Annotated in this window: 50 protein-coding genes and 3 pseudogenes; 32 read left to right on the top strand and 21 right to left on the bottom strand. The window is 72.7% G+C overall.

Annotated elements, in window-relative coordinates:
• The coding region (locus KBX08_RS21570) for a YihY/virulence factor BrkB family protein (protein WP_210785236.1) at nucleotides 1-548 on the bottom strand (548 nt) is incomplete at its 3' end.
• Between the two features lie 176 nt (nucleotides 549-724).
• Between KBX08_RS21570 and KBX08_RS21565 the strand changes: the two genes are divergently transcribed.
• Nucleotides 725-1,126 carry a ChaB family protein gene (locus KBX08_RS21565; RefSeq protein ID WP_210785235.1) on the top strand — a complete coding sequence of 134 codons (402 nt, stop codon included), beginning with the start codon at nucleotides 725-727 and terminating at the stop codon, nucleotides 1,124-1,126.
• A gap of 70 nt (nucleotides 1,127-1,196) precedes the next feature.
• Here KBX08_RS21565 and KBX08_RS21560 read toward each other — a convergent pair.
• Nucleotides 1,197-1,903: pseudogene (locus tag KBX08_RS21560) on the bottom strand (aldehyde dehydrogenase family protein).
• 72 nt (nucleotides 1,904-1,975) lie between these two features.
• Here KBX08_RS21560 and KBX08_RS21555 point away from each other — a divergent pair.
• Nucleotides 1,976-3,583 carry an NAD(P)/FAD-dependent oxidoreductase gene (locus tag KBX08_RS21555; RefSeq protein ID WP_210785234.1) on the top strand — a complete coding sequence of 536 codons (1,608 nt, stop codon included), beginning with the start codon at nucleotides 1,976-1,978 and terminating at the stop codon, nucleotides 3,581-3,583.
• 23 nt (nucleotides 3,584-3,606) lie between these two features.
• Here KBX08_RS21555 and KBX08_RS21550 read toward each other — a convergent pair whose 3' ends face one another.
• The 3 genes from KBX08_RS21550 to KBX08_RS21540 form a co-directional block, all read right to left on the bottom strand.
• Nucleotides 3,607-4,374: a polyprenol monophosphomannose synthase gene (locus KBX08_RS21550; RefSeq protein ID WP_210785233.1), complete on the bottom strand. Its 768-nt coding sequence runs from the start codon at nucleotides 4,372-4,374 to the stop codon at nucleotides 3,607-3,609.
• 148 nt (nucleotides 4,375-4,522) lie between these two features.
• Nucleotides 4,523-5,524: an SDR family oxidoreductase gene (locus KBX08_RS21545; protein WP_210785232.1), complete on the bottom strand. Its 1,002-nt coding sequence runs from the start codon at nucleotides 5,522-5,524 to the stop codon at nucleotides 4,523-4,525.
• Nucleotides 5,521-5,949, bottom strand: a complete 429-nt coding sequence (locus KBX08_RS21540; RefSeq protein ID WP_307850602.1) for an SRPBCC family protein — start codon at nucleotides 5,947-5,949, stop codon at nucleotides 5,521-5,523. Before KBX08_RS21540 ends, KBX08_RS21545 begins: the two co-directional genes overlap by 4 nt.
• Before the next feature lie 174 nt (nucleotides 5,950-6,123).
• Here KBX08_RS21540 and KBX08_RS21535 point away from each other — a divergent pair, with 174 nt between their 5' ends.
• The 8 genes from KBX08_RS21535 to KBX08_RS21500 are packed head-to-tail and all read left to right on the top strand — an operon-like array spanning nucleotide 6,124 to nucleotide 14,802.
• Nucleotides 6,124-7,800, top strand: coding sequence for an HAD-IIIA family hydrolase (locus tag KBX08_RS21535; protein WP_210785230.1), 1,677 nt, complete (start codon nucleotides 6,124-6,126; stop codon nucleotides 7,798-7,800).
• Nucleotides 7,797-8,771 carry a glycosyltransferase gene (locus KBX08_RS21530; protein ID WP_210785229.1) on the top strand — a complete coding sequence of 325 codons (975 nt, stop codon included), beginning with the start codon at nucleotides 7,797-7,799 and terminating at the stop codon, nucleotides 8,769-8,771. The genes KBX08_RS21535 and KBX08_RS21530 overlap by 4 nt, the downstream gene beginning before the upstream one ends.
• Nucleotides 8,756-9,973, top strand: coding sequence for a glycosyltransferase (locus KBX08_RS21525; RefSeq protein ID WP_210785228.1), 1,218 nt, complete (start codon nucleotides 8,756-8,758; stop codon nucleotides 9,971-9,973). Before KBX08_RS21530 ends, KBX08_RS21525 begins: the two co-directional genes overlap by 16 nt.
• Nucleotides 9,970-10,686 (top strand): SIS domain-containing protein, encoded by a 717-nt coding sequence (locus KBX08_RS21520; protein WP_210785239.1) that lies wholly within the window; start codon nucleotides 9,970-9,972, stop codon nucleotides 10,684-10,686. Before KBX08_RS21525 ends, KBX08_RS21520 begins: the two co-directional genes overlap by 4 nt.
• Before the next feature lie 40 nt (nucleotides 10,687-10,726).
• Entirely contained in the window at nucleotides 10,727-12,187 is a 1,461-nt protein-coding gene (locus KBX08_RS21515) for a PfkB family carbohydrate kinase (protein ID WP_210785227.1), read from the top strand.
• A complete protein-coding gene (locus KBX08_RS21510; protein ID WP_210785226.1) occupies nucleotides 12,184-12,885 on the top strand; it encodes an SDR family oxidoreductase in 702 nt (233 codons plus the stop codon). The genes KBX08_RS21515 and KBX08_RS21510 overlap by 4 nt, the downstream gene beginning before the upstream one ends.
• Nucleotides 12,882-13,835, top strand: a complete 954-nt coding sequence (locus tag KBX08_RS21505) for a glycosyltransferase family 9 protein (protein WP_210785225.1) — start codon at nucleotides 12,882-12,884, stop codon at nucleotides 13,833-13,835. Before KBX08_RS21510 ends, KBX08_RS21505 begins: the two co-directional genes overlap by 4 nt.
• Nucleotides 13,819-14,802: a DNA topoisomerase IB gene (locus tag KBX08_RS21500; protein ID WP_210785224.1), complete on the top strand. Its 984-nt coding sequence runs from the start codon at nucleotides 13,819-13,821 to the stop codon at nucleotides 14,800-14,802. Before KBX08_RS21505 ends, KBX08_RS21500 begins: the two co-directional genes overlap by 17 nt.
• A 154-nt stretch (nucleotides 14,803-14,956) precedes the next feature.
• On the opposite strand, the gene KBX08_RS21495 is transcribed toward KBX08_RS21500, so the two are convergent.
• Both KBX08_RS21495 and KBX08_RS21490 read right to left on the bottom strand, forming a co-directional pair.
• On the bottom strand, nucleotides 14,957-15,991 hold the full coding sequence (locus tag KBX08_RS21495) for a helix-turn-helix domain-containing protein (protein ID WP_210785223.1): 1,035 nt from the start codon (nucleotides 15,989-15,991) through the stop codon (nucleotides 14,957-14,959).
• 9 nt (nucleotides 15,992-16,000) lie between these two features.
• Entirely contained in the window at nucleotides 16,001-16,762 is a 762-nt protein-coding gene (locus KBX08_RS21490) for a TetR/AcrR family transcriptional regulator (RefSeq protein WP_210785222.1), read from the bottom strand.
• 82 nt (nucleotides 16,763-16,844) lie between these two features.
• Between KBX08_RS21490 and KBX08_RS21485 the strand changes: the two genes are divergently transcribed.
• Nucleotides 16,845-18,395, top strand: a complete 1,551-nt coding sequence (locus KBX08_RS21485) for an MFS transporter (protein ID WP_210785221.1) — start codon at nucleotides 16,845-16,847, stop codon at nucleotides 18,393-18,395.
• Here KBX08_RS21485 and KBX08_RS21480 read toward each other — a convergent pair.
• The 4 genes from KBX08_RS21480 to KBX08_RS34465 form a co-directional block, all read right to left on the bottom strand.
• Nucleotides 18,385-18,888 carry a hypothetical protein gene (locus KBX08_RS21480; RefSeq protein WP_210785220.1) on the bottom strand — a complete coding sequence of 168 codons (504 nt, stop codon included), beginning with the start codon at nucleotides 18,886-18,888 and terminating at the stop codon, nucleotides 18,385-18,387. The two genes, KBX08_RS21485 and KBX08_RS21480, sit on opposite strands and share 11 nt — an antisense overlap.
• Before the next feature lie 88 nt (nucleotides 18,889-18,976).
• Entirely contained in the window at nucleotides 18,977-20,608 is a 1,632-nt protein-coding gene (locus KBX08_RS21475; protein ID WP_210785219.1) for an ATP-dependent DNA helicase RecQ, read from the bottom strand.
• 73 nt (nucleotides 20,609-20,681) lie between these two features.
• Nucleotides 20,682-21,632, bottom strand: coding sequence for a TIGR03557 family F420-dependent LLM class oxidoreductase (locus KBX08_RS21470; protein ID WP_210785218.1), 951 nt, complete (start codon nucleotides 21,630-21,632; stop codon nucleotides 20,682-20,684).
• Nucleotides 21,633-21,732: 100 nt separating this feature from the next.
• Nucleotides 21,733-21,858 carry a hypothetical protein gene (locus tag KBX08_RS34465; protein ID WP_255750123.1) on the bottom strand — a complete coding sequence of 42 codons (126 nt, stop codon included), beginning with the start codon at nucleotides 21,856-21,858 and terminating at the stop codon, nucleotides 21,733-21,735.
• Nucleotides 21,859-22,075: 217 nt separating this feature from the next.
• Between KBX08_RS34465 and KBX08_RS21465 the strand changes: the two genes are divergently transcribed.
• The gene (locus KBX08_RS21465; RefSeq protein ID WP_210785217.1) at nucleotides 22,076-23,566 is read left to right on the top strand and encodes a glycoside hydrolase family 3 protein; all 1,491 of its coding nucleotides are present in this window, start codon (nucleotides 22,076-22,078) and stop codon (nucleotides 23,564-23,566) included.
• A gap of 9 nt (nucleotides 23,567-23,575) precedes the next feature.
• Here the strand turns inward: KBX08_RS21465 and KBX08_RS21460 are convergent, their stop codons facing one another.
• Both KBX08_RS21460 and KBX08_RS21455 read right to left on the bottom strand, forming a co-directional pair.
• Nucleotides 23,576-23,863, bottom strand: a complete 288-nt coding sequence (locus KBX08_RS21460) for a GNAT family N-acetyltransferase (RefSeq protein ID WP_210785216.1) — start codon at nucleotides 23,861-23,863, stop codon at nucleotides 23,576-23,578.
• Entirely contained in the window at nucleotides 23,860-25,086 is a 1,227-nt protein-coding gene (locus KBX08_RS21455; RefSeq protein WP_210785215.1) for a cysteine desulfurase-like protein, read from the bottom strand. The genes KBX08_RS21460 and KBX08_RS21455 overlap by 4 nt, the downstream gene beginning before the upstream one ends.
• Nucleotides 25,087-25,182: 96 nt before the next feature.
• Here KBX08_RS21455 and KBX08_RS21450 point away from each other — a divergent pair, with 96 nt between their 5' ends.
• The 7 genes from KBX08_RS21450 (at nucleotide 25,183) to KBX08_RS21420 (ending at nucleotide 29,497) form a co-directional block, all read left to right on the top strand.
• Nucleotides 25,183-25,548 (top strand): hypothetical protein, encoded by a 366-nt coding sequence (locus KBX08_RS21450; RefSeq protein WP_210785214.1) that lies wholly within the window; start codon nucleotides 25,183-25,185, stop codon nucleotides 25,546-25,548.
• Nucleotides 25,549-25,607: 59 nt separating this feature from the next.
• Nucleotides 25,608-26,429 carry a DUF1206 domain-containing protein gene (locus KBX08_RS21445; RefSeq protein ID WP_210785213.1) on the top strand — a complete coding sequence of 274 codons (822 nt, stop codon included), beginning with the start codon at nucleotides 25,608-25,610 and terminating at the stop codon, nucleotides 26,427-26,429.
• Nucleotides 26,430-26,512: 83 nt separating this feature from the next.
• Nucleotides 26,513-27,703, top strand: coding sequence for a mechanosensitive ion channel family protein (locus KBX08_RS21440; RefSeq protein ID WP_210785238.1), 1,191 nt, complete (start codon nucleotides 26,513-26,515; stop codon nucleotides 27,701-27,703).
• A gap of 228 nt (nucleotides 27,704-27,931) precedes the next feature.
• Nucleotides 27,932-28,366 carry a phage holin family protein gene (locus KBX08_RS21435; RefSeq protein ID WP_030338239.1) on the top strand — a complete coding sequence of 145 codons (435 nt, stop codon included), beginning with the start codon at nucleotides 27,932-27,934 and terminating at the stop codon, nucleotides 28,364-28,366.
• Nucleotides 28,363-28,737, top strand: a complete 375-nt coding sequence (locus tag KBX08_RS21430; protein ID WP_210785212.1) for a DUF3618 domain-containing protein — start codon at nucleotides 28,363-28,365, stop codon at nucleotides 28,735-28,737. Before KBX08_RS21435 ends, KBX08_RS21430 begins: the two co-directional genes overlap by 4 nt.
• A complete protein-coding gene (locus KBX08_RS21425; protein WP_124817926.1) occupies nucleotides 28,734-29,006 on the top strand; it encodes a DUF4235 domain-containing protein in 273 nt (90 codons plus the stop codon). Before KBX08_RS21430 ends, KBX08_RS21425 begins: the two co-directional genes overlap by 4 nt.
• A 287-nt stretch (nucleotides 29,007-29,293) precedes the next feature.
• The gene (locus KBX08_RS21420; RefSeq protein ID WP_030338233.1) at nucleotides 29,294-29,497 is read left to right on the top strand and encodes a cold-shock protein; all 204 of its coding nucleotides are present in this window, start codon (nucleotides 29,294-29,296) and stop codon (nucleotides 29,495-29,497) included.
• A gap of 121 nt (nucleotides 29,498-29,618) precedes the next feature.
• Here KBX08_RS21420 and KBX08_RS21415 read toward each other — a convergent pair whose 3' ends face one another.
• Together KBX08_RS21415 and KBX08_RS21410 are read right to left on the bottom strand one after the other, a co-directional pair.
• Nucleotides 29,619-29,810, bottom strand: coding sequence for a hypothetical protein (locus KBX08_RS21415; protein WP_210785211.1), 192 nt, complete (start codon nucleotides 29,808-29,810; stop codon nucleotides 29,619-29,621).
• 88 nt (nucleotides 29,811-29,898) lie between these two features.
• A complete protein-coding gene (locus KBX08_RS21410; RefSeq protein ID WP_210785210.1) occupies nucleotides 29,899-30,882 on the bottom strand; it encodes an aldo/keto reductase in 984 nt (327 codons plus the stop codon).
• A gap of 83 nt (nucleotides 30,883-30,965) precedes the next feature.
• Between KBX08_RS21410 and KBX08_RS21405 the strand changes: the two genes are divergently transcribed.
• Complete coding sequence (locus tag KBX08_RS21405; RefSeq protein WP_210785209.1) at nucleotides 30,966-31,760, top strand: trans-aconitate 2-methyltransferase; 795 nt, start codon at nucleotides 30,966-30,968, stop codon at nucleotides 31,758-31,760.
• A complete protein-coding gene (locus KBX08_RS21400; protein ID WP_210785208.1) occupies nucleotides 31,757-32,779 on the top strand; it encodes an adenosine deaminase in 1,023 nt (340 codons plus the stop codon). Before KBX08_RS21405 ends, KBX08_RS21400 begins: the two co-directional genes overlap by 4 nt.
• A 290-nt stretch (nucleotides 32,780-33,069) precedes the next feature.
• On the opposite strand, the gene KBX08_RS21395 is transcribed toward KBX08_RS21400, so the two are convergent.
• Both KBX08_RS21395 and KBX08_RS21390 read right to left on the bottom strand, forming a co-directional pair.
• Entirely contained in the window at nucleotides 33,070-34,473 is a 1,404-nt protein-coding gene (locus KBX08_RS21395) for a HAMP domain-containing sensor histidine kinase (protein WP_210785207.1), read from the bottom strand.
• Between the two features lie 29 nt (nucleotides 34,474-34,502).
• The gene (locus tag KBX08_RS21390; RefSeq protein WP_091401712.1) at nucleotides 34,503-35,192 is read right to left on the bottom strand and encodes a response regulator transcription factor; all 690 of its coding nucleotides are present in this window, start codon (nucleotides 35,190-35,192) and stop codon (nucleotides 34,503-34,505) included.
• 73 nt (nucleotides 35,193-35,265) lie between these two features.
• On the opposite strand from KBX08_RS21390, the gene KBX08_RS21385 reads away from it, so the two are divergent.
• Entirely contained in the window at nucleotides 35,266-36,186 is a 921-nt protein-coding gene (locus tag KBX08_RS21385; RefSeq protein ID WP_210785206.1) for an ADP-ribosylglycohydrolase family protein, read from the top strand.
• A gap of 142 nt (nucleotides 36,187-36,328) precedes the next feature.
• Here the strand turns inward: KBX08_RS21385 and KBX08_RS21380 are convergent, their stop codons facing one another.
• The gene (locus KBX08_RS21380; protein ID WP_210785205.1) at nucleotides 36,329-37,258 is read right to left on the bottom strand and encodes a DUF1775 domain-containing protein; all 930 of its coding nucleotides are present in this window, start codon (nucleotides 37,256-37,258) and stop codon (nucleotides 36,329-36,331) included.
• A 188-nt stretch (nucleotides 37,259-37,446) separates the two neighbouring features.
• Here KBX08_RS21380 and thrS point away from each other — a divergent pair, with 188 nt between their 5' ends.
• A complete protein-coding gene (gene thrS, locus KBX08_RS21375; protein ID WP_210785204.1) occupies nucleotides 37,447-39,456 on the top strand; it encodes a threonine--tRNA ligase in 2,010 nt (669 codons plus the stop codon).
• Nucleotides 39,457-39,591: 135 nt separating this feature from the next.
• Here the strand turns inward: thrS and KBX08_RS21370 are convergent, their stop codons facing one another.
• Nucleotides 39,592-40,320 carry a D-Ala-D-Ala carboxypeptidase family metallohydrolase gene (locus KBX08_RS21370; protein WP_210785203.1) on the bottom strand — a complete coding sequence of 243 codons (729 nt, stop codon included), beginning with the start codon at nucleotides 40,318-40,320 and terminating at the stop codon, nucleotides 39,592-39,594.
• Between the two features lie 176 nt (nucleotides 40,321-40,496).
• Here KBX08_RS21370 and KBX08_RS21365 point away from each other — a divergent pair, with 176 nt between their 5' ends.
• Complete coding sequence (locus KBX08_RS21365; RefSeq protein ID WP_210785237.1) at nucleotides 40,497-41,009, top strand: HIT domain-containing protein; 513 nt, start codon at nucleotides 40,497-40,499, stop codon at nucleotides 41,007-41,009.
• 49 nt (nucleotides 41,010-41,058) lie between these two features.
• On the opposite strand, the gene KBX08_RS21360 is transcribed toward KBX08_RS21365, so the two are convergent.
• Nucleotides 41,059-41,553: a hypothetical protein gene (locus KBX08_RS21360; RefSeq protein WP_210785202.1), complete on the bottom strand. Its 495-nt coding sequence runs from the start codon at nucleotides 41,551-41,553 to the stop codon at nucleotides 41,059-41,061.
• A gap of 86 nt (nucleotides 41,554-41,639) precedes the next feature.
• Here KBX08_RS21360 and KBX08_RS21355 point away from each other — a divergent pair, with 86 nt between their 5' ends.
• Both KBX08_RS21355 and KBX08_RS21350 read left to right on the top strand, forming a co-directional pair.
• Nucleotides 41,640-42,698, top strand: coding sequence for an aldo/keto reductase (locus KBX08_RS21355; protein WP_210785201.1), 1,059 nt, complete (start codon nucleotides 41,640-41,642; stop codon nucleotides 42,696-42,698).
• Between the two features lie 231 nt (nucleotides 42,699-42,929).
• Complete coding sequence (locus tag KBX08_RS21350) at nucleotides 42,930-43,910, top strand: alpha/beta fold hydrolase (protein WP_210785200.1); 981 nt, start codon at nucleotides 42,930-42,932, stop codon at nucleotides 43,908-43,910.
• 15 nt (nucleotides 43,911-43,925) lie between these two features.
• On the opposite strand, the pseudogene KBX08_RS21345 reads toward KBX08_RS21350, so the two are convergent.
• Nucleotides 43,926-45,245, bottom strand: a pseudogene (locus KBX08_RS21345) (GTP-binding protein); the annotation flags it as partial.
• Nucleotides 45,246-45,495: 250 nt separating this feature from the next.
• Here KBX08_RS21345 and pgsA point away from each other — a divergent pair.
• From pgsA to KBX08_RS21315, 6 genes and pseudogenes are all read left to right on the top strand, one after another.
• Nucleotides 45,496-46,125 carry a phosphatidylinositol phosphate synthase gene (gene pgsA / locus KBX08_RS21340; RefSeq protein WP_210785199.1) on the top strand — a complete coding sequence of 210 codons (630 nt, stop codon included), beginning with the start codon at nucleotides 45,496-45,498 and terminating at the stop codon, nucleotides 46,123-46,125.
• A gap of 40 nt (nucleotides 46,126-46,165) precedes the next feature.
• Entirely contained in the window at nucleotides 46,166-47,098 is a 933-nt protein-coding gene (locus KBX08_RS21335) for a phosphatidylinositol mannoside acyltransferase (RefSeq protein WP_210785198.1), read from the top strand.
• Between the two features lie 16 nt (nucleotides 47,099-47,114).
• On the top strand, nucleotides 47,115-48,275 hold the full coding sequence (locus tag KBX08_RS21330) for a glycosyltransferase family 4 protein (protein WP_210785197.1): 1,161 nt from the start codon (nucleotides 47,115-47,117) through the stop codon (nucleotides 48,273-48,275).
• An 81-nt stretch (nucleotides 48,276-48,356) separates the two neighbouring features.
• The gene (locus tag KBX08_RS21325) at nucleotides 48,357-48,860 is read left to right on the top strand and encodes a hypothetical protein (protein WP_112583378.1); all 504 of its coding nucleotides are present in this window, start codon (nucleotides 48,357-48,359) and stop codon (nucleotides 48,858-48,860) included.
• Nucleotides 48,861-49,008: 148 nt separating this feature from the next.
• Nucleotides 49,009-49,926 (top strand): pyridoxal 5'-phosphate synthase lyase subunit PdxS, encoded by a 918-nt coding sequence (gene pdxS / locus KBX08_RS21320; RefSeq protein WP_210785196.1) that lies wholly within the window; start codon nucleotides 49,009-49,011, stop codon nucleotides 49,924-49,926.
• A gap of 103 nt (nucleotides 49,927-50,029) precedes the next feature.
• Nucleotides 50,030-50,216: pseudogene (locus KBX08_RS21315) on the top strand (pyridoxal 5'-phosphate synthase glutaminase subunit PdxT); the annotation flags it as partial.

The raw sequence follows: 50,216 nt of genomic DNA, 5'->3' as shown, positions 1-50,216 counted from the left end.
ATCAGGCCGAGGGCGACCACCGCGAGCAGCACCAGGGTGACCGCCGCCAGGCCGATCTGTAGCGGCCGAAGCTTCCATACCGGGCGGCCCTCGGTCACCCCGTAGACGGCATTGGAGGCGCGGGTGAACGCGCCGATGAAACCCGACGCGGACCACAGCGCGCCGAGCAGGCCGAAGCTCAGCAGCAGCTTGGGGTTGCTCTGGTCGAGCACCACGGTCCGGATCACCCCGACCACGCCGCCCTCGTCGTTGGTCAGCACCGAACCGGCGCCCACCTGGTTGGCCAGGTCGACCACCGTGTCGAGGGTCCGCTCCCCGTCGGAGACCAGACCGACCAGCGCCACCACCACGATGGCGGACGGAAAGAGCGCCAGCACCCCGTAGTAGGTCAGCGCGGCAGCCCAGTCGGCGCAGTTGTCGTTGACGAAGTTCTGCACGCTGCGGACCAGCACCCCGCGCCAGGTCCGCCAGCTCAACTGCCGCATCCGTCGGGGCACCCGGGTGCCCGGTGTGCCGTCGAGCGTCGTACCGGGCTCCGTGGTCGTCATGCCCGCTCCCTGCGCCCCGGCCACCGGATGACCGGTCGTCCGGTCTGGCCTGGCCCGGCGGTACCCGGATGGTGAAATCGACAAACCCACCCGTTGCCCGGCCGGCATCGCTATGGTTTGCCGCCCGGTCACCGGGGAACCGACACAGTGACAGTGTCGACACGGAGGAGGACGAGATGCCCGGGCGCGAAGACCTGCCCAGCACGCTGCGACGCTCCCCGGAGAAGGCGCAGCGCACCTGGGAGAAGACGCACGACTCGGCAGTCGAGACCTACGGCGAGGGGGAGCGGTCGCACCGTACCGCCTTCGCCGCCGTGAAACATCAGTTCGAGAAGGTGGGCGACCACTGGGAGCCGAAGGGCCGCAAGGGCCCCAGCGACCAGCAGGCCGCCGGTGGCGGGCCGGAGCGACGGGCTCCCACCGCTGGTGGCGTGGACGCCAACGCCACAAAGGACCACCTGATGTCGGTGGCCCGCAAACTCGACGTGCCCGGGCGGTCCAGCATGACCAAACCGGAGCTGGTCACGGCCATCGAGAAGGCCAACGACCGCGCCACCCGCAAGGCCCGCGGCGACTGACCGCTGCCGCACCGGAGCACAACCGACGCGGTACGGGCGGGCGCGCCACCCCTGCGTCCGCCCGCGCCGTTCACCAGTGCCCGCCCCCCGGCGCCTCGATGTGCACCGCCTTCGTGGCGGTGAACTCGTCCAGCAACTCCGGGCCGTACCCGAAGCCCTGCCCGCTGCCCCGGCGCGGATGCGCGGCACCCCCCGGCGCCCCCCCGAACACCGCGTTGACCTTGACCGTGCCTACCGGCAGCTCCCGCCACGCCCGCTGCGCGTGACTCATCGACGAGGTCAACACCGTGGCGGCCAGCCCGTACGGGGAGTCCGCAGCGCAGCGCAGCGCCTCGTCGAACGAGTCGACGACCACCACCGGGGCGACCGGCCCGAAGGTCTCCTCCCGCACCAGCGGCATGTCGTGGCGGCAGTCGGTGACAACGGTGGCCGGGTAGAACGCCCCCGGCCCGTCCGGCACCTCGCCGCCCACCCGAATCCGCGCGCGTCCGCCAACGGCTTGCCCATCTCCGCGGTGACCGCCGCCGCCAACTCCTCGACGACCGCCTCCACCGCGTCCGCGGCCCGGTGCAGCGCCGCCGCCCGTTCCGCCGGCGCGGTCGCCGCCCACTGGGACGCCGCGTTGCGGGCCGCCTGGGTCGCCTTGCCCACCTCGTCGGCAGTGGCCACCGGCACCGTGCTCACCGGCGCGTCGTCCGCCGGATCACGCACGACCAGTTCGCCGCCGTCGCCGCCCGCACCCCACACCCCGCCCACCAGCTGCGCAACCGTGTACATGCGGCGTTGGATGCCCCGGCCTCGGCGAGGCAAACGCGTTTCGCCCGGTTGCGCGCCGGGTAGGCGGATCCGATGACAACCACCACCGCGCAGAGCGCGGACGCCGTCGTCGTCGGCGCCGGGCACAACGGCCTGGTGGCGGCCAACCTGCTGGCCGACGCCGGCTGGGACGTGGTGGTGCTGGAGGCGACAGCGGTGCCCGGCGGCGCCGTCCGCTCCGCCGAGGTCACCGCGCGCGGCTACCTGAGCGACCTCTACAGCTCGTTCTACCCCCTCGGGTACGCCTCGCCGGTGCTGGGCGGCCTGGACCTGGGCCGACACGGGCTGTCCTGGCGGCACTCGCCGGACGTGCTGGCGCACCTGCTGCCGGACGGTCGAGCCGCGGTGATCAATCGGGATCCGGACGTCACGGCCGCCTCGCTGGAGCAGTTCGCCCCCGGGGACGGTAAGCGCTGGCTCAACGCGTACACCGACTGGCTCGACGTGGCCGAGCCGATGCTGGAGGCGATCACCTCGCCGTTCCCGCCGGTGCGCGGTGGGGTGGGCCTGCTGCGTCGGTTGCGCGTCGCCGGTGCGCTGCGACTCGCGCGCCGGCTCGTGGTACCGGTCCGCAAACTTGGCGACGAACTCTTCGACGGTCCCGGCGGGCCGGCCCTGCTGGCCGGCTGCGCCCTGCACACCGACCTCTCCCCGGAGGAGGCCGGCTCCGGGGTGTACGGCTGGCTGCTGGCCATGCTCGGCCAGCAGGTCGGCTGGCCGGTGCCCGACGGCGGCGCGCAGCAGATCACCAACGCGCTGGTGGATCGGCTACAGGGGCGCGGCGGGACGATCATCTACGGTGCCCGGGCCGACCGGGTGCTCACCGCCCGGGGCCGGGCGATGGGGGTCCGGACCGTCGGCGGCGCGCTGTGGCGGGCCCGGCGGGCCGTGCTCGCCGACGTGCCGGCGCCGGCGCTCTACCTCGACCTGGTCGGCGCGGCGGCGCTGCCGTCCCGGCTCGTGGAGGACCTGGCGCACTTCCGGTGGGACGGCTCCACGCTGAAGGTGGACTGGGCGCTCTCCGCGCCGGTGCCCTGGACGAACCGGCAGTTGGCCGGGGCCGGCACCGTGCACCTCGGCGCGGACCTGAACGGGCTCACCCACTACGCCAGCGAGCTGGCCCGTGGCGAGCTGCCCCGCGACCCGTTCCTGCTGGTCGGGCAGATGTCGGTGGCGGACCCGAGTCACTCCCCGCCGGGCACCGAGTCGCTCTGGTCGTACACCCATCTGCCGTTCCGGCGGAACTGGCGGGCCGAGGAGGTCGCCGGGCACGTGCAGCGGATGGAGGACGTGCTGGAGGCGGCGGCCCCGGGTTTCCGAAGCCTGATCGTGGGCCGACACGTGGCCGGACCGGCCGACCTGGAGAAGGGCAACCCGAGCCTGGTCGGTGGCACGCTCGGCGGCGGGACCGCCGCGGCGTACCAGCAGCTCTTCCTGCGTCCGATCCCTGGCCTGGGCCGGGCGGACACCCCGGTGGACCGGCTCTTCCTGGCCAGCGCGTCGGCGCACCCCGGTGGCGGCGTGCACGGCGCACCGGGCGCGAACGCGGCCCGCGCCGCGCTGGCCCGTGACCGCGCGCTCACCGGCCGCGCCTACGCCGCAGCCATCTCCACCGCCCACCGCGCCATCTACCCCGACTAACCGCCCGGCCCTCCACCTCGCTGTTAGCGGGTGATGTTGCGGTGTTTGCTGCGGAGACGGAAGGGCATGAGCGCGCTCTCCACCTTGGTCGCGGTGGTCATCTTGGAGACGCCGTCGCGCCGCTCCTCGAAGCGGATCGGCACCTCCAGGATGGTGTGCCCCAGCTTGGTCGCGAGGTAGTGCATCTCCACCTGGAAGCTGTAGCCGTTGGACTGCACCCGCTCCAGGTCGATGTCGCGCAGGGCTTCGGCCTGCCAGATCTTGAAGCCGGCGGTGAGGTCCCGGATGCGTACCCGCAGCAGGGTGTGCACGTAGAGGTTGGCCCAGCCGCTGAGCGCCCGGCGGTAGAGCGGCCAGTTCTCGTCCAGCTCGCCGCCGGGCACGTACCGGGAACCGATCACCACGCTGGCCTGGGTGGAGAGCAGCGCGCCGAGCATCCCCGGCAGCGCCTCGGGCGGGTGCGAGAGGTCGGCGTCCATCTGCGCCACGTACTCGGCGCCGCCCTCGATCGCCCGGGTCATCCCGTCCACGTACGCCCGGCCGAGGCCCTCCTTGCCGGCGCGGTGCACGACCTCGACCCGGTCGGGGTGCTCGATGGCCAGCTTGTCGGCCACCTCCCCGGTGCCGTCGGGGGAGTTGTCGTCGGCGACGAGGATGCGCAGCCCCGGCAGTGGCAGCGCGAGCAGTCGCTCGACCAGCGTCGGGAGGTTGCCCGCCTCGTTGTACGTGGGCACGACGACGGTCAGGCGTGCGTCCCGCCACGGCGACGGCAACTGCACCGGCTTGATCATGTCGGTCATCCTCGGTTTGCGGACAAGGGTCATGGAAAGGGTATCTAGTTCCCGGATTCGGTCCGAGGGAGGCACCCCTTCCGGGCGTTGCGAACCCTCGTCGCTACCGCGCGCGGGCGTCGAAGCCCTGGTCAGAGGCTTGTTTTGGTCAGCGCCGACGGCGAGCGACAGCGCTGAGGGCGAGCGCCGCGACGGCGAGCGCGACACCGGAGAGCGCCGGTTTGTGCGTGCCGACCCAGAGCGCCGCGGAACGGTCATGCGCCTGTTCGCGGAACACACCGGTGGTGCCCCGGTCCGTGTCCGCATCGCCGGGGTGATCCAGATTGTCCCGCCAGGTCGCTGGATCGATCTTCTCGCCGGTCTGCTGGCTGTCGTAGCCGTCGCGCGCGAGTTTCCGGTCCAGCAGGCCGGGGAACAGGGCGTCGCCCACCCGGGCCCGCCAGGTCGGGCCACCCACGTTCAGCTCCCTGGTGCCGCGGTCGGCGGCCCAGACGATGGCTCGGGCGGCCAGCTCCGGAGTGAAGATCGGCGGCACCGGCTGCGGATGCCGGGGGAGCCGGGTGCGGACCCAGGAGAACTGCGGCGTGTTGACCGCCGGCAGCTGCACCATTGACAACTTCACCCCCGGGCAGTCGTGCAGCAGCTCGGCGCGCAGCGAGTCGTTGAACCCCTGGACGGCGTGCTTGCTCGCGCAGTACGCCGACTGGAGTGGGATCCCCCGGTAGGCCAACGCCGAGCCCACCTGCACGATCGTGCCCCGCCCGTGCGCCCGCATGTGCCGCAGCGCGGCGAGGGTGCCGTGCACAGTGCCCAGGTAGGTGACCTCGGTGACCCGACGGAACTCACGCGCCGGAATCTCCCACGCCGGCGCGAACACCGACGCCATCGCGTTGTTGATCCACACGTCGATGCCGCCCCAGCGGTGCACCACGTCGTCGGCGGCCTGCTGCACCGCGCCCGCGTCGGCCACGTCGACCCGGTACACCCGCACCTCGGTCGCGCCGCGCAGTCGGCACTCCCGCTCGGCGGCGGCCAGACCCGCCTCGCCCCGAGCCAGCAGCGCCAGCCGGGCGCCGCGCGCCGCGTACGCGTGGGCGACGGCCCGGCCCACGCCGGCGCTCGCGCCGGTCACCACGACGGCCCGGGTCACGGTGACCCCTTCTGTCGGGTGGCGATGTCGGAGAGGCGGGCCAGCGTCTCCCGGTTACGCCGGTGCAGCACCAGATCGTTGATCTTGTTGTGGACCCACCGCAGCGGGCCCGCCGCGAAGTCCTCGCCGAGGCGTACCCGGGTGGCGCCGTCGCCCACCGGCTCCAGGGTGAAGGCCACTATCGCCTCGCCCGCCGGCCAGAGCCCGGCCTTGAGCACGAGCCGGTGCGGCGGCTCGCAGACCAGCACCGTCGAGGCGTCCTGCAAGGAGAGCGGCCACGGCCCGGCACGGTGGTGCAGTTGGCTGCCCACCCGGGGCCAGGTGTCGTCCACGTCCCGCACGTGCGCAGTGCCGACCACCCAGTCGCTGTACGTCCATCCGTCCGCGAGCACGTCGAACACCTGCTGCGGGGAAGCGTCTATCACTTTCTCCACAATCGCCACCGGGATCCCATACCCGGAGCACGGCACTGGCTAACAGTTGACCGGGTTAGCTTCTCTCGAACGGCGGGTAAGGCCGACCCGGGGCACCGCTGGCGGCGCTGGCCCACCGCCTCGACGACGACGTTTACTCCTCGGGGCGCAGGGAACCCGCCGGCTGTGCGACAGGACCAGGAGGATCCGTATCAGCGCAGGTCAGCCCAGGTGTACGCCGCTGCTGACCGCGCCGGTTCGGGGTCTGTCGCAAGCCCCCGACACGTGCTCTACGACGCGGTGCTGCTGGACCGCGACGGCACCCTGATCGAGGACGTGCCGTACAACGGCGACCCGGAGAAGGTGCGGCCGGTGCCGGGCGCGCGGGCGGCGCTGGACCGGCTGCGCGCGGCCGGGCTGCGGCTGGCGGTCGTCACGAATCAGTCGGGCCTGGCCCGGGGTTACTTCACCGGTGAGCAGATGCGGGCGGTGCACGCCCGCGTCGAGGAACTGCTGGGCCGTTTCGACGCGTGGCTGGTCTGCCCGCACGACGACGCCGACGGCTGTGACTGCCGCAAGCCGGCGCCGGGTCTGGTGTACGCCGCCGCCCGCGAGCTGGGCACGACGCCGTCCCGCTGCGTACTCGTGGGCGACATCGGCCGGGACGTCGGCGCCGCCATGGCCGCCGGGGCCGCGGGGGTGCTGGTGCCCACCCCGGTGACCCGGCCGGAGGAGGTCGCCGCCGCCGGGTGGGTGGCCACCGATCTGCCGGCGGCGGTGGCGGAGATCCTGCGCCGCCAACAGGCCGTGCAGCCCTCGAACCCGCCCACCGAACCGGTACGGACGGCGCTCGTGGTCCGCTCGGATTCGGCGGGTGACGTGCTGGTCACCGGCCCGGCGATCCGCGCCGTCGCGGCCGGAGCGGAGCGGGTGGTGCTGCTGTGCGGGCCACGCGGTCGGGCCGCCGCCAAGCTGTTGCCCGGCGTCGACGAGATCATCGAGCATCCGCTGCCGTGGATCGACCCCGCGCCGCGGCCGGTCGACCCGGACGCCATGCGGAGCCTGTCCGCGCGACTGGGCGCGGTCGGCGCGGACCAGGCGGTGGTGTTCACCTCGTTCCACCAGTCCGCCCTGCCGCTGGCCCTGCTGTTGCGGATGGCCGGGATCGACCGGATCGCGGCGATCAGCGACGACTATCCGGGCGCGCTGCTGGACATCCGGCACCGGGTGCCGGTGGGCGTCCCCGAACCCGAACGCGCCCTCTCGTTGGCCGCTGCCGCCGGCCACCGGCTGCCCGACGGCGACGAACCGGTCCTGCGGCTCCGCCGGGACGCCGTGCCGTCGCGCCCGGCCGACCTCGGCGATCCCGGGTACGTGGTGCTGCACCCCGGGTCGGCCGCGTCGAGCCGGGCCTGCCCGCCCGAGGTGGCCACCCGGATCGTCGGGGCGCTGGCCGACGCCGGGCACCGGGTGCTGGTCACCGGCGGCCCGGACGAGCGCGCGGTCACCGCCCGGGTCGCCGCGGCCGGCGGCACCGACCTGGGCGGCCGCACCGACCTGGCCGGGCTGGCCGCGATCGTCGCGGACGCCAGCGCGGTAGTGGTCGGCAACACCGGGCCCGCGCATCTCGCGGCCGCCGCGGGTGTGCCGGTGGTGAGTCTGTTCGCGCCGACCGTCCCGTTCGGCCAGTGGGGGCCCTACCGGGTGCCCACCGTCCGCCTCGGCGACGCCGCCGCTCCCTGCCGGGACACCCGGGCGGCCAGTTGCCCGGTCCCCGGGCACCCCTGCCTCAGTGGCGTCGACCCGGGCGATGTGGTCGACGCGCTCCGGACCCTCGCCGTCAGCGGTGGTGGCGGCCGATGAACATCCTGCTCTGGCACGTGCACGGCTCCTGGACCACGTCGTTCGTGCACGGTAGCCATCGCTACCTGATTCCCACCACACCCGACCGCGGCCCGTACGGCCTCGGCCGGGCCCGCACCTACCCGTGGCCGGACAGCGCGGTCGAGGTCAGCCCGGAGGAGTTGCCGAGCGCTGACGTCGACCTGGTCATCCTGCAACGCCCCGAGGAGATCGACCGGGCCGAGCAGTGGCTTGGTCGCCGCCCCGGCCGCGACCTTCCCGCGATCTACGTCGAGCACAACACCCCCAAGGGCGACGTGCCGAACACCCGCCACCCGATGGCTGACCGCGACGACCTGCTCATCGCCCACGTCACCGGGTTCAACCAGATCTTCTGGGACACCGGCGCCACCCGCACCACAGTGGTCGACCACGGCATCGTCGCCCCCTCCGCGTCCTACACGGGCGAGTTGGACCGGCTCGCCGTGGTGATCAACGAGCCGGTACGGCGAGGTCGGGTCACCGGCACCGACCTGCTGCCACAGTTCGCCGAGATCGCGCCGCTGGATGTGTTCGGCATGGGCGTCGCCGGCCTGGCCGACCACCTCGGGCTGCCCGCCGATCGGCTCACCAGCCACGACGACGTGCCCCAGGAGCGGATGCACACCGAGCTGGCCCGGCGGCGGGCGTACCTGCACCTGTGCCGGTGGACCTCCCTCGGGCTCAGCCTCATCGAGGCGATGTCGATCGGCATGCCGGTCGTCGCGCTCGCCACCACCGAGGCGGTGATGGCGGTGCCCCCGGAGGCGGGGGCGCTCGCCACCCGGACCGACACCCTGCTCGACGCCGCCCGCCGGTTCATCGCCGAACCGGCTACCGCGCGCCAGGCCGGAGCGGCGGCGCGAACCGCCGCGCGCGACAGGTACGGCCTCGACCGTTTCCTCGCTGACTGGGACCGGCTGCTGGAGGAGGAAGTATGCGGATCGCGATGATCTCGGAGCACGCCAGCCCGCTCGCCGTCCTCGGAGGGGAGGACGCCGGCGGCCAGAACACGCACGTCGCGGAGCTGTCCGCAGCGCTCGCCGCCGCCGGGCACGACGTGCGGGTCTACACCCGCCGCGACGCGCCCGACCTGCCGGTGACCGTCCGCAGCCCGGACGGGTACGACGTGGTGCACGTGCCGGCCGGCCCGGCCGAGCCGGTGGCAAAGGACGCGCTGCTGCCGCACATGCGGGAGTTCAGCAACTGGCTGATCGAGCGGTGGCGCGGCGGCGACTGGGTGCCCGAGGTGATCCACGCGCACTTCTGGATGAGCGGACTGGCCGGGCTGACCGCCGGTAGGCAGACCGGGGTGCCGGTGGTGCAGACGTACCACGCGCTGGGCACTGTGAAGCGTCGCTACCAGGGGGTGCAGGACACCAGCCCGGCCCGACGCGTCTCCTACGAGCGGGAGCTGGGCCGCTCGGTGGACCGGATCGTCGCGCAGTGCCGCGACGAGGTGGGCGAGCTGGTCCGGATGGGTGTGCCCCGGTCCCGGATGACAGTGGTGCCGTCCGGGGTCAACCTCGCCACCTTCGCCCCGCTCGGGCCGGCCGCCGACCGGGAACCCGGACGAGCCCGCATCCTCACAGTGGGTCGGCTGGTCGAGCGCAAGGGCTTCCAGACCGTGATCCGCGCGATGGCGCTGGTCCCGGACGCCGAGTGCGTGGTCGTCGGCGGCCCACCCGAGGGGCTGTTGGAGACCGACCCGTACGCCCGCCGGCTGCGGGCCCTCGCGGAGTCGTGCGGGGTGGCCGACCGGGTGCACCTGGTCGGCGCGGTGCCCCGGGAGGAGATGGGCCGCTGGTACCGCTCGGCGGACCTGCTGGTGGCGGCGCCCTGGTACGAGCCGTTCGGGTTGACCCCGCTGGAGGCGATGGCCTGTGGGGTGCCGGTCGTCGGCACGGCCGTGGGCGGCATCCGGGACACAGTTGTCGACGGGACGACAGGTGACCTCGTGCCGGCCCGGGACCCGCGCGCGCTGGCGACCGCGATCCAGGGGTTGCTCGACGACCGGATCAGGCGTTTCGCGTACGCGACGGCGGCGCGTGAGCGGGCCCGCGAGCGGTACTCGTGGGCGGCCACCGCCGAGCGGCTGGTCGAGGTCTACAGCGAGGTGGCCGCCGTGCGCCGGCCGACCCGGGTGGTGGCCTGATGCCGACGGGCAGCCTGCTCGACACCCACCTGACGAATCTCGCGGCGGCGCTGGTGCCGTACCGACGGTGTGAGCGCCAGCTGGCGCGCTGGGGCGCGGACCTGGCCCACCGGTTGGCCGCCGGGGGTCGGCTGCTGGTGGCCGGCAACGGTGGCAGCGCCGCCGAAGCCCAGCACCTCACCGCCGAGCTGGTCGGCAAGCTGCACGACGACCGTCAGCCGCTGTCCGCGATCGCGCTGCACGCCGAGACGAGCGCGCTCACCGCCATCGCCAACGACTACGGCTACACCGACGTGTACGCCCGCCAGGTGCGCGCCCACGGCCGCGCGGGCGACATCCTGCTGTTGCTGAGCACCAGCGGAACCAGCCCCAACCTGGTCGCCGCCGCGCAGGCGGCCCGCGACGTCGGGGTGACCACCTGGGCGCTCACCGGCGTCGCCCCCAATCCGCTCGCCGACGCCTGCGACGACGTGCTGGCCGTCGCGTCCCCGGACACCCAGGTCGTCCAGGAGCTGCACCTGGTGACCAGTCATCTGCTCTGCGAATACCTCGAACAGGAGTTGCCCGCCGCGCTGGCGGCGGTCGCCGACCCGGCGGTCGTCCACCCCGTGCCCGGGGGGCCCGCACCGTCCGGTCGGCTGAGCGCCGCGCCGGTACGCACCGGGGTCGAGGTGGTGCTCGACGGTGGGCCCGGACAGCAGGTCGACGCGTGAGCCGGACAGCAGGTCGACGCGTGAGGATGAGGAGGCAAGCGTGAGGGGACCGGTGGTGGTGCTCGGGGACACCCTGCTCGACCGGGACGTGGAAGGTGTGGTGAACCGGCTCTGCCCGGATTCCCCGGTGCCGGTGCTCGACGAGACCGTGGCCACCGACCGACCGGGGGGCGCCGGGCTGGCGGCGGTGTTCGCCGCCGCGCAGGGTGCCGAGGTGGTGCTGGTGACAGCGCTCGCCGACGACGCCGGCGGGGCCCGACTGAGCGCGCTGCTCGCCGCCGCCGGGGTGCAGGTGTACCCACTGGCCCTCTCCGGCGCGACGCCGGAGAAGATCCGGCTGCGGGCCCGGGGGCGGGTGCTGCTGCGCCATGACCGGGGCGGCACGTCCGGGGAGCCGGGTCAGCCCTCCGACGAGGTGCTCCGGGTGATCGCCGCGGCGTCGGCGGTGCTGGTGAGCGACTACGGCCGGGGGGTGGCCCGGCAGCCCGCGCTGCGCGACGCGTTGGCCACCACCCGCGCGCCGGTGGTGTGGGACCCGCATCCGCGCGGCCCGGCGGCCGTGCCCGGCGTACACCTGGCCACCCCGAACGAGTCCGAGGTGCGCGAGCTGGTCCCCGCGCTGCCCGGCGCCTCCCGACTGGCCACCGCGTCCCGGGGCGCCCAGGGGCTACGGCGGCGCTGGCGGGCCGGCGCGGTCGCCGTGACGCTCGGCGGCGACGGCGCGCTGCTCTGCCACGCCGGGTCGACGCCGCTGGTGGTGCCGACGCCGGGTAGCGCCGAGGGGGACACCTGCGGCGCCGGCGACCGGTTCGCGGCGGCGGCCAGCCTCGCGCTGGCCCAGGGCGCGCTGGTCTCCGAGGCGGTGCAGGTGGCGGTCGCCGAGGCGTCCGCGTACGTGGCCGGTGGGGGAGTGGCCACGGCACTGCCTCCGTCGGCGCCTGCGGTGCGGGCCAGGAGTGCGCCGGGGCCACGAGCCCTCCAGCCGGTACCACGAGGTGCTGCGGTGGCCGACCGGGTGGGAGTCGCCGCCGTCGCCACGCTCCTGGGTGAGGTACGCGCCGCGGGTGGCACTGTGGTGGCGACCGGCGGTTGCTTCGACCTGCTGCACGCCGGGCACGTGGCCACCCTGGAGGCGGCCCGGCAGCTCGGCGACTGCCTGATCGTCTGCCTGAACTCCGACGCCAGCGTGGCCGGGTTGAAGGGGCCGGACCGGCCGGTGCAGTCCGAAGGCGACCGCGCCCGACTGCTGGCCGCGCTGAGCTGCGTCGACGCGGTCCTCGTCTTCGACGAGCCGACCCCGGAGACGGCGCTGTCCTGGGTACGCCCCGACGTGTGGGTCAAGGGCGGCGACTACGCCACCGGCGGTGGGGACGCGAACGCCACACTGCCGGAGGCGGAGGTCCTGCGCCGTTGGGGTGGGAACACCGTCGTGGTGCCCTATCTGGACGGTCGTTCGACCACCGACCTGATCGTCCGCACGCTCGCGGAGCGGACCCGATGACCGCCACGCGGCCCGGTGCCGGGCCCACCGTCCTGGTCACCGGCGGCGCCAGCGGCCTCGGCGCCGCGGTGGTCGCCGCGGTGGCCGCCTCCGGTGGCCGACCGCTCGTGCTGGACCGGCAGCCGCCGGCCGACGGGGTGTCCTGGACCGAGTGCGACCTGGCCGACACGCGTGCCGCCGAGGTGGCCACCCAGCACCTCGCCGAGCAGGCCGGTGGCCTGGACGCGGTGGTGACCGCCGCCGGCACGGACGTGCCGGGCCGACTCGCCGACCTGCCGGGGGAGACCTGGGACCGGATCGTCGCCGTCGACCTGCTGGCCACCGCGGCGGTGATCCGGGCCGCGCTGCCGTTCCTGCTGACCTCCCGGGGCCGCATCGTCACCGTCGCCTCCACCCTGGGCGTCAAGGCGGTCAGCGACGCCACCGCGTACTGCGCGGCGAAGTTCGGCGTGGTGGGGTTCACCCGAGCCCTCGCCGCCGAGCTGGCCGGTCAGGTCGGCGTCACCCTGCTCATTCCGGGTGGCATGCGCACCGCGTTCTTCGACGAACGTGACCCGCAGTACAAGCCGGGGCCGGACGCGAACCTCAACGAGCCCGCCGACACCGCCGCCGCGATCATGTTCGCGCTCAACCAGCCGCCCGGTTGCGCGGTGCGCGAGATGGTGGTCTGCGCCGAGCAGGAGACCTCGTACCCGTGATCCTTGTGCTGCGCGCCCTCGGCGTCGGCGATCTGGTGACCGCGGTGCCCGCGCTGCGGGCGCTTCGGGCCGCGTACCCGTCGCGGGAGCTGGCGCTCGCCGCGCCCGGCTGGCTGGCCCCGCTGGTCGACCTGGTCGGCGGCGTCGACCGGCTGGTGGACACCGCAGGGCTGGATCGCCCTCTCCGGGTGGAGTCGGCCCCGCGGGTCGCGGTCAACCTGCACGGACGCGGCCCGCAGTCGCACCGGCTGCTCGCGGCCACCCGGCCCGGTCGGCTGCTCGCCTTCGCCAGCCCGGACGCCGGCTGCGCCGACGGCCCGCGCTGGGCTGTCGACGAGCACGAGGTGGACCGGTGGTGCCGGCTGCTGTCCTGGTACGACATCCCGGCCGACCGCGCCGACCTCAGCCTGCGTCGGACCCCTTCGGCGGGGCTGCCCAGCGGCGTCACGGTGCTGCACCCGGGCAGCAAGATCCCGGCCAAGCGGTGGCCCGCCGAGCGGTTCGCCGCGCTGGCCCGGGCACTGACCGACCAGGGGCACCGGGTGCTGCTCACCGGCTCGGCCGACGAACGGGCGCTGGCGGCCCGGGTGGCCGAGGCGGCGGGCCTGAGCTCGGAGGCTGTGCTGGCCGGCCGGACCGACCTGGGCGCGCTCGCCGCGCTGGTGGCCGACGCCCGGCTGGTGGTCAGCGGGGACACCGGGGTCGCTCACCTGGCCACCGGGTACGGCACCCCGTCGGTCGTCCTCTTCGGGCCGGTGCCGCCGGCGCTGTGGGGGCCACCACCGGACCGGCCACGGCACCGGGTGCTCTGGGCCGGCGAGGCGGATTGGTCCAGGTGGGATGGGGTAGGAAGCCACCCGACGATGGCGGCTCTGCGCCTTGACGAGGTGCTCGTCGCCGTGGCCGAGGTGGAGAGGGTGGTGCGGGTCTCCGGTGCGGTTGCGGCGTAGCGACCCGGGTCGACCGGGGTACGGACGGCGTCGGCGCGGACGGGGTTGGCTCTTCGTCGACTCGTCCGGGGCTCCGGTGCGGGATCCGGATGTCCTGGCCCGGCTGCGGGAGTTGGTCATCCCGCCGGCCTGGCAGGACGTGTGGATCGCGCCGCACCCGAACGGGCACATCCAGGCGATCGGGATCGACGCGGCCGGGCGCAAGCAGTACATCTACCACCCGCGGTGGCGGGAGAAGCAGGACGAGGCGAAGTTCGACCACATGCTGGAGGTGGCCCGGCGGCTACCGGCGCTGCGCGAACGGGTGGGGCGCGACCTGGACGGCCGTGGACTGGGCCGGGACCGGGTGCTGGCGACGGTGACCCGCCTGCTGGACATGGGGATGTTCCGGGTCGGCAGTGACCAGTACGCGAACGGCGACGACCCGACGTACGGGGTGTCCACCCTGCGCCCCGAGCATGCCCGGTCCCGGAGCGGCTGCGTGGTGTTCGTGTTTCCCGCGAAGGGGGGCATCGAGCAGGTACGCCGGATCGAGGACCCGGAGCTGTGCCAGGTGCTGGTGAATCTGCGCCGTCGTCGGCGACGGGCGGAGCGGCTGTTCGGCTACTGGGACGGCCGGGAGTGGCGCGACGTGCGTAGCGACGAGGTCAACGGTTACCTGCGCGACGCCAGCGGTGGGGAGATGACAGCGAAGGACTTCCGCACCTGGCACGCCACGGTGCTCGCGGCCACCGAGTTGGCCACCGCCGGTCCGGCCCGCTCGGTGACCGCCCGGCGGAAGGCGGTGGTCGCCGTGATGCGTGAGGTGGCGGAGCTGCTGGGCAACACGCCGACGGTGGCTCGCGCGTCCTACGTGGACCCTCGGGTGGTCGACCTCTACCACGACGGGGTGGTGGCGTCGGTGGACCCGCAGGCGCCTCGCGAGGAGGCGGAGCAGGTCGTCCTGAAGCTGCTGGAGGGGGCCTGACCGGCCCCGTCGGCGATTCTGGGGGGAAGCGCGACGGAGCCGGAGCCTCGGCGTCAGCGGGGTGCCACCGGGCGGCCGCCCGCCGCGCGAGCGGCGGGCGCCTCGCCACGGCCCCCGTTGGCGGCCCACCAGTCGATGGCCGGCCGCGTTGGTGTCAGTCTGCCGGCAGCGAGTTGACCGTGGACGCCTGGCGGTTGACGATCCGCGCCAAATCCGAGCCACTGTCACGGTGTTCCTGCGGGGTGGTGCCGTACGCGGCCCGGAATGCCCGGCTGAAGTGGGCCTTGTCGGAAAAACCCCACCGCGCCGCGACGGTCTGCACGGGCTGCCTGCGCAGCGCCGGGTCGGTCAGGTCGCGCCGGCACCGGGCCAGCCGCAGATCCCGGATGTACGACGCCACAGTGGCGTCCTCGGCCTCGAACAATCGGTGCAGGGACCGCACCGAGATGTGGTGGGCGTCGGCGACCACCTGCGGGCCGAGCGTCGCGTCGCCGAGGTGACTGTGGATGTACGACTGCACCTGGGTGAGCAGCGCCCGGCGGCGGACCTCGGTGGGCACGGCGTCCTCGGCGACGAGGTGCCGGCCGAGCATGGTGGTGGCCAGGTCGAGCCCCACCGCGCCGAGCCGGCTGGCGTCGGCGGCGTGGTACTGCTCGGGGTGCCCGGTCACCTGGAGCAGGAACTGCGCGAGCAACGCCCCGATCCCCTCGCTGCCGGACATCCGGCCGCCGTAGAGCGCGGCCATCCGCTGTGGTGGCAGTGGCAGCGCGGCGTGCGGGATCATCGTGATGATCGAGGTGGCCTGGTTCCGCTCGGGCTCGGTCGCGTGGTGGCAGACGACGTGCGGCCGGGACGCGTCGTAGAAGGTGAACTCGCCGGCCAGGATCTCGCTGCGGCGACCGTCCTGGCTGGACGTGCCGAGGCCGCCGGTGGTGAGGGCGAGGATGTACAGCTCCGGGTCGGACTGACGGACCAACTTCCGGGTACGGGTGGCGTCCAGCGACGGGTACTCGTACTGCACCAGCTGGATCGGGCCGAGAGCGGTGAAGTCGGCGCGGGCGGCGAAGTCGTCGCTGTGCGCGGACTGGATGCGCAGCGGCGCTGAGGTACGTGCGACCAGGTCCAGCCACATGCCGAACCGTTCGCCCGGTGGCAGGACCGTGGTGTCGATGGTGTGTCTCGGCAGCATGGGGCTCCCTCAGCCCGCCCGGCGTCGGATCAGCGCCTCGACGCCGTCGAGGATCCGGTCCAGGCCGAAGGCGAACTCGTCGTCGGGGTCGTCGTCCTGGGTGAGCACGCCGGCGCTCAGCACCCGGTGCAGCGCGGGGAAGCGGGCCGGGTCGATGAGCCGGGTCACCAGCCGGCTGTACGCCGGCATCATCTCGCTGGGCTCGACGCCGGCCGCCCGGCTGCCCTCGGCGATCTGCGACGTGAGGGTGGCCTCGTTGCGGACGTAGCCGGTGATCAGCAGGAGCACCGACATCTTCTCGCCCTCGCCGAGCGTGGTGCCGTCGAGGCAGCGCAGCCCGTCCTCCATCCAGCCGAGCTGCTGCGGGGTGATCGGTGGGCCGCTGATCGGCACGTGCAGCAGCCAGGAGCGTTGCCGCAGTACCTCGTGCTCGGCCCAGGCCCAACGGGTGAGGCCGGCGCGCCAGTCGTCCTCGGGTGGGGGCGGCCCGGGGGATGGGCCGTACCCGGTGTCCACCATGAGCATGAGCAGCTCGTCCTTCGAGCCGACGTACCGGTAGAGGGCCATGGTCGCGGCGCCCAGCTCCTTGGCCACCCGGCTCATCGAGACGGCCGCCAGACCGTCGGCGTCGGCCACGCGTACGGCGGCGTCCACGATGGCGGGCACGCTCATTCCCGGCCGTGGGCCCTTGGGTTGCCGCTCCCGCAGCCCCCAGGCGCTCTCGATGGCCGGCGGGAGTTCGGGCCCGCTGTCGTCTGTCTTCGCCGCCACATTTCCTCCTTGCCCCGCCATCCTAGTTCTGCGTATGGTCTACGCATAACAGCGTACGCCCTACGCAGAAGGAGAACTGGTCATGACGGTCACCACCACACCGGCACCGCGAGCGGGCCGGCGGGAGTGGATCGGGCTCACGGTGCTGATGCTGCCGCTGCTCCTGGTCTCGATGGACGTGTCGGTGCTCTACTTCGCCGTCCCGTTCATCAGCGCGGAGTTGCGCCCCACCGCGACCGAACAGCTGTGGATCTTCGACATCTACGGCTTCGTGCTGGCCGGGCTGCTCATCACCATGGGCGCCCTGGGTGACCGGATCGGCCGACGCCGACTCCTGTTGATCGGCGCCACCGCGTTCGGCGCGGCGTCGCTGCTGGCCGCGTACGCCGACAGCACCGCGACGCTGATCGCCGCGCGGGCCCTGCTCGGCGTCGGTGGTGCCACCCTGATGCCCTCGACGCTCGCACTGGTGCGCAACATGTTCCACGACGCCGGGCAGCGCGGCACCGCCATCGGCATCTGGACCGCCACCCTCACCGGTGGCATCGCGATCGGTCCGGTGCTCAGCGGCATCCTGCTGGAGTACTTCTGGTGGGGCTCGATCTTCCTGATCAACATCCCGGCGATGCTGATGCTGCTTCTGCTCGTCCCGCTCCTGGTGCCCGAGTTCCGCAACCCGGCCACCGGGCGGTTCGACCTGGTCAGCGCGGCACTGTCGCTCGGCGCGCTGCTGCCGGTGATCTACGGCATCAAGGAGATGGCCCGCGACGGCCTGAGCCCGGTGCGGGTCCTCGCCATCGTCGGCGGTCTGCTGGTGGGGGCGCTCTTCCTGCACCGACAGCGGACCCGGGCGTACCCGATGGTCGACCTCGCGTTGTTCCGCCGTCGCGGCTTCGCCGGGTCGCTCGCGGTCAACCTGCTGGCGATGTTCGCCATCGTCGGCTTCGCCATCTTCACCACCCAGCACCTCCAACTGGTGCTCGGCCTGAGCCCGCTGCGGGCGGCGCTCTGGAGCCTCGTGCCGTCCCTCGCCGTGGGCGGAGTCGCGCCGGCCGCCGCCGCCCTCGCCCAGCGCGTCGAGCGGGCGTACCTGATCGGGGCGGGGTTCGGAATCGCCCTGGTCGGCTTCGTGGTGTTGACCCGGGTCACCCCGGAGACGCCGCTGTGGCTGCTGCTCGTCGGCGCCAGTGTCTACGCGGCCGGCCTGGTGATGGTGATGTCCCTCGTCACCGAGCTGGTCCTCGGCGCTGCACCGCCCGAGCAGGCCGGTGTCGCGTCGGCGCTGACCGAATCCAGCAGCGAGCTGGGCGGTGCGCTGGGAATGGCGATCCTGGGCAGCGTGGGCGCTGCGGTCTACCACCGCGAGATCGTCGACGGCCTGCCGGCCGGGCTGCCCACCGACACCGCCGCCGCGGCCCGGGAGACCCTGGGCGGTGCGCTCGCGGTCGCCCAGGAACTGCCGGCGGAGCTGGCCGACGCGGTGCGGCACGCCGCCGCTGTCGCGTTCACCGACGGGCTGCACCTGGCCGCGTACGCCGCCATGGCGGTGATGCTGCTGGGCGCGGTCACCGCGCTGGTCGCGCTGCGCGGCGTCCGACCGGCCGACACGTCGTTGTCGTCGGTCAGTCGATGAGCACGTGCGCGAGCCGGTCGCGGAAACGCCGTTCGGAGTCGCTGACCGACTCGCCGCCGATGCCCAGCAGCCCACCGCTGGACGCGGCGCCCACCACCTGCTCGGCGATCTTCACGAGCCAGTGCTTGTACGCGCCGGCCTCACCCTCGTCGACCCGCGCGCCCAGCAACGCGCCGGCCTCACCGGCCCGCAGCAGCACGTCGTCGATGTACGCCCCGGGGTCGGCGGGCGCGATGACCGGCAACTCCTCGCCGGTGTCCGGGTCACCGACCCGGGTGACGATCTCGCCGGCCACGGCGGCGACCAGCGGGCTGGCCGACTCCCGGCCGGCGGCGATGGTCTCCAGCCCGGCCGCGGTCTCCGCCATGGTCCGGCGGGTGCCGTCGGACTCGGCGGCGCTCGCCGCGGTCAGCACCGACTGCGGCAGGCCGACCAGCAGCCCCCACTCCTCGTCGGAGAAACCGAACCCGGTGTACGCCGGCTGCTCGATCACGACAACGCCCCTTCCGCCCTGCTCTGCTTGGTCAATCGGTGCTCTGCTTGGTCGATCCACCGGGCCCGAAAGCGGCGCCCGGGTCAGGCTAGTCCAGGGTCAGCAGGCCCTGTTCGGACACCACGCGCACGGACAACGTCTTGTACCCGACCTCCTCGAAGAGGACCGTCATCTTGTCCTCCTCGTAGGAGAGCACCATGCCGGACCCCCACTCCGGGTGCCGCACCTGGCTGTGCACCGGGAACGGACCCACCGCGCCCTGGTCGGCCACGCTGGTGCCGTTGTGGCAGTTGTCGCAGTGGCCGCAGACCTGCGTCATCTGCTCGCCGAAGTAGGCCAGCAGGGTCTGCCCCCGGCAGGCCCGGGTCTCGGCGAAGGCCCGCATCATGTCGGTGCGGGACCGGGTCACGGTCTGCTGGCGCTCCGCCTCCGCCAGCGCCGCCGCGGCGGCGTCGGTCGGGGTGGGGGAGTAACGGGGCGCGCCGATGCGCTGTCGTGCGCGCGGTTCGGCCGCCCCGACCTGCTCCAACAGGGAGAGGTACTGGCCCAGCTTGCGCGGCCCGAGGCCGGTGGTTTCGCGCAGTTCGGTCTTGGTGGCCGGCTCGCGACGCAGCAGCGCGGCGAGGTCGCGCAGCTCGTCGACGTCGGGCAGGCCGCCGCTGAAGAACCGTTGCAGGCCCACGTCCTCGGCCTGCCAGAGCAGCAGCACCCGGGCTGGTTGCCCGTCGCGGCCGGCCCGGCCGATCTCCTGGAAGTAGCTGTCCGGTGAGTCGGTCAGCGCCATGTGCACCACCCAGGCGATGTTGGGCTTGTCGATGCCCATGCCGAACGCCGAGGTCGCCACCATGATGGGGACCTGGTCGGCGAGGAACGCCTCGTGCAGTTCGTGGCGTGCGCCGGCTGCCATCCCACCGTGGTAGAACTGCGCCGGGTAGCCGGCGTCGGTCAACCGGGTGGCCAGCTCCTCGGCGGCGCGACGGGTCGGCACGTAGATGATCCCGGGCCGCTCGTCGTCGCTCAGCAGCGCGATCAGCCGCCGCCACCGGTAGTCCTCGGTGGGGCAGTGCGCGACCTCGACGAACAGGTTCGGCCGGTCCAGTCCGGAGACCACCACCTCCGGCTCGCGCAGTCGCAGCCGGGCGATGATGTCGTCGCGTACCGGAGGGGAGGCGGTGGCGGTCAGCGCGACCACCGGCGGTCGGCCGATGCCGTCGATGAGGTGCCCGAGCGCCAGGTAGTCGGGGCGGAAGTCGTGCCCCCACGCGGAGATGCAGTGCGCCTCGTCGATCGCCACCAGTGCCGGCTTCAGTTCGGCGACCTCGGCCATCCGGTCCGGGTTGCTGAGTTGTTCCGGGGTGATGAAGAGGAACTCGGCCCGGCCCTCGCGGATCTCGGTGATCGCCTCGGCCTGCTGGGTCGGCGACTCGTTCGAGCTGATCCGCACCGCCCGCAGCTCCGGGCGTTGCCGCTCGTTGAGGGAGGCGATCTGGTCCTGCTGGAGGGCCAGCAGTGGGGAGATCACCACTGTGGGGCCGGGGATCAGGCTGGCCGGGATCTGGTAGATCGCCGACTTGCCGGCGCCGGTGGGCAGCACCACTAGTGCGTCGCGTCGCTTCATCACGGCGCGCATGGCGGCCAGTTGGTTGGGCCGTAGCGCCTTCCAGCCGAAAAGGCTGCGGGCCGCGCGGCGCAACGTCATCGAGTGCGTGGACAGTTTCATCGAGGGCCGGAGGTACCCGAGCCCATGACCGCCGAAACGCATTCGGACGATCATGGGCTCGTTGATGGTCGACTCAGCGCAGGCGGGGCAGGACCTCGCGCTGGTAGAGGTCGAACAGGCCCTGGTAGTGCGGGCCGGTGTTGGCCACGTAGACCTCGTCGAAGCCGGCCTTGGCGTACTGGTCGATCATCTCCAGGTGGGCGTCGGCGCTGTTGCCGCAGACGAACGCCTCCTTCAGCATCTCCGGCTTGACCAACTCGGCGGCCTGCTCGAAGTGCCGCGGCGAGGGCAGCACCTGGGACAGCTCACCCGGCACCCCCGCGTTCGGCCAGCGCTCGTACGCGATGCGCAGCCCCTCCTCCTCGCTGTCCGCGTACGCCGCCTTGAAGCCGGCCTGGCACGGCTTGTCGCCGCCGCCGTTCTCGCGGAAGCGCCGGACCATCTCGCCGTCGGGCATCGTGCTCACGTAGCCGTCACCGATCCGCGCGGCCAGGTCGATGGACTTCGGCCCGAAGCCGGAGACGTAGATCGACGGGGGAGAGTCGGGCAACGTGTAGATCCGGGCGTTCTCCACTGTGTAATGCTTGCCGTGGTGGTTGACGAAGCCACCGCCCCACAGCGCGCGCAGCACCTCGACTGCCTCCTCCAGCATCTCCAGCCGGACGTCGGCCTGCGGCCAGGCGTCGCCGAAGATGTGCTCGTTGAGAGCCTCGCCGGTGCCGACGCCGAGCACGAAGCGCCCGCCGTGCAGCACCGCGCTGGTCGCCGCCGCCTGCGCGATCACGGCCGGGTGGATCCGCACTGTCGGGCAGGTCACCGCCGTGGTCACCGGCAGCGAACAGACCTGGCTGAGCGCGCCGATCATCGACCAGACGAACGGGCTCTGGCCCTGTGCGTCCACCCAGGGGTGGTAGTGGTCGGAGATCCACAGCGCGCCGAAGCCGGCCCGTTCGGCACCGCGCGCCTGCTCCAGCAACTCGGCTGGCGTGAACTCCTCACTGGACAGGAAATATCCGATCTTCATGGCTTACCCCTTCGGCACGCGGACCTGCTTGTGGCAAGAGCCGTACCCCGGTCGCGGGGGACCACACCAGGCCCGCCGGGCCCGGATCGGCACGGCTCGCTCAGCGTCGACCGAACATCGCCCGGATCGCGGCGAGGAGCAGCAGCGCGCCGACCACCAGGCCAAGCAGGCGTACGCCGGGGATGTCGGCCGGGCTCGTCGCGTCGGCCAGCAGGACGGGATCCATCCCCGCACTCTCCCCGGGGAGCGGGCCGCCAGGCAACTGTAAGGTTTATTGACTATTGAATCGCTCAGTGTGACCATGGCAGGACCGCCTGCCGGTGGCGGTGCGCCGAGGGCGCGCGAGAGATGGGGTACGGGGGCCGCATGAGCGAGCGCAACCAGCGGATCGACGGGGGCGCACCGTCGCCGGTGATCGACATCGATCACTGCGAGGGGGCGGAGTGACCACTACCAACGGGCACCTCCCGGCGCTCGCCGCCGCCGTCCTGCAACCCGGCTTCGTCGGCACCACCCCACCACCATGGGTGTGCCGCTGGCTCGGCGAGGGTCTCGGCTCGGTGGTGCTCTTCGCTCGCAACGTCGTCGACACCGAGCAGGTGGCCGCGCTCACCGCGACGCTGCGCGCGGAACGGCCGGACGTCATCGTGGCGATCGACGAGGAGGCCGGCGACGTCACCCGGCTGGAGTCGGTGCACGGCAGCTCCCGGCCCGGCAACTTCGCCCTCGGCGCTGTCGACGACCCGGAGCTGACCGAGGCCGTCGCCCGGGACCTCGGCGCCGAGCTGGCCGCGGCGGGGGTCACCCTCAACTACGCCCCGGACGCCGACGTCAACTCCAACCCGGCGAACCCGGTGATCGGCGTCCGCTCCTTCGGCGCCGACCCGGTGCTGGTCGCGCGGCACACCGCCGCCTGGGTCCGCGGGCTCCAGGCCGGCGGCGTCGCGGCCTGCGCCAAACACTTCCCCGGGCACGGCGACACCCGGGTCGACTCACACCACGACCTGCCCCGGATCACCGCCGACCGGGACCGGCTGGACGCCTGCGAACTGGCCCCGTTCCGCGCCGCCGTGGCCGCCGGGGTGCAGGCGGTGATGACCGGTCACCTGCTGGTGCCCGCGCTCGACCCGCACCTGCCGGCGACGCTGAGTCAGCGCATCCTGGGCGGGTTGCTCCGCGACGAGCTGGGCTTCTCCGGCGTGGTGGTCACCGACGCGATGGAGATGCGCGCGGTCGCCGACCGGTACGGCTTCGCCGGGGCGACGGTCCGCGCCCTCGCCGCCGGGGCCGACGCCATCTGCATCGGCGGCGAACGGGCCGACGAGCAGGCCGCCGGCGAGCTGCGCGACGCCATCGTGGCCGCCGTCGTCTCCGGTGAGCTGCCCGAGGAACGTCTCGCCGAGGCCGCCAAGCGCGTCGGTCAACTCGCCGCCTGGACGGTGGCCGCCCGCAGCTCCGGCTCGGCCGGAGCGCGCGCCACCGCCGACGTCGGCCTGGTCGCCGCCCGCCGGGCCGTCCGGGTCACCGCCGCCCCGGGCACGACTGTCGCGCTGCCCCTGACCCGCGCGGCACACGTCGTCGAGTTCGAGCCGCTGCGCAACATCGCCATCGGCGCCGAGACCCCGTGGGGCATCGGCGGACCACTGACCGAGCTGCTGCCCGGCACCAGCACGGTCCGCTACGCCGAACCCGACGTCCCAGCCGACCCGAGCGCCGGTGCGGGCAGCCGCCCTCTGGTCCTGGTCGTCCGCGACCAGCACCGGCACGACTGGATGCGCGCCGCCGTGCACCGCGCGTTGGCCGCCCGGCCGGACGCCGTAGTGGTCGAGTTGGGCGTGCCCGAGCTGGTCACCGGGGCGGTGCACCTGGCCACCCACGGCGCCACCCGGGCCAGCGGGCAGGCCGCCGCCGAGGTGCTCACCGGCGTCCGCTGACGGTCCGCGCTACGGGAGGTCGGCGACCAGGTCGGCGTACTCGGGGTGCTTGTCGATGAACGCGGCCATGAAGGGGCACTGCGGCACCACTGTCGTGCCGCGGGCCCGGAGCTGGTCCAGGGTGCCGCGGATCAGCGTGCCACCCACCCCCTTGCCCTGAAAGCCCCGGTCCACCTCGGTGTGGGTGAAGACCAGGACCTCCCCGCGCGGCAGGTACGCGGTGAAGCCGGCCAGCGCGTCGTCGACAAGGATCTCGAAGCGGTGCTTCGCCGGGTTGTCCTCGACCAGGGTGCTCATCCGGCCATTCTCCCCGCCCGCTCGGCCAACGCGTCGAGTTCGCCGAGCAACCGGTCCACCTCGTCGGCCGTGTTGTAGTGGTAGATGCTGGCCCGCACCGCCCCGCCGCTGTCGCGCAGACCCATCAGCTGGAAGTACTCGTAGGCGTAGTAGTCGCCGACGGAGAGGCAGAACCCGGCGTCGCCCAACGCCTCCTGGGTGGCCGTCGGGGACATCCCGGCGATCCGGAACGAGACCGTCGGGCAGCGCCGCGCCGGCGAGCCGTAGACGGTGATCGCCGGCCGCCGCGCCAGCCCGGCGAGCAGCCGGTCCAGTAGCGCCTCCTCGTGCGCCTGGGCGGCGGCCAGCCCGGCCCGCAGCCGGGCCCGCCGGTCCCCGACCGCGTCCGGGTCCAGCCCCGCCAGGTGATCCACCGCCGCGGCCACGCCGGCCAGCAGCGGGAAGCTCGGCGTGCCGTACTCGAACCGGTCCGGCACCGCGTCGGAGGACGGCACCAGCTTCGCCGGGCGCAACGCCGCCCACCGGGCCGGGTCCGCCACCATCGCCGCCAGGTGCGGGCCGGACCACTTGTACGCGCTGGTGACCAGCACGTCGGCACCGAGCGAGGCCAGGTCGGTCGGCCCGTGCGGCACCGAGTGCACCCCGTCGACGTAGACCAACGCGCCGACCGCGTGCGCCGTCTTGGCGATCGCCGACACGTCCGGCATGGTGCCGATGGCGTTGCTACCGCCGGTGACCGCCACCAACCGGGTCCGCTCACCCACCAGGTCCGCGTACTGTGCCGCGGGCAGTTCACCGGTGTGCCGGTCGACCTCGGCCCAGCGCACCGTCGCGCCGGCCGCCTCGGCGGCCTGCACCCACGGCCGCACGTTCGCGTCGTGGTCGAGCCGGGAGACCACCACCTCGTCACCCGGGCGCCAGGCCGCGCCGAGCGTGCGGGCCAGGGTGTACGTCAGCGCGGTAGCGCTCGGGCCGAGCACCACCCCGGCCGGGTCGCCGCCGAGCAGGTCGGCCACCGCCGAGCGGGCCTCGGCCACCAGCTCCAACGACCGGCGACCCGGTAGGAAGGCGGCGCTGCGGTTGCCCACCGCCGACCGCATGGCGTCGGTGACCGCGTCGATCACACCGGCCGCGGTCTGGGTGCCGCCGGCACCGTCGAAGTGGACGAAGCCCTCGGTCAGGGCGGGGTACGCGGCCCGGGTGCGGGCGATGTCGAACGGCATGTCCCGGACCCTAGCCGGTGCTCCCCGTACCCTTCCCGGCCGCCAGGTGATCACCGTTGGGCGGTGCCGTCGCGGATGTCTCGTACTCTTGGCGGGGTGACGAACCGACCCGCCACCGTGCCCATTCCCACCGTCCGCCGCGCTGCCGGTCTCTTCGCCGGTCTGGCGCTCGGCCTCGCCGTGCTCGCCGGGTGCAGCTCCCAGGGCGCCTCCACCGACTGCGGGCTGGACGCCTGCACCGTCACCTTCGAGCGGGGTGTCGACGCCAGCGCCACCATCCTGGGCGTCGAGGCCAAGCTGGTCGGTGCCGAGGGTGACCAGGTGACCGTCGAGGTCGCCGGTGAGCAGCTCACCCTCACCACCGGCCAGCAGGCCGCCGAGGCCGGGGGCTTCGCTGTCACCCTGGACAGCGTGACCGACCAACAGGTCAAGATTCGCGTAGCGCGCAACCCGGGTAGCTGACCCGGGCGGGCGGCGGTGGCCGACGTTTGGGAATCTTCAGAATCGGAGATTGTGACGCCATGTCACTTACCCGTAGCGCCGAAGCCACCGCCTCCCGTACGGCGGACAGCCGGTGGCTGGAACTCCTCGCCCGGGCCGGCTTCATCGGCTACGGCATCGTCCACCTCCTCTTCGCCTGGTTGGCGTTGCAGATCGCGTTCGGCACGTCGTCCGACGACGGCGACCAGTCCGGCGCGCTGCGTACCCTCTCCGCACAGCCCCTCGGCAAGTTCCTGGTCATCGCCGTCGCTGTCGGCCTGCTCGCGATGGCGATCTGGCAGGCGCTGGAGGCGGCGGTCGGGCACCGCGCCGAGCGCGGCAAGGAGCGGGTGATGGAACGGGTCGCCTCGGCCGGCCGGACCATCGTCTACCTCTACTTCGCCTGGACCGCCTTCAAGGTCTTCTCCGACGCCGGGTCGAACAGCGCCGACCAGCAGGAGGCGTTGACCGGCAAGCTGATGACCTCCAGCGGTGGCCGGTGGCTGGTCGGCCTGGCCGGCCTGGTCGTCGCCGCGATCGGCATCGGCCTGGTGATCTACGGCGCCCGGAAGAAGTTCGAGAAGCACCTCAAGACCGGCGAGATGAACCCGAAGACCCGCCAGCTCGCCCGCCGGCTGGGCATGGCCGGATACATCGCCAAGGGCGTCGCGTACGGCATCGCCGGTCTGCTGGTCATCGTGGCCGCGGTGAACTACGACCCGGAGAAGGCCCGTGGTCTGGACGCCGCGCTGCACGCCCTGCGTGAGCAGTCCTACGGCATGTTCCTGCTGACCCTGGTCGCCCTCGGCATCGCCGCCTTCGGCGTCTACTGCTTCCTCCAGTCCCGGTACCGCAAGGTCTGAACTGGTCGATTCCCGGGCTGTCGGGCACTCTTGGGCTTTTGCCCGAAGTGCCCGACGCCTGGTCGAAGGGGAGCACCGAAGCCGTGCAGAACTATCTCGAAACGGCCGTCGCCGCGCTCGTCGCGGCGGCGGTCGCCCTGTTCCTGGTCGAGGTCGTCCACCGGTTGACCCGGCGGTTCGGCCGCCGGTCACTGCTGTTGACCGAGCTGACCGACCACGCGCACCGCCCGTTCCAGGTCGCCGCAACGGTCCTGGCCGTGCAGTTCGCCGTCCGCTTCAGCACCGGGTACGCGGTCGGCGAGAGCTGGCGTCGGCTGCTGCTGCACCTGCTCATCCTCGGCGTCATCGCCACCCTCGCCTGGCTGGTCGCCGGTCTGCTGCTCGTCGTGGAGGACACCGCGCTGGCCCGGTTCCGGGTCGACGTACCGGACAACCGGCACGCCCGGCGGGTCCGGACCCAGGTGGTGATGCTGCGCCGACTGACCATCGCGGTGATCGTCATCCTGGCCGTCGGCGTGATGCTGATGACGTTCCCCAGCGTGCGGGGCATCGGCGCCGGTGTGCTGACCTCGGCCGGTGTGGTCGGTGTGGTGGCCGCGCTCGCCGCACAGAGCCTGCTCGGCAACGTCTTCGCCGGCCTCCAACTCGCCTTCAGCGACGCCGTCCGGCTCGACGACGTGGTCGTCGTCGAGGGGGAGTGGGGTCGCATCGAGGAACTGACCCTCAGCTACGTCGTGGTGCAGATCTGGGACGACCGCCGGTTGATCCTGCCCACCTCGTACTTCACCAGCAAGCCGTTCCAGAACTGGACCCGGACGGAGGCGGCGGTGCTCGGCACCGCCGAATTCGACGTCGACTGGGCGGTGCCGGTGCAGATCATGCGTGAGGAGCTGCGGCGCCTCGTCGAGGGCACCGAGCTGTGGGACGGGCGGGTCTGCGTCCTGCAGGTCACCGACGCCACCGGCGGAATGGTCCGGTTGCGCGCGCTGGTCAGCGCCGCCGACGCGGGCAGTCTGTGGGACCTGCGCTGCCTCGTCCGGGAGCACCTGGTCGCCTGGATCCGGGACAACCGCCCGACCGCCATGCCACGGCTGCGCACCGAGCTGGGCGACTCCAACAGCAACCTGTCCTGGCAGTGGGTGCAGCCGAGGCGGCCGGCCCGCCGCCTGTCCGACACCGAGGCGCCCGACGACGCCCGTGTCTTCGGCGGCAGCGACGACGGCGACGCCCGCAGCGAAGCCTTCGTAGGCCCCGAAGAAACCCGCCCCCAATAACCCACCCCCACCCCACCCCCGCCCGGGGTGGAGGGGGCCGGTGCGGGAGGTTTGGTCGGGCTTGGGTGGGGGATGTGCTGCCGGACGTCTCTGGCGTGATCGCGGCGGCTCGCCGCGTATCGGCGGCGCGGCGTCCGGACAACGGGACGGTGAGCTGCTTGGCGCGCTTTAGGATTGACGAGCGGCGACTTCGGGCATACAGCGCGGTGATGAGGAAAGGAGGACAGCATGGCTGACGTGGCGAAAGCCCGCACATCCCAGAACGGGAGCGAGCCCTCCACCGCCGAGTTGGTGCAGCGGGCCACTGAGCAGATCTCCCGCCTCGTACGGGACGAACTGACGCTGGCCCGAGCGGAGTTGACCCAGAAGGGTAAGCACGCGGGCATCGGGATCGGCCTTTTCGGCGGCGGTGGCGCGCTCGCGTTCTTCGGTCTTGGTGCGCTGGTCGCCACGGCGATCCTGTTGCTCGACCTGGTGTTGCCCGCCTGGGCTGCTGCGCTGATCGTGGCGGTGGCCTGCTTCCTGGTGGCCGGCATCCTCGCCCTGGTGGGCAAGAAGCAGGTCAGCCGTGCCGTCCCGCCGGTGCCGGCGGCCACGGTCCGTAGCCTCCGGGCAGACATGGACACCGTCACCGCCGCGGTGAAGGACAGGGGGCGGCAATGACCGGTAACGGGACCGGCGACACGGAGGCCCTCCGCGAGGAGATCCGTCGCACCCGGGTCGAGTTGGGCGAGACGATGGAGGCGTTGGCCGCCAAGGCCGACGTCAAGGCGCGTCTGAAGGAGTCCGCCGAGCAGGCCAAGGAGCGGATGCGGGAGCAGGCGGCGCAGACCGTCGCTCGGGTCCGCGGGCAGGCCGCCCGTGGCGCCGGAATGGCGCGGGCGCAGGCGTACGAAAAGGGCGAGATGGTACGCGCACAGGCGTACGACAAGGGCGAGTTGGTGCGCCGAAACCCGGTGCCGTGGGCGGCCATCGCGGCCGGCGCGGTGGCCACCGTGGTGGTGCTGATGATCGTGCGGGGGAGGCGTAGGTGAGCAAGAGTATCGGCAGGGTCGCATACCGGCCGGTCGGCGTGTTGTTGGGTATCGCCGCGGGCACGGTGGCCGGGGCGATCTTCCGGCAGGTCTGGAAGGCCACCGCGGGCGACGGTGAGGCGCCCAACGCGACCGACGAGGATCGCGGCTGGGGCGAGATCCTGGCCGCCGCCGCGTTGCAGGGCGCCATCTTCGCGGTCGTCCGGGCGGCAGTGGACCGGGGCGGGGCGGTCGGCGTACGCCGGATGACCGGCAGCTGGCCGGACTGACCAGCAGCGACTTCAGCCCCCTTCCCGCATCGATGGGAAGGGGGCTTTCGCATGGCATCGCACGCCGCCCAGCGCACCTGAGGCATCCGTCAGGTCACATGTCGGAGAAATTCGTCGGAGAGGTCGTGACAGACTTTTTGCCTCCGTGATTTGCTGGTCCCCGCTGTTGCGAGATGGCGTGGGTTGAGAGAAGTCTCCTTCGTGGGGCCGCCTCAGGCACCGCTGCTCAAAAACGGCCAATCGGCCGGACGGCGTGCACGGCCGCCAGTTTTTAGAGGGAGAAACACATGGCTCAGGGAACCGTGAAGTGGTTCAACGCTGACAAGGGCTTCGGCTTCATCACCGTCGATGGTGGGGGTGCTGACGTGTTCGTCCACTTCTCGGCCATCCAGACCAGCGGCTACCGCTCGCTGGAGGAGAACCAGCGGGTGGAGTTCGAGATTGCTCAGGGTCAGAAGGGCCCGCAGGCTGAGCAGGTCCGTCCCATCTGAGTAGGACGGCCGGCCCCCGCCGGCCGGTGGGACGATCCGGTTCAAGGGTCGCGGTAAAGCCCCGCATCCCGGTTGGGATGCGGGGCTTTCGCCTGCTCAGGCTCGCCGGTGCAACGACCGGTCAGCGTCGACGCGAGCGCAGGCCGAGCCAGAGCACCACCAGCCCGGCCGCCGTCACGAGCGGGCCGATCACCGCCCAGATCTTCTCGTCGGTCATCACGCTGCCGCTGACGTAGCCGAGGCCCTGGACCGTCCACACCGCACCGATCACCACGGCCACCAGGCCGAGGGTGAGCGGAAGCCAACCTCTCATCGCGTCCCCTCTCCGCCGCCCGGGGCGGCGCGCCGCCGTCCAGCATCGCCGGCCGGGTGGCGTGACGCGAGCACCCCGGGCGCGCGGGTCACCACCGGTCGTGCACCTGCGGGCGGATCAGCTCGTCGTAGGTCTCGCGGACGGCTGCCAGCTGCTCGTCGGTGAGCGGGGACAGGGCCGCCGCGGCGGCGTTGCGTCGGGCCTGGTCGGCGTCGCGGGCACCGGGGATGACCACTGTGACGCCCGCCTGGTCCAACACCCAGCGCAGGGCGAACTGCGCCATCGTGCGGTCCGCGTCGACGAGCGGGGCCAGCCGGCGTACGGCGGCCAGACCTCGGTCGAAGTCGACTCCGGAGAACGTCTCTCCGACGTCGAAGGCCGCGCCGTGCCGGTTGTAGTTGCGGTGGTCGTCGGCGGGGAACTCAGTGTGCTCGTCGTAGCGGCCGGAGAGCAGGCCACTGGCGAGCGGCACGCGGGCGATGATGCCGACACCGCCTGCGGCCGCGGCCGGCAGCACCCGCTCCAGGGGCTTGTGGCGGACCGCGTTGAGGATGATCTGGACGCTGGCCACCCCCGGTCGGGCGATCGCGGTGAGGGCCTGGTCGCAGGTCTCGACGCTGACCCCGTACCCGGCGATGGCCTTTTCGGCGACGAGGGTGTCCAGGCCGTCGAAGACCTCGTCGGAGGAGAAGACCTCGGTGGGCGGGCAGTGCAACTGGACCAGGTCCAGGGTGTCCATGCCCAGGTTGGCCCGGGAGCGGTCGGTCCACTGCCGGAAGTTGGCCAGGGTGTACGCCTCCGGGCGCTGCTCGACGCGGCGGCCCATCTTGGTGGCGACGGTCAGCCCGGCGTCGGGTCGGGTGCGCAGGAAGCGGCCGATCAGCTGCTCGCTGCGGCCGTCGCCGTACACGTCGGCGGTGTCGAGGAAGGTGACCCCGGCGTCCACGGCGGCGGCGAGCACCGCCATCGCGTCGTCCTCGCTGACGGTGCCCCAGTCGGCGCCGAGTTGCCACGCGCCCAGGCCGACCGCGCCAACGGTCCGGCCGAGCCGGTTGAAGCTGCGCTGTTCCATGCCCCGAGCCTAGTGATCGGGTTGCCACCCTGCCACGGGAGCCGTACCGTCAGCAGTACGGACGTACGGTTTGGGAGGCGACCATGTGGGACCCGACGACCTACCTGCGCTTCGGCGACGAGCGATCCCGGCCGTTTCACGACCTCCTCGCCCGGATCCCGGCCGAGCGACCCCGGGCGGTGGTCGACCTCGGCTGCGGCCCCGGCCAGCTCACCGCCGTCCTCGCCGAACGCTGGCCGACCAGCCGGGTGCGCGGCCTCGACTCCTCGCCCGAAATGATCGAGCGGGCCGAAGCCCTCGGCGCGCCGGTCGACTTCGCGGTCGCCGACCTTCGCGACTGGCGTCCGGCCGGCGACGAGGACGTGGTGGTCACCAACGCGGCGCTGCAGTGGGTCCCCGGCCACCAGGAGCTGCTGCGCCGCTGGGCCACCGAGCTGCCCGTCGGCGCCTGGCTCGCCATGCAGGTCCCCGGCAACTTCGCCGCCGACTCGCACAGGGCCCTGCGGGAGGTCGCCAACCGGCCGACCTGGCGGGCCGAGGTCGCCCCGCTGCTGCGCGCGGACCCGGTCGACGACCCGGCCGACTACGCGGCGCTGCTGACCGCCGCCGGTTGCGAGGTGGACGCCTGGGAGACTACCTACGTGCACCTGCTGCCGGCTCGACCCGCCGCCGAGCACCCGGTGCTGGCCTGGATGGAGGGCACCGCGCTGCGCCCGGTCCGGGCCGCACTGGACGCCGCCGGCTGGTCCGCCTTCCGGGCCGAGCTGGGAGTACGGCTCACCGCGGCGTACCCGGTGCGGCTGGGTCAGGTGTACTTCCCGTTCCGCCGCGTCTTCGTCGTCGCCCGCACCGGCGACCATGCCCAGGAGAACCAGTGACCGACCTGTCCACCTTCATCGCCGGCCTGCCCAAGGTGGAGCTGCACGTGCACCACGTCGGCTCCGCCCTGCCCCGGATCGTCGCCGAGTTGGCGGCGCGCCACGAGGGGCGTACCCCCGTGCCGGCCGACCCGGACGCGCTCGCCAACTACTTCGAGTTCCGCGACTTCGCGCACTTCATCGAGGTCTACCTGAGCGTCGTGGATCTCATCCGCGACCCGGAGGACGTCTGGATCCTCACCCACGAGGTGGCCCGCGAGCTGGCCCGCCAACAGGTCCGGTACGCGGAGCTGACCATCACCCCGTACTCGCACGTCCGACGGGGCATTCCCGCGCCGGCGTTCTGCGAGGCGATCGAGGACGCCCGCAAGCGCGCCCTGGCCGACTTCGGCATCGAGCTGCGCTGGTGCTTCGACATCCCCGGCGAGGCCGGCCTGCCGGCAGCCGAGGAGACGCTGCGCATCGCGCTGGACGAGCGCCCGGACGGGCTGGTCAGTTTCGGTCTGGGCGGCCCGGAGATCGGCGTACCCCGACCGCAGTTCCGGCCCTACTTCGACCAGGCCCGCGCCGCCGGGTTGCGCTCGGTGCCGCACGCCGGGGAGACCACCGGGCCGCAGACCGTCTGGGACGCGCTGAACGAGTTGGGCGCCGAGCGGATCGGGCACGGCATCTCCGCCGCGCAGGACCCGCAACTGCTCGCGTACCTGGCCGAGCGGCAGATCGGGATGGAGATCTGCCCGACGTCCAACGTCCGCACCAGGGCGGTGGCCACCCTCGACGAGCATCCGCTGCCCCGGCTGGTCGAGGCCGGGCTGCTGGTCACCATCAACTCCGACGACCCGCCGATGTTCGGCACCACCCTCAACGACGAGTACGCGGTGGCGGCCCGCCTGCTCGGCGTCGGTGCCGAGGGCCTGGCCGGGCTGGCCCGCAACGCGGTGACCGCGTCCTTCCTGGACGCCGCCGGCCAGCAGCGCATCCTCGCCGAGATCGACGCGTACCTCGCGACCGCCGGCTGAGCTGGTCGGTCGGCTGGGCCGTTTGGTTGGCTGGGCCGGTTGGTTGGCTGGGCCGGTTGGTTGGCTGGGCCGGTCGGTTGAGCAGGGCGCGCGGCGGGAGCGTGGGTGTGGGGGGACCTGTGACTCCCGCCGCGCGCGCGGCTCCACCGGCCGCCGGTGCGTGGTGCGCTCGGCCGGTGGAACTGGTGGGTTCGTGCTCTGATCCTGTCAGCCCGCGGCCGATCCAACGCGGTCGTTAACCGCGATCTAAGGAAGACTTGCGCCGGCGCACAGCCCCGGGTTCAGCCGGGTCAGTCGTCGGTGGGGCGCTGGCGGGGCCAGCGACGTCCGGTGGCCTTCGTGTCCCGGGCGTCGCGGGCCATCCGACCGACCAGACCGAAGCGGCTGACCTGCCGGGGCGTCGCCTCCGGGTCGGCGAGCAGCATCACCACGCTGGCCCCGCCCAGCCGGGCCCGGTCGATGCTCACCGAGCCGTTGGCCTGCAACGCGACCCGCTTGGCGATGTCCAGCCCGAGCCCGGTCGAGCCCTGGTCACTGGCGCCCCGGCGCAGCGCCCGGTCCGGGTTGGCGATGCCGGGGCCGGCGTCGTCGATCCGGATCGCCACGTAACCGTCGCGCCGGGACACCGCCACCTCGAAGGCGGTGCCCTGCGGCGTGTAGCGGAAGACGTTGCCGATCACCGCGTCCAGCGCGGCGGCCAGTTCGGCCCGCGGCACCGGCGCCGGGATGCGCAGCTGAGCGCCGTTGACCCGGTGCGGCCGGTTCTGGTCGCCGGCCAACGCCGCCCAGAACACCATCCGGTCCCGGACCACCTCGCTGACGTCGCACATCGCCGGCCCGGCCTCGAGCGCCACCGTCTTACGGGTGGTCTTGATCAGCACGTCGATCTCACCCTCCAGGGTGACGATCGCCTGCCGGATCCGCCGGATCCCGCGCAGCCGGTCCAACTCCGCCGGGCTGAACGAACCCACGCTGGTGTCGTCGGACTCCAACGCCTCCGCGTCCAACCGCAGCACCGTCAACGGGGTACGCAGACGATGCGACAGGTCGGCCACCAACTCCCGCTCGTCGGTGCGGGCCGCGTCCAGCCGGTCCGCCATCCGGTTGAAGGCGTACCCGGCCTCGGCCAGCTCGCGCGGACCGGTCGGCTCGACCCGTACGCCGAGGTCCCCGTCGCCGATGGAGAGCGCGGCCTTGACCAGACCACGGGTGGAGTCCACCGCGCGGGCAGCGACCCGGTCGACCACCAGCACCGCCGCGCCGGCCATCGCCGCGCCGACCGCGAACAGCAGCAACCAGGTGCCGCCGGCGCCCTCGCCCAGCGTCGACTCCGGAAGGAACACCTCGACCACTGCCGTCCGGTCACCGAGGACGACCGGGTCGAGCCGGGCCACACCCCCGTCGACGTCGACGACCAACGACTGGCGTTCGGAGCGGGCCCGGTCCAGGTCGCTGCCGCTGGCCCGACCAGCCGACTCGTCCAACCCCAACCCGTGCACCACGGGCCGGGTGGGTGCGCCCTCGGCGCTGGCCACCACGGCACGCTCGACGACCGCCGGGTCGGTGCTGACCGCCAGCGCGCCGGTCACCAGGGCGCTGCGCCGCGCCGCGTCGGCGATGGCCTCGTCCCGGCTCTGCTCGCGCAGGCTGAGCCCGAGCGGGATCAGGAACGCGAGCGCCACGAGACTGCACATGCCGGCCGTGAGCAGGGCCAGCGCCGTCCTCAGTCCGGTGCCACCAGCCGGAATCCGACCCCCCGCACGGTGCGCAGGTAGCGCGGCTTCGCCGCGGACTCGCCCATCTTTCTGCGGAGCCAGTACAGGTGAACGTCGATGGTCTGATCCTCGCCGACCGATGGCTGCCGCCATACCTCCTCCAAGAGTTCCCGGCGGGACACTACCCGCCCAGGTCGTGCGGCGAGATACGCCAACAGGTCGAATTCCTTGCGGGTCAGCGCCAGCGGCTCCCCGTCGAGCTGGGCGCTGCGCTCGCCCACGTCCACCCGCAGCCCGCCGACGCTGTGCACAGCGGGCTGCACGGACCGACTGGCCCGGCCGGCCCGGCGCAGCACCGTGGTGATCCGGGCGTCCAGGTGCGCGCCGGTGAACGGCTTGACCATGTAGTCGTCGGCGCCGGCGCGCAGCAGCTTGACCACCGACTGCTCGTCGTCGCGGGCGGTGGCGATGATGATCGGAACGTCGGTGATGCCGCGCAACATCCGCAGCGCGTCCGAGCCGTCCAGGTCGGGTAGGCCGAGGTCGAGCACCACCAGGTCGGGTGTCTCCGCGGCGACCCGACGCAGGGCGTCCAACGCCGTACCCACGGCGTGCACGGCATGCCCCCGGTCGGTGAGGGACCGCAGCATCGCGCCGCGTACGACGTGATCGTCTTCGACCAGGAGCACGGAGGCCACGACAAGACCGTACTTGGCCTGGCAAGTTGATCGCGTTGCGGCGTGCCTGGCGACCGGGCAAGCTGGTACGACGATGTCGTTCACCCTGTTCGCCGATGCCCGCCTGGCGCTCGCCCGGGACAGCCTCGCCGGTCTCTCCACCGGCGACGCGCTCGGCGCGCAGTACTTCCTGCCGGGGCCGGTGCCCGTGGATCTCGCCGCCGACGCGCTGCCGTCGGCGCCCTGGGAATGGACCGACGACACCGAGATGGCCTGCTCGGTTCTCGCCCAGTTGGCCGACTCCGGCGGCATCGACCGGGACCGGCTGGCCCTCTCCTTCGCCGAGCGGTGCACCGAGCGCCGAGGCTACGGCGCGGGCGCGATGCTCATCCTGGGGCTTATCCGCACCGGCACCCCGTGGCCGCTGGCCGCCGCCTCCGCCTTCGACGGGCAGGGCTCCTGCGGCAACGGCGCGGCGATGCGGGTCGGCCCGCTGGGCGCGTACTTCGCCGACTCGACAGCGCGCGCCGCCGCCCAGGCCCGCGCGTCCGCCGAGGTGACGCACGCGCACCCGGAGGGGATCGCCGGCGCGGTCGCCGTCGCCGTCGCCGCCGCGCTGGCCGCCCGAGCCCGCCTCGACGGGCACCGGCCGGCCCCGGAGCGCCTGCTGGCCGGGATCGCCGCCGCGCTCGACCCGGTCACCGAGGTGTATCGGGGCGTACACCGGGCCGCCGGGCTGCTCGGCCGGCCGTTGCCCCAGGTGGTGGCGGCGCTCGGCAACGGCTCCCGGGTGACCGCCCAGGACACCGTCGGGTTCACCCTCTGGGTGGCCGCCACCCACCTCGACGACTATCCGGCGGCCATCGAGACGTGCGTACGGGCCGGTGGGGACGTGGACACCACGGCCGCCATCGCCGGAGCGGTGGTGGCGGCGCACACCGGCGTCGGCACCCCGGGCGGGGTGCCCGAAAAGTGGCTGGCCGCCCGCGAGCCGCTACCTACCTGGCTCCCCTGACCCCCGGGGCTGCCCGGGCGACCCGGGCTGCCTTGCCCTGCGCCTGCCCTGCCCTGCGCTGGCGCTGCCTACGATCAACTCGGCTTCCTGCGAATCGGGCTGTCCGTGCGGGGATGCAGCGGTTTCCAGGAACCCGAGTGGATCACCGCGATGCTGCGGGAACAGCGGGCTGCGGGTCGGCGGACCGGGGGTCCGCCGGCTGCGGGCTCGCGGGCGTTGGGTCTGGCGTTGCGGTGTCGTTCCCGCGGCCGGTTATCTCGGCCAGCGTCGCGGCCTCGTCCGGGTCGCCGGTCACCTCGGCGAGCGCGGTGGCCTCGCCCGGGTCGCGGCGGCGCCAACGGCTGACCAGCCAGCCGATCGCCGCGCCGCCGCCCAGCCCGGCCAGCAGGCCGGCGGCCAGCATCCCGTCGGCGCTGCCCTCGTCGGCGTTGCCCGATCGGGCCGGCGGTGCGGCGTCCACACCGTTGTCCGCTGCGGCCGGTGCGCCGGCCGCCGGGCCGGCGTGCCCGCCGTGCGCGGCCGGACCCGCCGCGCCGGGCGCCGCCGGCAGCAGGGCGAGCGTCGGGGCCCGGCGCGGACCGGTGGCGTCCGCCCACCGGACCACAGTGCCGTCGGCGTACGTCTGGACCACCTCGAAGGTGAGCCGCTCGGCCTGCGGCATCGGCCCCATGGAGAGCGCCAGCCGAGCCGGCCCGGGATCACTCTCACCGACCCGGACCCAGGTCACAGCGGTCGTCACAGTGCTCACCCCGGAGGAGTGGATACCGGCCACCGGCTTGTCCAGGGTGCGGGAGCTGATCCGGGGCGCCCAGCCGTTCACCGACATGGGGTAGACCTCGGCGATCGGCGCGTCGGCCGGCAGCCGCACCTCGATCTGGTTGGTCTTCGTACCGGCCCGTTCCTCCGGAACGCTGAACTCCAGCCGTACCGCCTCGCCCTGCCGGGCCTCGGTCGGGGTGGTCGTCACGTCCGCCGCGTACGCCGTGCCCGGCCAGAGCAGCAGCCCAGCGGCGGTCACCGCGGTCGCCGCCACGATCCGCCGCCGACGGCCACCGCCGTACGTGCTCGCCATCTCGTGCCCCCATCCGTGTCGACGCGGCCGGCACCGGTTTCCGGCCACACCTTCTAGTTCGGCTGCGAGGCGCGAAAGGTTCAACGTCGGCGGTAAGGAGGTGCCCTTCCCGGTCGCGGGCGGGTCGACCGATAGCATCGGCAGGAGCCGAGGATCGGCACCGTTTCGTACCACTTGGAGGAGTCACCGTGTCCGCACCCCGTACCCCCGCCGTGGCCGACCCCGTCGTCGTCGCCGCCGGGACCACGGCGGCCGACGCGGTGGCCGCGGCCGGACTGCCCGCGAACGGCCCCAAGGCGATCGTCGTGGTCCGCGACCCCGAGGGTCAGCTGCGCGACCTGGACTGGGCGCCGGCCGAGGAGACCGTCGTCGAGCCGGTGACCCTGGAGTCGCCCGACGGGCTCAACGTGCTGCGCCACTCCACCGCGCACGTCCTCGCCCAGGCCGTGCAGGACATCTTCCCCGAGGCCAAGCTGGGCATCGGCCCGCCCATCGAGAACGGCTTCTACTACGACTTCGACGTCGAGAAGCCGTTCCAGCCAGATGACCTCAGCAAGCTCGAGAAGCGCATGCAGGAGATCATCAAGTCCGGGCAGCGGTTCCGTCGTCGCCGCTTCGGCAGCCTGGACGAGGCGCGCTCGGAGCTGGCCGACGAGCCGTTCAAGCTGGAGTTGATCGAGGTCAAGGGCGAGGGCCTGGACACCGACGAGGTGATGGAGGTGGGCGGCGGCGAGCTGACCATCTACGACAACCTCGACGCCAAGGAGGACAAGGTCTGCTGGTCGGACCTGTGCCGGGGTCCGCACCTGCCGACCACCCGACTGATCGGCGCGTTCAAGCTGATGCGCTCCGCCGCCGCGTACTGGCGGGGGTCGGAGAAGAACCCCCAACTACAGCGGGTGTACGGCACCGCGTGGCCGACCCGCGACGAGCTCAAGGCGTACCTGAAGCTGTTGGAGGAGGCCGCCCGGCGCGACCACCGCAAGCTCGGCGCGGACCTCGACCTGTTCAGTTTCCCCGACGAGATCGGCTCCGGCCTGGCGGTCTTCCACCCCAAGGGCGGCATCATCCGCCGCGAGATGGAGCACTACTCGCGGCGGCGGCACGAGGAGGCGGGGTACGAGTTCGTCAACACCCCGCACATCACCAAGGCGCAGCTGTTCCAGACCTCCGGTCACCTGCCGTACTACGCGGACACCATGTTCCCGCCCATGCAACTGGAGGGCGCGGACTACTACCTCAAGGCGATGAACTGCCCGATGCACAACCTGATCTTCAGGTCGCGCGGGCGGTCGTACCGGGAGCTGCCGCTGCGGATGTTCGAGTTCGGCACCGTCTACCGGTACGAGAAGTCCGGCGTCGTGCACGGTCTCACCCGGGTCCGTGGCCTGACCCAGGACGACTCGCACATCTACTGCACCCGTGAGCAGATGGCCGGCGAGCTGTCCACGCTGCTCAGCTTCGTGCTCGACCTGTTGCGCGACTACGGCCTGGACGACTTCTACCTGGAGCTGTCGACCCGGGACGACTCGCCCAAGTTCATCGGGGCCGACGAGGACTGGGCCGAGGCCACCGAGGCGCTGCGCACCGCCGCCGCGACCTCCGGCCTGGACCTGGTCCCCGACCCGGGCGGCGCGGCGTTCTACGGGCCGAAGATCTCCGTGCAGGCCCGGGACGCCATCGGCCGGACCTGGCAGATGTCCACCATCCAGGTCGACTTCAACCAGCCGGAGCGGTTCGCGTTGGAGTACCAGGCCGCCGACGGTAGCCGGCAGCGGCCCGTGATGATCCACCGTGCGCTGTTCGGGTCGATCGAGCGGTTCTTCGGGGTGCTCACCGAGCACTACGCGGGTGCCTTCCCGGCCTGGCTCGCGCCGGTGCAGGTGGTGGGCATCCCGATCCGCGAGGACCACACCGACTACCTGCACGGCTTCGTCGCGGCGCTGCGCGCCGAGGGCATCCGGGCGCAGGTGGACGCGGGTGACGACCGGATGCAGAAGAAGATCCGGACGGCGCAGCAGCAGAAGATCCCGTTCATGGTGATCGCCGGTGACGACGACGTGGCCGCCGGTACGGTCTCCTTCCGCTACCGCGACGGCTCCCAGCGCAACGGGGTGCCGGTCGCCGAGGCGGTGACCCACGTGCTGGACGTGGTCAGCTCGCGGACCAACATCGGCCCGTCCGCCGCCGCGGAGTAACGAGACCACCGCACGGCCCGCTCGCACGGCCCCCGCGCCCATGACCGTGCTCGATCCAGGAAGTAGTGGCCTCCCCGGTGGGGAAGGCCACTACTTCCATGTTCGAGCGCGATCTTCGCCGGGAGGCGGCGGGGGTCAGATGCCGCAGTTGGGCGCTGACCAGCCTCCGACCGCTGCCACGTGGGTGTGGTCGTTGTGGTCGGGGTAGCCGGGGCCGAGGATCTGCCCGAAGCCGTGGTTGCGGGCCTGCTGCGCCAGCCGGCAGAACGACGGGGAGCCGACCAGGTCGACCCCGTCGCCGTACAGGTGTCGGCTGTTCGACGCTCCGCCGACCGCGCTGTTGCAGGCGTAGCTGCGGAAGCTGCTGCTGATCGCGATGGACACGTCGCCGAGGGCGTGGCGCATGGCCTGGAGCTTCCACATCGAGACGAGTGCGTTGAACCGGGCGGTGCTCGCCGAGACCGCGCCGCCGGACCAGTCACTGTTGCACTTGTTCAGCTCGGGGTAGCTGAAGTTGGCCGGGGTGCAGTCGTTGTCCTGGAGGGCGTAGAGCCGGTTGAACGTCTGTGGGCCGGCGATGCCGTCGGCCGGCAGCCCGTACGCCTGCTGGAAGCGGATCACCGCCGATCGGGTGGCCGGGCCGTACGCGCCGTCGAGGGTGAGCACCGCGCCGTAGCCGGGGTAGCCGGCGACCCGGATCTGGAGTTGCCGGACATCCTCGCCGGACGCCCCCTGGGCCAGGGTGCGCCCCCAGGTGTAGCAGCCGTCCGCCTGGGCCGCGCCGGCGGTGAGGGTGACGCCGGCCACTGTGGTGGCGGCGGTCAACGCCAGTGCCGCGAGGAACCTGCCGAGCCGTCGGAACATGTAACCCTCCATCGATTCATGGAAGTGCGTGGATGCATGGAAGTTTCAGGCTTCCGCCTTGATCCGTCAAGAACTTGCAGTCCCGGGTTTCCCGAAGGCAGGTGTCGCGGCGTGCCCGCGGGGCTCCGTAGGATCGGCTCGTGACAGGGGCGGAACGGCACACGGACAGTGACGGCATGGCGGACGGCCTGGAGCGGCTCTGGACGCCGCACCGGATGACCTACATCTCCGGCGAGGACCGCCCGGCCGAGGGCTACGAGAAGCCCACCGGCTGCCCCTTCTGTCGGGGGCCGAAGCTGCCCCCGCAGGAGAGCCTGGTGGTGGCCCGCGGCGAGCACGTCTTCGTGGTGCTCAACCTCTACCCGTACAACCCGGGGCACCTGCTGGTCTGCCCCTACCGACACGTCGCCGACTACACCGACCTGGACGTGCCGGAGACCACCGAGCTGGCGTCGTACACCCAGACCGCCATGCGGGTGATCCGCAAGGTCAGCAACGCCCACGGCTTCAACCTGGGCATGAACCAGGGCGGGGTGGCCGGCGCCGGCATCGCCGCGCACCTGCACCAGCACGTGGTGCCGCGCTGGGGCGGCGACGCGAACTTCATGCCCGTGATCGGCCGTACCAAGGTCCTGCCGCAGCTGCTCGGCGACACCCGCGACCTGCTCGCCCGCGCCTGGCCGTCCTGACCGCCGCCGGTCGCGCAACGCCGGTCGCGCGACCTCCGCACCGGTCCGGCTAGTCGGCGCGCAGCAGCGAGGTCAGCTCCGACCAGCTCTCCACCCGGCGTACGTGGGGCAGCAGTGCGGCGTGTGCGGCGACCTCGGCCTTTCGGGGCCGGAACAGGAAGCGGTGCGGCACCGAGGCGAGATAGCCGAGCACCTCCAGCTTGTCGTCCACGAAGTGGGTCAGGTCGAGGCGTCTGGCGATCGGCGCCTTGTCCGGTCGGGTGCGGCAGAAGTGCACCCGCTCGACCGGGACGCCGGTGCGGGCCGGAAAGTCGTGGTGGGCCAGCCACTCCCGGGTGCGCCGTTCGGTGGCCTCCCCGCACTTGGACACCAGGTGCACCTCGTCGAACGCCGGGCCGAGCGCCGCGAGCGCGTCGAACGCCCCGCCGACGGCCGGGGTACGCAGGTAGTGCGCGCCGAAGAACGAGGTGTCCGCGTCGTCGTCGGCCGGCTCGATGATCACACCGCCGATGTCCACCCCGAGCCGTCGCATGGCGCTGATCATGCCGCACCGTGACCGTCTCCGTGCACCCGCGTGTCCGCCAGCGGATCTGCTACGCCCCGGCTCGCCGAAGGTGGCACGATCGGCCGATGGCAGTCACGACACGGGTGTTGGGGCGCAGCGGCATCGAGGTCAGCGCCCTCGGCATGGGGTGCTGGGCGATCGGCGGGCCCTGGGCGGAGGGCACCCAGCCACTGGGCTGGGGCGCGGTGGACGACGACGAGTCGGTGCGCGCGGTACGCCGGGCACTCGATCTGGGCATCACCCTCTTCGACACTGCCGACACGTACGGGGCCGGGCACGGTGAGCGGGTGCTCGGTCGCGCGCTCGCCGGTCGCCGCGACGACGCCGTGATCGCCACCAAGTGGGGTTACACCTTCGACGAGGCCGCCCGGCAGGCCACCGGCGAGGACGCGTCGCCCGGGTACCTGCGCACTGCCGTGACCGCCTCGCTGCGCCGGCTGGACACCGACCGGATCGACCTCTATCAGCTGCACCTGGCCGACCTGTCGGTGCCGAGGGCGCAGGCGCTCATCGGGACCTGCGAGGACCTGGTGGCCGAGGGCCTGATCCGCGCGTACGGGTGGAGCACCGACCGCACCGACCGGGCCGTCGCGTTCGGGCACGCCGCCGCCGGTGCCACCGCCGTGCAACACGCCCTGTCGGTGCTGCGCGACGCCCCCGAGCTGCTCGCCGTCTGCGACAAGTACGACCTGGCCAGCGTCAACCGGGGCCCGCTCGGGATGGGGCTGCTCACCGGCAAGTACACGGCCGGGTCGACGCTTCCCCGCGACGACGTGCGCGGGCTGGCCCCGGGCTGGTTGGAGTGGTTCCGGGGTGGCCGGCCGGCACCGGAGTGGCTGCGCCGGGTCGGCGCGGTCCGTGCCGCGCTCACCGCCGACGGGCGCACCCTCGCCCAGGGCGCATTGGGCTGGATCTGGGCGCGCAGCGGTCGCACCATCCCGATCCCGGGCTGCCGTACGGTCGCCCAGGTCGAGGAGAACGCCGCCGCGCTGCACCGGGGCCCGCTGCCGGCGGACCAGTTCGTCGAGGTGGAGCGTCAGCTCGCCGCCGTCCGCACCGCGGCCCTGCGCGACGCCGACCGCCCACACTGGCCCCGTCCGACCCACCCCACCGTCCACCCCTGAGAGCTGTGCGGGCCGGCGAGCTCTGTGGGCGCCGCAAAGGCCGGACGGCAGCCGGGTACTGGCCGCGAACTCTGGCCGTCCCGGCCATCGGACACAAGCGCAGGAAATTAGATCCCATCGGTCATTCCCGATCGACCATCGGGCATCCATGACCTTGGCGCAACCCTGCATCTACCAGGAATCGGCAAGGATGCATGTCACGTCTAGAGAACTGGAGCATGCGTGTCTTCGATGAACAGAAGGAAGCTGATCGCGCTCGGCGCCGGCGCGGTCGCCGCAGTGGCGACCGGCACCGCGGCACAGGCCGCACCGTCCACCGACGGAGCGCTGGCCGCCGCCCCGGCCGCCGCCGACCTCGCAGCCACCCTTCCGGGGGGGTTCACGAGCAGGTACGCGGAGGTCAACGGAGTCCGGCTGCACTACGTCGCCGGTGGGCGCGGGGCGCCCTTGATCCTGCTGCACGGCTGGCCGCAGACCTGGTGGGAGTACCACAAGGTGATGCCGGCGCTGGCCACCCGATACCGCGTGATCGCCGTGGACCTGCGCGGTGCCGGCGGCTCCAGCAAGCCGGCGTCCGGGTACGACAAGAAGACCTTGGCGGCGGACATCGCGGCGCTGGCCGGGGCGCTGGGCTACGCCAAGGTGAACGTCGTGGGTCACGACATGGGGTCGATGGTCGCCTACAGCATGGCGGCGAACCACCCCGCGGTCGTCAACAAGATCGCCATGCTGGACGTGGAACACCCGAACAGCAACTACTACGAGTTCCGGATGCTGCCGGCGCCGGGTGCCCCGTTCCACCCCTGGTGGTTCGCCTTCAATCAGGTGTCACAGCTGCCGGAGCAGCTCATCACGGGCCGGTCCCGCTTCCTCGTCGACTGGATGTTCGACAACCTCCTGGTCAACAAGCAAGCCATAAGCGATTTCGACAGGGCCGTCTACGCCCAGGCATATTCAACTCCGGACGCCATCCGGGGCGGCAACGGCTGGTACAAGGCGCTGGGCCAGGACATCGTTGACAACGGGACGTACGCGCCGGTGACCGTCCCGGTCCTAGGTATCGCCCACGACATCTTCTACCCGAGCTTTGCCGCGACGCTCACCCAGCAGGCCACCAACGTGCAGCTGGTACAGATCGCCAACACCGGGCACTACTTCGTGGAGGAGCAGCCCCAGGTGCTCGTCCAGCACCTGAGGTCGTTCTTCGGCTGAGCGGGCCGAACTGAGGCTCCGGGCGGCGATCGCCACCGGCAGCAGCGGCTCCGGCATCTCCCAGGGGGCGATCAGCAGCGGGTCGTCAGTGGTCGAGATGGTGTCGCCGGTCTCGGCGCTGCCCGACTTGGTGATCGCGCAGATGTCACCGGCCACGCAGAGCGACACCTCCCGCACTGTGGCGCCCAGCGGGGTGTAGATGTGCCCGACCCGCTCGTCGGCGTCGTGGTCGGGGTGCCCACGTTCGGCCATGCCGTGCCCGGAGACGTGCACCCTCTGGTCGGGGCGCAGCGTGCCGGAGAAGACCCGTACCAGCGAGACCCGACCGACGTGGCGGTCGATGGTGGTCTTGACGACCTCGGCGACCAGCGGCCCGGCCGGGTCGCAGCTCAGCGGCGGACGCGGTGAGCCGTCCACGCCGGTCACCGCCGGCAGCTCGTGCTCCAGCGGCGAGGGGAACGCGGCGGTCAGCACCTCCAGCAGCACGTCCAGCCCGACACCGGTCTGGGCGCAGACCGGCACCACCGGGTAGAAGTGGCCCCGGGCGACGGCCTTCTCCAGGTCGTCGATGAGCACCTCGTCGCCGATCTCCTCGCCGTCGAGGTAGCGGTCCATGAGGGTCTCGTCCTCGCTCTCGGCGATGATCCCCTCGATCAGCTCGTCGCGGGACTCGTCGATGGCCCGCTGGTGCTCCGGGTCCGGGTCGCGGACGTCGGCGGGCAGCCCGGCACTGTAGTCGAAGACCCGACGGGTGATCAGGCCGAGCAGCCCCTCGGTGGACACCCCGTCGTCGCCGAGCATCGGCAGGTAGAGGGGCATCACGTTGTCGCCGAAGAGGCGCTGGCAGAGCGCCACCGTCTCGTCGACGTCGGCGCGGGGTTGGTCCAGTCGGGCCACCGCGACCGCGCGGGGCATGTCGACGGCGGCGCACTCCTCCCAGAGCGCGACGGTCGCCGCGTCCATGCCGCCCGCGGCGGAGACCACGAAGAGCGCGGCGTCGGCGGCCCGCAGCCCGGCGCGCAACTCGCCGACGAAGTCGGCGTACCCGGGGGTGTCCAGCAGATTGACCTTGATGCCGTTGTGCAGCAGTGGCGCACAGGACAGGCTGACCGAGCGCTGCTGGCGTACGGCGGCGGGGTCGTGGTCGCCGACAGTGGTGCCGTCGGCGACGGTGCCGACCCTGCCGATCGTGCCGGTCGCGGCGAGCAGGGCCTCGACCAGTGTGGTCTTGCCCGCCCCGGAGTGCCCGACGAGCACCACGTTGCGAACCCGCTCGGGCTCGGTCACCACCGGCGTGCCGCCGGTGGAACCCTTCTCGTGACTCTTCTGCGCCATGGGGCGCACCTCCCTCAGCCGGTGGTGGTGGCGACCGCCGCGCGAGGTGGAAGCGGCCCGGGGCGAGTGCGCGGCGATATCCTCCGGTGGTCTGCTGCACAGCGGGAACGGGACGGGCGGACGGGTGAGCTGGCTCACCTCCCGGCTCGATCTCACACCCGTTGCCGGGTAGGCACAAGCCTCTCCCGGGCGGGTCGGCGGTACCGTCCGTATCGCCGGAGCTGGGCGGACCGTTATCGTGGGGACCGCCATGGCGAAGATCTTCCAAGTGTCGGCCCGCGCGGGGATGACCCGCGTCGTCGAGCCGATTGCCCGCGCCCTGCTGCGCGCGGGCGTCACCCCCAATGCCGTCACCGTCGCGGGCACCGTTGGTGTGCTCGTCGGCGCGCTCGGCTTCGGTGCCCGCGGCCACCTGGTCGCGGGCGCGTTGATCGTCACCCTGTTCGCGCTCACCGACCTGCTCGACGGGACGATGGCCCGGATGAGCGGCGGCTCCACCAAATTCGGCGCGTTCCTCGACTCAAGCATGGACCGGGTAGCCGACAGCGCCGTCTTCGGTGCCGTCGCGTACTGGCTGGCCACAGAGAACGACTACTCCGGGGTGGCCGCCGCGTTGGTCTGCCTGGCCGCCGGCAGCCTGGTCTCCTATGTCAAGGCTCGCGCCGAGGGGCTCGGCATGACCTGCAACGTGGGCATCGCCGAACGCACCGAGCGGCTGCTGATCGTCGGGGTCGGCGGGATCCTCACCGGCGTCGGTGTCGATCCGGCCCTGGAGATCGCGCTCTGGCTGCTCGCCGCCGTGTCGATCTTCACGGTGGGGCAGCGGATGACGCACGTCTACCGCCAGGCCCAGCAGCTCCAGCCGGACGGCCAGGCATGAGTGGCGTGCCGGCGACTCGGACGACCGGCGGCCGAGTCGCGTGAACCTCACCGAGCTGGGCTACATCGCCGGGTGGCGGGTGGTCCGCGCGCTACCCCGGCCGTTGGTGGCGGCGGCGTTCCAGGCGGGCGCGGACCGCGCCCACCGCGCCGGCGGCGGGGGTACGGCCCGACTGCGCGCGAACCTGCGTCGGGTGGTCGGCCCGGAGCTGCCCGACGCCGAGTTGGACGATCTCGTCAAGCGCGGGTTGCGCTCGTACGCCCGGTACTGGATGGAGGCGTTCCGGCTGCCCGCACTGAGCCGGTCGCAGATCCTGTCCGGTTTCCGGCTCGACGGCGCCGAGCTGCTCGCCGCCGACGTGGCCGCCGGTCGGGGCGCGGTGGTGGCCCTGCCGCACGCCGGCAACTGGGATGCCGCTGGCGCCTGGGTGGCGGCCACCGGTTGGCCGATCACCACCGTCATGGAGCGGCTCAAGCCGGAGGGCTTGTACAAGCGTTTCCTGGCCTTCCGGGCGAGTCTGGGGATGGAGATCCTGCCGACCCACGGAGGGCCGCGTCCGGCGTTCGACGTGCTGCTGGACCGGCTGCGGGCCGGTGCGGTGGTGCCGTTGCTGGCCGACCGGGACCTCTCCGCCCGGGGGGTGGAGGTGGACTTCTTCGGCGGGAAGACCCGGATGCCCGCCGGGCCGGCGCTGCTCGCGCTGCACACCGGCGCGCCGCTCTACGTGGCCTCGCTGTGGTACGAAGCGGATGCCGCCCGCGCGTCGCTGGCTGGTCCGCTGCCGGTGCCGGGCCCCGAGGCGGGGCCGCTGGACCAGCGGGTCCGGTCGCTGACCCAGCTGATCGCCGACGGTCTGGCGGCGGGTATCGCCCGCCATCCGGAAGACTGGCACATGTTGCAGCGGATGTGGCTGGACCAGGCGAGGTCGGGGGAGGGCGCGGCGCTGCCCTCGTCGGCCTCCGGCCCGGCCTGAGGAGGTGGGCTGACGGATGCGGATCGGCATCGTGTGCCCGTACTCCTTCGACGTGCCCGGTGGGGTGCAGAACCACGTCATGGACCTCGCCGAGGCGCTGATCGCGCTGGGCCACGAGGTCAGCGTGCTCGCGCCGGCCGACGAGGATTCGCCGCTGCCGGAGTACGTGGTGTCCGCCGGGCGGGCCGTCCCGCTGCCGTACAACGGTTCGGTGGCCCGGATCGCGTTCGGCCCGGTGTCGACCGCCCGGGTGCGGCGATGGATCACCAACGGCGACTTCGACGTGCTGCACGTGCACGAGCCGCTCACGCTGAGTCTGTCGCTGCTGGCCGTGCTCTCCGCCCGTGGCCCGGTGGTGGCCACGTTCCACACCGCGATGACCCGTTCGCGGGTCCTCGCCGCCGCGCAGGGTGTGCTCCAGATCGTGTTGGAGCGGATCACGGCCCGGATCGCGGTGAGCGCGCTGGCCCGCAAGGTGCAGGTCGAACACATGGACGGCGGGGCGGTGGAGGTCCCCAACGGGGTGGCGGTGGCCAAGTTCGCCGACGCCGAGCCGTTGCCGGGCTGGCCGGGGGAGTGCGCGACCGGCACCGGCGGCACGCTCGGCTTCCTGGGCCGCTTCACCGAGGCACGCAAGGGCTTCCCGGTGCTGCGGGACGCGTTCGTGGCGCTGGCCGAGACCCGGCCCGGTCTGCGGTTGCTCGTCGCCGGCCCGGGTGACCCCGACGACCTGTACGACCAGTTCCCCGCCGAACTGCACGAGCGGATCACGTTCCTCGGCCTGGTCAGCGAAGCGGACAAGGCGCGCATGCTGCGCAGTGTGCACCTCTACGTCGCACCGAACACCGGCGGTGAGTCGTTCGGCATGATCCTCACCGAGGCCCTCGCCGCGGGTACGACGGTCATCGCCAGCGATCTGGACGCGTTCCGGCGGGTCCTCGACGGTGGGCGGGCCGGTCGGCTCTTCCCCACGGGCGACCCGGTGGGGCTGCGTGACGTGCTGGCCGAGCTGCTTGACGACCCGGCCGCGCGGGCCGCGCTGAGTGCCTGCGGCGATCAGGTGGTCGCGAATTTCGACTGGCCGGTGGTTGCTCGCCGCGTTCTGGAGGTATACGCAGCGGCGATCGAGGCAACCGACGGGCGGGTCATCGACCAGGAATGGGTGGGGCTGAGCTGAGCCGGTGTGACGGGTGGTGCGGCGGTGACCGGCGGGACCGGTCCGGCCGCGCCCAATCGGACGAAACGGAGCAGCACTACGATGCCGCACATGTGGTGGGTGGTGGCCGCGAGCGTGGTCGTGGGGCTGGTCGCGGCGTACCTCATCTGGACCGCCGGCCGGGTGGAGCGGCTCCAGGGCCGCGCGGAGCTGGCGGCCCGGGCCCTCGACGCCCACCTGCTGCGCCGCGCGGCGGCAGCCGCGGTCCTGGCTGAGCGGCGTTTCGGCGTCGAGCTGTACGCGGCGGCCCGGATCGCCCTGGACGCCAGCCCGGACGAGCGGGAGGCGGCGGAGAACGACCTCACCCGGCAGTTGCGCGGCGTCCAGTTGGATCCGGGCGACCCGGACTGCGCGGCGGTCATCGCCGCGAGTCGTCGGCTCGCGTTGTCCCGGCAGGTGCACACCGACCTGGTCCGGGACGCCCGCTCGGCGCGCAGCCGGCCGCTGGTGCGCCTGTTGCGGATGGGGCGGGGCCGGGAGTGGCCGCGCTACTTCGACATCGACGACCCGACCCTCGTCGTGCCGGCGGACGTCCCCGCCGCCTGACCCGCTGCTCCCAACTGGGCGGGGGCAGGGACGGTGACCACTGCCACAGTGCAGGCCACCGGGGGTCTGATTGGCTGTCGGTACGGCGTTGGACCGCGCGTAGCATTTTCGCTGCCACCCCCAGAGCATGTCCAAGGAGCGATGACCCGTGCCCGAAAACACCGCCTCGAACACCGGTACCGCCCCCGTCGTCGGCACCGCCCGCGTGAAGCGTGGCATGGCCGAGATGCTCAAGGGCGGCGTGATCATGGACGTCGTCAACGCCGAGCAGGCCAAGATCGCTGAGGACGCCGGCGCCGTCGCGGTGATGGCCCTGGAGCGGGTGCCCGCCGACATCCGCGCGCAGGGTGGCGTGTCCCGGATGAGCGACCCCGACATGATCGACGGGATCATCGAGGCGGTCTCCATCCCGGTGATGGCCAAGGCCCGCATCGGCCACTTCGTGGAGGCGCGGATCCTCCAGTCGCTCGGCGTGGACTACGTCGACGAGTCCGAGGTGCTGACCCCGGCCGACTACGCGAACCACATCGACAAGTGGGCGTTCACAGTGCCCTTCGTCTGTGGCGCGACCAACCTGGGCGAGGCGCTGCGCCGCATCACCGAGGGCGCGGCGATGATCCGCTCCAAGGGCGAGGCGGGCACCGGTGACGTCTCCAACGCCACCACCCACATGCGGAAGATCCGCCAGGAGATCCGCCGGCTGGCCTCGCTGCCGACCGACGAGCTGTACGTCGCGGCCAAGGAGTTGCAGGCCCCGTACGAGCTGGTCAAGGAGGTCGCCGAGAGCGGCAAGCTGCCGGTGGTGCTGTTCACCGCGGGCGGGATCGCCACGCCGGCCGACGCGGCGATGATGATGCAGCTCGGCGCGGAGGGCGTCTTCGTGGGTTCCGGCATCTTCAAGGCGGGCAACCCGGCGCAGCGGGCCGCCGCGATCGTCAAGGCGACCACCTTCCACGACGACCCGGACGTGCTGGCCAAGGTTTCCCGGGGTCTCGGCGAGGCGATGGTCGGCATCAACGTCGACGAGATCCCGCAGCCGCACCGCCTGGCCGAGCGCGGTTGGTGAGCGTGAGGAGTGAGCCGCTCGTGCGAGCCCCGCAGTCGCGAGCGAAAGACGGGTTGGTGAGCGCTCTTTCCGGGCGGCGGACGCGGAGAGGAACGGTGCGACCATGACGGCACCCGTGATCGGTGTGCTGGCGCTCCAGGGCGACGTCCGCGAGCACGTGGCGGCGCTGGCCGCGGCGGGCGCGGACGCCCGCCCGGTCCGCCGTCCGGCGGAGCTGGACGCGGTCGACGGCCTGGTCATCCCCGGCGGCGAGTCCACCACCATGAGCAAGCTCGCCGACATCTTCGAGA

The sequence above is a fragment of the Micromonospora sp. H61 genome (assembly GCF_018070325.1).
Classification (GTDB): domain Bacteria; phylum Actinomycetota; class Actinomycetes; order Mycobacteriales; family Micromonosporaceae; genus Micromonospora; species Micromonospora salmantinae.
This window is presented reverse-complemented; position numbering and strand designations above follow the sequence as displayed.

What these genes read in the sequence shown, in the direction of transcription:
- KBX08_RS21435 (WP_030338239.1), top strand. Translation starts at nt 27,932, where the DNA reads ATGGCTGACGTGGCGAAAGCCCGCACATCCCAGAACGGGAGCGAGCCC.
- KBX08_RS21330 (WP_210785197.1), top strand. Translation starts at nt 47,115, where the DNA reads ATGCGGATCGGCATCGTGTGCCCGTACTCCTTCGACGTGCCCGGTGGG.
- KBX08_RS21455 (WP_210785215.1), bottom strand. Translation starts at nt 25,086, where the DNA reads ATGCCGTTCGACATCGCCCGCACCCGGGCCGCGTACCCCGCCCTGACC.
- KBX08_RS21350 (WP_210785200.1), top strand. Translation starts at nt 42,930, where the DNA reads ATGAACAGAAGGAAGCTGATCGCGCTCGGCGCCGGCGCGGTCGCCGCA.
- KBX08_RS21445 (WP_210785213.1), top strand. Translation starts at nt 25,608, where the DNA reads ATGTCACTTACCCGTAGCGCCGAAGCCACCGCCTCCCGTACGGCGGAC.
- KBX08_RS21420 (WP_030338233.1), top strand. Translation starts at nt 29,294, where the DNA reads ATGGCTCAGGGAACCGTGAAGTGGTTCAACGCTGACAAGGGCTTCGGC.
- KBX08_RS21365 (WP_210785237.1), top strand. Translation starts at nt 40,497, where the DNA reads ATGGCGGACGGCCTGGAGCGGCTCTGGACGCCGCACCGGATGACCTAC.
- KBX08_RS21475 (WP_210785219.1), bottom strand. Translation starts at nt 20,608, where the DNA reads ATGAAACTGTCCACGCACTCGATGACGTTGCGCCGCGCGGCCCGCAGC.
- KBX08_RS34465 (WP_255750123.1), bottom strand. Translation starts at nt 21,858, where the DNA reads ATGGATCCCGTCCTGCTGGCCGACGCGACGAGCCCGGCCGACATCCCC.
- KBX08_RS21355 (WP_210785201.1), top strand. Translation starts at nt 41,640, where the DNA reads ATGGCAGTCACGACACGGGTGTTGGGGCGCAGCGGCATCGAGGTCAGC.
- KBX08_RS21380 (WP_210785205.1), bottom strand. Translation starts at nt 37,258, where the DNA reads ATGGCGAGCACGTACGGCGGTGGCCGTCGGCGGCGGATCGTGGCGGCG.
- KBX08_RS21415 (WP_210785211.1), bottom strand. Translation starts at nt 29,810, where the DNA reads ATGAGAGGTTGGCTTCCGCTCACCCTCGGCCTGGTGGCCGTGGTGATC.
- KBX08_RS21395 (WP_210785207.1), bottom strand. Translation starts at nt 34,473, where the DNA reads ATGTGCAGTCTCGTGGCGCTCGCGTTCCTGATCCCGCTCGGGCTCAGC.
- KBX08_RS21360 (WP_210785202.1), bottom strand. Translation starts at nt 41,553, where the DNA reads ATGATCAGCGCCATGCGACGGCTCGGGGTGGACATCGGCGGTGTGATC.
- KBX08_RS21530 (WP_210785229.1), top strand. Translation starts at nt 7,797, where the DNA reads ATGAACATCCTGCTCTGGCACGTGCACGGCTCCTGGACCACGTCGTTC.
- KBX08_RS21525 (WP_210785228.1), top strand. Translation starts at nt 8,756, where the DNA reads ATGCGGATCGCGATGATCTCGGAGCACGCCAGCCCGCTCGCCGTCCTC.
- KBX08_RS21510 (WP_210785226.1), top strand. Translation starts at nt 12,184, where the DNA reads ATGACCGCCACGCGGCCCGGTGCCGGGCCCACCGTCCTGGTCACCGGC.
- KBX08_RS21460 (WP_210785216.1), bottom strand. Translation starts at nt 23,863, where the DNA reads ATGAGCACCCTGGTCGAGGACAACCCGGCGAAGCACCGCTTCGAGATC.
- KBX08_RS21385 (WP_210785206.1), top strand. Translation starts at nt 35,266, where the DNA reads ATGTCGTTCACCCTGTTCGCCGATGCCCGCCTGGCGCTCGCCCGGGAC.
- pgsA (WP_210785199.1), top strand. Translation starts at nt 45,496, where the DNA reads ATGGCGAAGATCTTCCAAGTGTCGGCCCGCGCGGGGATGACCCGCGTC.
- KBX08_RS21325 (WP_112583378.1), top strand. Translation starts at nt 48,357, where the DNA reads ATGCCGCACATGTGGTGGGTGGTGGCCGCGAGCGTGGTCGTGGGGCTG.
- KBX08_RS21555 (WP_210785234.1), top strand. Translation starts at nt 1,976, where the DNA reads ATGACAACCACCACCGCGCAGAGCGCGGACGCCGTCGTCGTCGGCGCC.
- KBX08_RS21405 (WP_210785209.1), top strand. Translation starts at nt 30,966, where the DNA reads ATGTGGGACCCGACGACCTACCTGCGCTTCGGCGACGAGCGATCCCGG.
- KBX08_RS21565 (WP_210785235.1), top strand. Translation starts at nt 725, where the DNA reads ATGCCCGGGCGCGAAGACCTGCCCAGCACGCTGCGACGCTCCCCGGAG.
- KBX08_RS21370 (WP_210785203.1), bottom strand. Translation starts at nt 40,320, where the DNA reads ATGTTCCGACGGCTCGGCAGGTTCCTCGCGGCACTGGCGTTGACCGCC.
- KBX08_RS21410 (WP_210785210.1), bottom strand. Translation starts at nt 30,882, where the DNA reads ATGGAACAGCGCAGCTTCAACCGGCTCGGCCGGACCGTTGGCGCGGTC.
- KBX08_RS21470 (WP_210785218.1), bottom strand. Translation starts at nt 21,632, where the DNA reads ATGAAGATCGGATATTTCCTGTCCAGTGAGGAGTTCACGCCAGCCGAG.
- KBX08_RS21430 (WP_210785212.1), top strand. Translation starts at nt 28,363, where the DNA reads ATGACCGGTAACGGGACCGGCGACACGGAGGCCCTCCGCGAGGAGATC.
- KBX08_RS21485 (WP_210785221.1), top strand. Translation starts at nt 16,845, where the DNA reads ATGACGGTCACCACCACACCGGCACCGCGAGCGGGCCGGCGGGAGTGG.
- KBX08_RS21550 (WP_210785233.1), bottom strand. Translation starts at nt 4,374, where the DNA reads ATGATCAAGCCGGTGCAGTTGCCGTCGCCGTGGCGGGACGCACGCCTG.
- KBX08_RS21495 (WP_210785223.1), bottom strand. Translation starts at nt 15,991, where the DNA reads ATGCTGCCGAGACACACCATCGACACCACGGTCCTGCCACCGGGCGAA.